Annotated in this window: 56 protein-coding genes (1 of these 56 cut by a window edge); 24 read left to right on the forward strand and 32 right to left on the reverse strand. The window is 31.9% G+C overall.

What is annotated here, in order from left to right:
* Positions 1–261 carry the final stretch of a DUF6503 family protein gene (locus DG508_RS11675; RefSeq protein ID WP_108868310.1) on the forward strand. Its footprint begins 477 nt before the window's first position, so only the last 261 of its 738 coding nucleotides appear in the window; its start codon lies beyond the left edge, outside the window; its stop codon occupies positions 259–261.
* On the opposite strand, the gene DG508_RS11680 is transcribed toward DG508_RS11675, so the two are convergent.
* From DG508_RS11680 to DG508_RS11690, 3 genes are all read right to left on the reverse strand, one after another.
* Entirely contained in the window at positions 258–761 is a 504-nt protein-coding gene (locus tag DG508_RS11680; RefSeq protein ID WP_108868311.1) for a SixA phosphatase family protein, read from the reverse strand. The two genes, DG508_RS11675 and DG508_RS11680, sit on opposite strands and share 4 nt — an antisense overlap.
* A 234-nt stretch (positions 762–995) precedes the next feature.
* Positions 996–1478, reverse strand: a complete 483-nt coding sequence (locus DG508_RS11685) for an acyl-CoA thioesterase (protein WP_108868312.1) — start codon at positions 1476–1478, stop codon at positions 996–998.
* Positions 1479–1534: 56 nt separating this feature from the next.
* On the reverse strand, positions 1535–2191 hold the full coding sequence (locus DG508_RS11690) for a TetR/AcrR family transcriptional regulator (protein WP_234418223.1): 657 nt from the start codon (positions 2189–2191) through the stop codon (positions 1535–1537).
* A gap of 95 nt (positions 2192–2286) precedes the next feature.
* Here DG508_RS11690 and DG508_RS11695 point away from each other — a divergent pair, with 95 nt between their 5' ends.
* Positions 2287–2838: a TetR/AcrR family transcriptional regulator gene (locus tag DG508_RS11695; RefSeq protein ID WP_103864645.1), complete on the forward strand. Its 552-nt coding sequence runs from the start codon at positions 2287–2289 to the stop codon at positions 2836–2838.
* A 3-nt stretch (positions 2839–2841) separates the two neighbouring features.
* Complete coding sequence (locus DG508_RS11700) at positions 2842–3234, forward strand: hypothetical protein (RefSeq protein ID WP_108868314.1); 393 nt, start codon at positions 2842–2844, stop codon at positions 3232–3234.
* 11 nt (positions 3235–3245) lie between these two features.
* On the opposite strand, the gene DG508_RS11705 is transcribed toward DG508_RS11700, so the two are convergent.
* From DG508_RS11705 to recG, 3 genes are all read right to left on the reverse strand, one after another.
* On the reverse strand, positions 3246–3779 hold the full coding sequence (locus tag DG508_RS11705) for an alpha/beta hydrolase (protein WP_108868315.1): 534 nt from the start codon (positions 3777–3779) through the stop codon (positions 3246–3248).
* 75 nt (positions 3780–3854) lie between these two features.
* The gene (locus DG508_RS11710) at positions 3855–4388 is read right to left on the reverse strand and encodes a hypothetical protein (RefSeq protein ID WP_108868316.1); all 534 of its coding nucleotides are present in this window, start codon (positions 4386–4388) and stop codon (positions 3855–3857) included.
* 12 nt (positions 4389–4400) lie between these two features.
* A complete protein-coding gene (recG, locus tag DG508_RS11715) occupies positions 4401–6503 on the reverse strand; it encodes an ATP-dependent DNA helicase RecG (RefSeq protein ID WP_108868317.1) in 2103 nt (700 codons plus the stop codon).
* Positions 6504–6651: 148 nt separating this feature from the next.
* On the opposite strand from recG, the gene DG508_RS11720 reads away from it, so the two are divergent.
* The 3 genes from DG508_RS11720 to DG508_RS11730 are packed head-to-tail and all read left to right on the forward strand — an operon-like array spanning position 6652 to position 10599.
* A complete protein-coding gene (locus tag DG508_RS11720) occupies positions 6652–8772 on the forward strand; it encodes a M1 family metallopeptidase (RefSeq protein WP_108868318.1) in 2121 nt (706 codons plus the stop codon).
* Between the two features lie 8 nt (positions 8773–8780).
* Positions 8781–9674 carry a patatin-like phospholipase family protein gene (locus DG508_RS11725; RefSeq protein ID WP_108868319.1) on the forward strand — a complete coding sequence of 298 codons (894 nt, stop codon included), beginning with the start codon at positions 8781–8783 and terminating at the stop codon, positions 9672–9674.
* Position 9675: 1 nt separating this feature from the next.
* Complete coding sequence (locus DG508_RS11730; protein ID WP_103864652.1) at positions 9676–10599, forward strand: patatin-like phospholipase family protein; 924 nt, start codon at positions 9676–9678, stop codon at positions 10597–10599.
* 51 nt (positions 10600–10650) lie between these two features.
* Here DG508_RS11730 and DG508_RS11735 read toward each other — a convergent pair whose 3' ends face one another.
* From DG508_RS11735 to DG508_RS11760, 6 genes are all read right to left on the reverse strand, one after another.
* A complete protein-coding gene (locus tag DG508_RS11735) occupies positions 10651–11169 on the reverse strand; it encodes a DUF7935 family protein (RefSeq protein ID WP_108868320.1) in 519 nt (172 codons plus the stop codon).
* A gap of 31 nt (positions 11170–11200) precedes the next feature.
* Positions 11201–12775 (reverse strand): FMN-binding glutamate synthase family protein, encoded by a 1575-nt coding sequence (locus tag DG508_RS11740; protein ID WP_108868321.1) that lies wholly within the window; start codon positions 12773–12775, stop codon positions 11201–11203.
* An 11-nt stretch (positions 12776–12786) separates the two neighbouring features.
* A complete protein-coding gene (locus DG508_RS11745; protein WP_103864656.1) occupies positions 12787–14082 on the reverse strand; it encodes an amidohydrolase in 1296 nt (431 codons plus the stop codon).
* A gap of 5 nt (positions 14083–14087) precedes the next feature.
* Positions 14088–14627, reverse strand: coding sequence for a DsrE family protein (locus tag DG508_RS11750; RefSeq protein ID WP_108868322.1), 540 nt, complete (start codon positions 14625–14627; stop codon positions 14088–14090).
* A gap of 136 nt (positions 14628–14763) precedes the next feature.
* Positions 14764–17610, reverse strand: coding sequence for an Ig-like domain-containing protein (locus DG508_RS11755; RefSeq protein ID WP_108868323.1), 2847 nt, complete (start codon positions 17608–17610; stop codon positions 14764–14766).
* 240 nt (positions 17611–17850) lie between these two features.
* Entirely contained in the window at positions 17851–18138 is a 288-nt protein-coding gene (locus DG508_RS11760; protein ID WP_233194491.1) for a hypothetical protein, read from the reverse strand.
* A 360-nt stretch (positions 18139–18498) separates the two neighbouring features.
* Between DG508_RS11760 and DG508_RS11765 the strand changes: the two genes are divergently transcribed.
* Together DG508_RS11765 and DG508_RS11770 are read left to right on the forward strand one after the other, a co-directional pair.
* The gene (locus DG508_RS11765; protein WP_108868324.1) at positions 18499–20829 is read left to right on the forward strand and encodes an ATP-dependent helicase; all 2331 of its coding nucleotides are present in this window, start codon (positions 18499–18501) and stop codon (positions 20827–20829) included.
* 33 nt (positions 20830–20862) lie between these two features.
* Entirely contained in the window at positions 20863–21483 is a 621-nt protein-coding gene (locus DG508_RS11770) for an L-threonylcarbamoyladenylate synthase (protein WP_108868325.1), read from the forward strand.
* A 36-nt stretch (positions 21484–21519) separates the two neighbouring features.
* Here DG508_RS11770 and DG508_RS11775 read toward each other — a convergent pair whose 3' ends face one another.
* Positions 21520–22245, reverse strand: coding sequence for a phytanoyl-CoA dioxygenase family protein (locus DG508_RS11775; RefSeq protein ID WP_108868326.1), 726 nt, complete (start codon positions 22243–22245; stop codon positions 21520–21522).
* 92 nt (positions 22246–22337) lie between these two features.
* Between DG508_RS11775 and DG508_RS11780 the strand changes: the two genes are divergently transcribed.
* The 7 genes from DG508_RS11780 to DG508_RS11810 all read left to right on the forward strand — a co-directional run bounded on the left by DG508_RS11780 (position 22338) and on the right by DG508_RS11810 (position 29012).
* A complete protein-coding gene (locus tag DG508_RS11780; protein WP_234418224.1) occupies positions 22338–23198 on the forward strand; it encodes an AraC family transcriptional regulator in 861 nt (286 codons plus the stop codon).
* A 129-nt stretch (positions 23199–23327) separates the two neighbouring features.
* A complete protein-coding gene (locus tag DG508_RS11785) occupies positions 23328–25427 on the forward strand; it encodes a LodA/GoxA family CTQ-dependent oxidase (RefSeq protein ID WP_108868328.1) in 2100 nt (699 codons plus the stop codon).
* Positions 25428–25429: 2 nt separating this feature from the next.
* Positions 25430–26542: an NAD(P)/FAD-dependent oxidoreductase gene (locus DG508_RS11790; protein WP_108868329.1), complete on the forward strand. Its 1113-nt coding sequence runs from the start codon at positions 25430–25432 to the stop codon at positions 26540–26542.
* Positions 26543–26625: 83 nt separating this feature from the next.
* A complete protein-coding gene (locus tag DG508_RS11795) occupies positions 26626–27417 on the forward strand; it encodes an arylamine N-acetyltransferase family protein (RefSeq protein WP_108868330.1) in 792 nt (263 codons plus the stop codon).
* 27 nt (positions 27418–27444) lie between these two features.
* Complete coding sequence (locus DG508_RS11800) at positions 27445–28251, forward strand: VanW family protein (protein ID WP_108868331.1); 807 nt, start codon at positions 27445–27447, stop codon at positions 28249–28251.
* A gap of 121 nt (positions 28252–28372) precedes the next feature.
* Entirely contained in the window at positions 28373–28699 is a 327-nt protein-coding gene (locus tag DG508_RS11805) for a winged helix-turn-helix transcriptional regulator (protein ID WP_108868332.1), read from the forward strand.
* Positions 28700–28715: 16 nt separating this feature from the next.
* Positions 28716–29012: a YciI family protein gene (locus tag DG508_RS11810; RefSeq protein WP_108868333.1), complete on the forward strand. Its 297-nt coding sequence runs from the start codon at positions 28716–28718 to the stop codon at positions 29010–29012.
* A 163-nt stretch (positions 29013–29175) separates the two neighbouring features.
* On the opposite strand, the gene DG508_RS11815 is transcribed toward DG508_RS11810, so the two are convergent.
* The 8 genes from DG508_RS11815 to DG508_RS11850 form a co-directional block, all read right to left on the reverse strand.
* Positions 29176–29832, reverse strand: a complete 657-nt coding sequence (locus DG508_RS11815) for a hypothetical protein (protein WP_108868334.1) — start codon at positions 29830–29832, stop codon at positions 29176–29178.
* Between the two features lie 266 nt (positions 29833–30098).
* Positions 30099–30851 (reverse strand): carbon-nitrogen hydrolase family protein, encoded by a 753-nt coding sequence (locus DG508_RS11820; RefSeq protein WP_108868335.1) that lies wholly within the window; start codon positions 30849–30851, stop codon positions 30099–30101.
* A 440-nt stretch (positions 30852–31291) separates the two neighbouring features.
* Positions 31292–31792, reverse strand: coding sequence for a GNAT family N-acetyltransferase (locus DG508_RS11825; protein ID WP_199912783.1), 501 nt, complete (start codon positions 31790–31792; stop codon positions 31292–31294).
* 352 nt (positions 31793–32144) lie between these two features.
* A complete protein-coding gene (locus DG508_RS11830) occupies positions 32145–33167 on the reverse strand; it encodes an SAM-dependent methyltransferase (RefSeq protein WP_108868336.1) in 1023 nt (340 codons plus the stop codon).
* A gap of 236 nt (positions 33168–33403) precedes the next feature.
* Positions 33404–33943 (reverse strand): carboxymuconolactone decarboxylase family protein, encoded by a 540-nt coding sequence (locus DG508_RS11835; RefSeq protein WP_108868337.1) that lies wholly within the window; start codon positions 33941–33943, stop codon positions 33404–33406.
* Positions 33944–34434: 491 nt separating this feature from the next.
* On the reverse strand, positions 34435–34983 hold the full coding sequence (locus DG508_RS11840) for a YbhB/YbcL family Raf kinase inhibitor-like protein (RefSeq protein WP_108868338.1): 549 nt from the start codon (positions 34981–34983) through the stop codon (positions 34435–34437).
* 90 nt (positions 34984–35073) lie between these two features.
* A complete protein-coding gene (locus DG508_RS11845; protein WP_108868339.1) occupies positions 35074–35913 on the reverse strand; it encodes a helix-turn-helix domain-containing protein in 840 nt (279 codons plus the stop codon).
* A gap of 78 nt (positions 35914–35991) precedes the next feature.
* Positions 35992–36996, reverse strand: a complete 1005-nt coding sequence (locus DG508_RS11850) for an amidohydrolase family protein (protein ID WP_108868340.1) — start codon at positions 36994–36996, stop codon at positions 35992–35994.
* Between the two features lie 152 nt (positions 36997–37148).
* Between DG508_RS11850 and DG508_RS11855 the strand changes: the two genes are divergently transcribed.
* Entirely contained in the window at positions 37149–37643 is a 495-nt protein-coding gene (locus DG508_RS11855; RefSeq protein ID WP_108868341.1) for an HPP family protein, read from the forward strand.
* The gene (hmpA, locus tag DG508_RS11860) at positions 37613–38821 is read left to right on the forward strand and encodes an NO-inducible flavohemoprotein (RefSeq protein ID WP_108868342.1); all 1209 of its coding nucleotides are present in this window, start codon (positions 37613–37615) and stop codon (positions 38819–38821) included. Before DG508_RS11855 ends, hmpA begins: the two co-directional genes overlap by 31 nt.
* Before the next feature lie 116 nt (positions 38822–38937).
* Here the strand turns inward: hmpA and DG508_RS11865 are convergent, their stop codons facing one another.
* From DG508_RS11865 to DG508_RS11915, 11 genes are all read right to left on the reverse strand, one after another.
* Positions 38938–39273, reverse strand: a complete 336-nt coding sequence (locus DG508_RS11865; RefSeq protein ID WP_108868343.1) for a n-acetylglutamate synthase — start codon at positions 39271–39273, stop codon at positions 38938–38940.
* Positions 39274–39286: 13 nt separating this feature from the next.
* Complete coding sequence (locus tag DG508_RS11870; RefSeq protein WP_108868344.1) at positions 39287–39979, reverse strand: aspartate/glutamate racemase family protein; 693 nt, start codon at positions 39977–39979, stop codon at positions 39287–39289.
* Between the two features lie 10 nt (positions 39980–39989).
* Positions 39990–40511: a hypothetical protein gene (locus tag DG508_RS11875; RefSeq protein WP_108868345.1), complete on the reverse strand. Its 522-nt coding sequence runs from the start codon at positions 40509–40511 to the stop codon at positions 39990–39992.
* Positions 40512–40599: 88 nt separating this feature from the next.
* Entirely contained in the window at positions 40600–41274 is a 675-nt protein-coding gene (locus DG508_RS11880) for a class I SAM-dependent methyltransferase (protein ID WP_103867456.1), read from the reverse strand.
* Between the two features lie 460 nt (positions 41275–41734).
* Complete coding sequence (locus tag DG508_RS11885; RefSeq protein ID WP_108868346.1) at positions 41735–42172, reverse strand: hypothetical protein; 438 nt, start codon at positions 42170–42172, stop codon at positions 41735–41737.
* Positions 42173–42277: 105 nt separating this feature from the next.
* Positions 42278–42562 carry a hypothetical protein gene (locus tag DG508_RS11890; RefSeq protein ID WP_159090801.1) on the reverse strand — a complete coding sequence of 95 codons (285 nt, stop codon included), beginning with the start codon at positions 42560–42562 and terminating at the stop codon, positions 42278–42280.
* Between the two features lie 248 nt (positions 42563–42810).
* Positions 42811–44901, reverse strand: coding sequence for a DUF5723 family protein (locus DG508_RS11895; protein WP_108868348.1), 2091 nt, complete (start codon positions 44899–44901; stop codon positions 42811–42813).
* A gap of 149 nt (positions 44902–45050) precedes the next feature.
* Positions 45051–45926 carry a nucleoside phosphorylase gene (locus DG508_RS11900; RefSeq protein WP_108868349.1) on the reverse strand — a complete coding sequence of 292 codons (876 nt, stop codon included), beginning with the start codon at positions 45924–45926 and terminating at the stop codon, positions 45051–45053.
* A 1-nt stretch (position 45927) separates the two neighbouring features.
* A complete protein-coding gene (locus DG508_RS11905) occupies positions 45928–46866 on the reverse strand; it encodes a DUF1835 domain-containing protein (RefSeq protein ID WP_108868350.1) in 939 nt (312 codons plus the stop codon).
* Positions 46867–46884: 18 nt separating this feature from the next.
* Positions 46885–47217, reverse strand: coding sequence for a translation initiation factor (locus DG508_RS11910; protein WP_103865550.1), 333 nt, complete (start codon positions 47215–47217; stop codon positions 46885–46887).
* Positions 47218–47225: 8 nt separating this feature from the next.
* A complete protein-coding gene (locus tag DG508_RS11915; protein ID WP_108868351.1) occupies positions 47226–48176 on the reverse strand; it encodes an isopenicillin N synthase family dioxygenase in 951 nt (316 codons plus the stop codon).
* A gap of 350 nt (positions 48177–48526) precedes the next feature.
* Here DG508_RS11915 and DG508_RS11920 point away from each other — a divergent pair, with 350 nt between their 5' ends.
* The 7 genes from DG508_RS11920 (at position 48527) to DG508_RS11950 (ending at position 57666) form a co-directional block, all read left to right on the forward strand.
* Positions 48527–50533, forward strand: coding sequence for an alpha-ketoacid dehydrogenase subunit alpha/beta (locus DG508_RS11920; protein ID WP_108868352.1), 2007 nt, complete (start codon positions 48527–48529; stop codon positions 50531–50533).
* Between the two features lie 86 nt (positions 50534–50619).
* On the forward strand, positions 50620–51216 hold the full coding sequence (locus tag DG508_RS11925; RefSeq protein WP_108868353.1) for an aspartyl/asparaginyl beta-hydroxylase domain-containing protein: 597 nt from the start codon (positions 50620–50622) through the stop codon (positions 51214–51216).
* A 285-nt stretch (positions 51217–51501) separates the two neighbouring features.
* The gene (locus tag DG508_RS11930; RefSeq protein WP_108868354.1) at positions 51502–52500 is read left to right on the forward strand and encodes an SDR family oxidoreductase; all 999 of its coding nucleotides are present in this window, start codon (positions 51502–51504) and stop codon (positions 52498–52500) included.
* Positions 52501–52531: 31 nt separating this feature from the next.
* Positions 52532–53812 (forward strand): nucleotide sugar dehydrogenase, encoded by a 1281-nt coding sequence (locus DG508_RS11935; RefSeq protein WP_108868355.1) that lies wholly within the window; start codon positions 52532–52534, stop codon positions 53810–53812.
* Between the two features lie 44 nt (positions 53813–53856).
* Positions 53857–55398 carry a lipopolysaccharide biosynthesis protein gene (locus DG508_RS11940; RefSeq protein ID WP_159090802.1) on the forward strand — a complete coding sequence of 514 codons (1542 nt, stop codon included), beginning with the start codon at positions 53857–53859 and terminating at the stop codon, positions 55396–55398.
* 6 nt (positions 55399–55404) lie between these two features.
* Positions 55405–56691: a hypothetical protein gene (locus DG508_RS11945; protein WP_159090803.1), complete on the forward strand. Its 1287-nt coding sequence runs from the start codon at positions 55405–55407 to the stop codon at positions 56689–56691.
* A 6-nt stretch (positions 56692–56697) separates the two neighbouring features.
* Positions 56698–57666 carry a polysaccharide pyruvyl transferase family protein gene (locus DG508_RS11950; protein WP_108868358.1) on the forward strand — a complete coding sequence of 323 codons (969 nt, stop codon included), beginning with the start codon at positions 56698–56700 and terminating at the stop codon, positions 57664–57666.
* Positions 57667–57671 lie beyond the last annotated feature (5 nt).

Consider the following 57671-nt stretch of genomic DNA (forward strand, 5'->3'; position numbering starts at 1 on the left):
GAGTTTATGTATTGGATTCGTAAGGAGGATTTTACAGTAGATTATCTAGCTTATAAATACGCTGTTAATGGGGGAGGTATACGTTTTAGAGAAGCTTATAATTCAAGAGTAGTAAACGGAATACGCTTTGTAGATTATAATAATTATAAGGCAGATGATTTGAGTACTCCTTTGAGTAATTTGGATGAATTATTTGAAAAAGGGAGGTTGAAATTACTTTCAAAAATAGAATTAAAAGATATCTACGTATATCCCAATTAATTTATGATAAGTACAGTGTCAGTAATTACTTCTCCTGTGATCTTTACAATAAATAATTTACCATAGATCGTCTCATCGATTGAGTTGTATTTATTTTTGCCAATTATTTTATTTACAAAAGTAGGAGTCGTATTACTATGACCTACTACAACTGTTGTTTTTCCAATAGTATTTTGCTGAAAATCGATATCGTTTAGTTTTTTAGGATTGTAAATTTTCATTTCTAATCCTTTGCTTTTTGCGATAGGTGCTGCAGTTTTTTTTGTTCTAATATAATCAGTGGTGTATACGTAATCTATAGGAGTATCCTCAAGTATTTTTGCCCAATTTTTTGATCGTATTTTACCTGATTCAGTAAGTTTTGGGTTATGATCTTTTGGATTACTTAAATCTTTTTCTGCATGTCTAATAAAAAAATAAGTGGTGGTTGGTTGCTGAGAGTTTTGAGCAGAACCTACCCATGAAAAAGAAACAATAAATAGAGCTATTAATATTCTCATAGTATTTTTAAATACGAAAGCAGTTATAAAAAATATTTTTTATAACTGCTTGGTTATTCTAACATTCCTGTTTGCCAAACAACTAATACCATTGATAAGATTGCTATAATAAAAAATCCTATATAAATATAGGTGCTCCTCTTTTTATTAGAGGAACCTAAATTTCGAGAAAATTTCATGATAGTTAAGGTTTAATAGTTGTATTTATAATAAGACTATTAAAAAATAATATTGTTACACTTTTTGTGGTTTGAATTGTGAAATTCTTTCTTCAAAACTTGTTGCTGATATAGGAACTACCACGTTTTGAAATAATTCTATGAGTTGTTGGTCATGTTTCCATTTTTTTTGTTTTGCAAGATTAAAATGCACAAAGGTGCTCCATAGTATAGCTTTGATTTCTGTTTTATCTTGGTTCCACATTCTTATTTCTACTTGTAATTGATTTTCTGTAAACTGTATAAGCTGTGAATCAATAGTAACTTTTTCCATAAGGAGTGCTGGTCTTATGTAAGCTATTTGATTAGTACCAACAACCCAACTTACTCCTTTGCTTTTTGCGAGATCAAAAATATCGAGGTTATAGCACTCTTTTATTTGATCCTCACGTGCATTAATCATATAGTTGATATATGATGCATTATTGAGATGATTAAAAGGATCACAATCTTGAAACCTTATTAGTGCTTTGCTTTCTGGTGTTTTTGTTAGTGTCATGATTTCTTTATTTATTTTATACCGATTGGTATATTTTAGGTTAAAAAAAATGATAATTATCTTTTTAGCTTTTTATGAATCATGGTATCTATCTGATCCATGGTTTCCAATAAATAGCTGTTATCCTCCATAGTATGAGTCATAAAAATAGCACCTGTTATCATGCTATATAGTCGTTTTGCATATAGTATAGAATCTATTTCTTCTTTTATCTCGTTATGTTTTTTCCCCTTATCAATAAGTTTGGCTACATTGTTTTGAATTTTAGTGATAGCTGATTTTACATGTGCAAAAAGAGTAGGAATCTGATATTTTGCATCTACTCCCATATTGAGTACTGGACACCCACCTGTTTCTTGAGTATAATTGTAATAGTTTCTATAAAAATCGGTAATTAAAAATAATTTCTCAATAGGTGATTTACTTAATGATTGATGCTCTGCAATACGATCTATCATATTTCCTTCGGTCATTTTGAAAGCAGCAATAGCCAGTTCTTCTTTATTTTTAAAATTACCATAAATTGCACCCTTGGTAAGCCCAGTAGCTTTGGTAATATCACTCAAACTAGTTGCAGCATACCCATTTCTATTAAATATAGGAGCAACGGTTTGAGTTATAAATTCCTTAGTCTGTTCGGCTTTTGTAAGCATGTTATTTCTAATAATAAATGTAAATATATAAAAAATATACCAATTGGTATATTTTTTCATTTTGAATAGAATGTTTTATGTGAAATTTTAATAAACGGTGTCGTTTATTAAAATTGATTGCGTAGATTTGTTTAATTAAACGTAAGCGTCTAATTGTGCCAAAAATAATAGCTAAAAAAGAAGATTGGATAACCTTAGGGTATAAGCAATTTTCTGAACAAGGAATTCGGGGGATAGTGGTCGAAAAAATGGCTCTACAACTAAAGGTTAATAAATCAAGTTTTTATTGGCACTTTAAAACAAAAAAAGATTTTATGAATGAAATAATATCTTTTTGGGTAACCATAGATACTAATAAAATAGTATCATCTATAGAAAAAAAACAATCTGGTAAAGAAAAATTTGAAAAGCTGATAGAGTTGGTATTTAAGAAAGAACCTTATTTAGATTTTATTTTTTTTCTTAAACGATATGCCATAAAAAACAAGGAAATCCAATTATTGATAGATGAAATAGATAAGCAAAGGATTGATTATACTAAAGGTATACTTATAGAAATGGGATTTTCTATAAATGAAGCAACTATAAAATCTACATTATTTTATAAATATTTAATAGGTTATCATGAAATGATACGCTATAAAGAACAAAGCAAAAATTATGTAAGTAATGTAAAAATAGAACTCAATCAATTTATAAAATATTAACTGATGAAAACTAAAAATATATATTGGATTATTACAGGAATACTAAATTTGTTTACTGCTCTGTTACATTTAATAGCGGGTCAAATGGATCTCATAAATCCGTTATTTCTGAGTAACTTAAGTCTTCAAATACAGGCCGAACTATTAGGTGTTTGGCATATGGTTACTATTATCTTATTTGCTTCTTCTTGGATGTATTTTAAATATGGATTTGATACAAAAAGCAACAATAATTTAGAAACAGTTTCTTTTATAAGTTATCTGTATATCGCTTTCTCATTTGCATTTATCTTTTCAAGCTTTTATCAATCTGTATTTGCATTACAATGGGTTTTGCTCTTACCAATAGGAATATTGGGGCTTGTAGGGATTAAAAAATCCAAATCCAATAATTGATTTGGAGGCTCCTATTTGGTGTTTTTATTTTTTATAATTGAGTTACATAGTTTTTTTGCAAACTCAGGTTTGGTGTACATTTGATGTTTTTCTGAGTCCTCAATAAAAACATCAATATTCATAGTCTTATACCACTCTTCTTTTGGAGTATTTATATCATCCTCTCCATAATAGAGAATTGTTTTTGCTTTAGGTTTATTGGTTTCATAGCGCAGTCTTGTAGAAGAGATAGCATATAATGAAGAGGTGTTTTTATTTTTTAATGCAAATTTCCAGCCTATGGTACCCCCAACACTAAACCCAAGAATGCTTGTTTTTCCTTTTTCAAGTTTCAGTAAATTTTGAACCGCCAGGTTAATTCCTCCATTTACGAATTGTTGATGAAGATTCTCTTCTAGGTATATAGAAGTATCTAGCTCACCAAGTTTACAGCAATCATAATATTGTATTTCAAAATGGTTTTCAAGATTACTGATGTAATAGTTTGTCCAATCTGATTTTTTATACCCCCAGAGGTCTGATAAAAGGATAAGTTTAGGTTTCATACTCTATAATAAATGATGTTGTTTTTATGATGAATGAGTCTGTGTTTTGCTTAAAAAACTAAAAACTGTTATGTTTTATATTTTGGTTTTTCCCATAAAGACACTCACTTTTGGATGTATAGGATTACCAGTAGTTCTTCTAAATGATACAATCTGACCTGTATGGTACAAAGCATCAGATATTGGACCATTAATGATATGCCAAAAAGGAAATTTTGTATCATTATCTTCTTTTCTAAAAGTTACATTTAAATTACCAATATTTTCGTTTGTTTTATCAGCAGATTGTTCACTTGCTTTTTTGAAATTAAGAAGTGTCTTTTTTCTTAATGTTTCAAACGTCATTGTTGATAAATCAGCAGGAGTAAGTCTTATACAAGGCAAGTTATGCATTGTATTGATAATCATTATCGAAAGCCAGTAAATATGTTCAATCGTTTGGTACGTACTATATCCTTCTAATGAAGGTTTATATTCTAAATCAGTTTTTGTAAGGTTTTCTGTAGCCCAATAATAACGATAACCAAGACCATCAATTAATCTGGATATGATCGCGCCAGAAGTGTAATGTTTAGGATATTCAGGAATTTGTTGATAAGGTAATTTCATATAACGAGGCGATTAGGAAATATAATTCCAGATATTTTTATGTTTAGCAAGTTGCTGGTAAGTATATAATAATACTTTATTCTTTTCTAGTGATAGAGAAGGGTCTTCTTTGAGGATTTTCATCGCATAATATCGAGCAGTTTTTAATATATCATTATCCCTTACAATATCTGCTATTTTTAGGTTGAGAACACCACTTTGTTGAGTTCCCATTATATCTCCTGGTCCCCGTAGTTTTAAATCTACCTCTGCAATATCAAAACCATCATTAGTGCGTACCATTGTTTCTAATCTTGTTTTACTATCAGCCGATAGTTTAAAACTTGTCATAAGAATGCAAAAACTTTGCTCTGCACCACGACCTACACGTCCTCGTAGCTGATGTAGTTGAGATAATCCAAATCGTTCTGCACTTTCTATAATCATTACGCTGGCATTAGGTACATTGACACCAACTTCTATTACAGTTGTTGCTACCATAATTTGCGTTTCTCCTTTTACAAAACGATCCATTTCATACTCTTTATCGGCAGGTTTCATTTTACCATGTACGATAGAAATTTGATATTCTGGAGCAGGAAAAGAACGGGCAATACTCTCATATCCGTCCATAAGATCCTTGTAATCCATTGCTTCAGATTCCTGAATCAATGGATATACTACATAGACCTGTCTTCCTTTTTGAATTTCCTCGGTAATGAATTTAAATACTTTTAAACGATTACTATCATATCGATGTACCGTTTTTATAGCCTTACGACCAGGAGGGAGTTCATCAATGACAGAAATATCCAGGTCTCCATACAAGCTCATCGCTAAAGTTCTAGGAATTGGAGTTGCTGTCATTACCAGAATATGAGGTGGATAGGTGTTTTTATGCCATAGTTTTGCGCGTTGTGCCACACCAAACCTATGTTGTTCATCTATAATTGCCAAGCCAAGGTTTTTGAATTGTACTTTGTCTTCCAGCACAGCATGAGTACCAATCAAAATATGTAATGTGCCATTTTCTAATTCCTCATGTATTTCTCGTCGCTCTTTGACCTTAGAACTTCCCATGAGTAATTTTATGTTAATATCTAAATCTTTAGTAAGTTCTTTGATTCCCATATAATGCTGATTGGCTAATATAGCGGTAGGAGCCATTAAACATGCTTGAAAACCATTATCAATAGCGAGTAGCATAGTCATTAAACCTACAATGGTTTTACCAGAGCCCACATCTCCCTGTAAAAGCCGATTCATTTGCGCACTACTGCCAATATCATTACGGATTTCTTTGATTACTCTTTTTTGGGCATTCGTAAGTTCAAAAGGAAGATGGTTTTTATAAAAATCATTAAAATATGCACCAACCTCTGTAAAAGGGAAACCTTTGATTTTGTGTTTACGAATTAGTTTTTTGGTAATAAGTTGTAATTGAATATAAAAGAGTTCTTCAAATTTAAGACGATATTGTGCTTTAGAAAGAAGTTCTTGGCTTTTCGGAAAATGAACATTAAAAACAGCTTCACTTTTAGAAATAAGTTTTAAATCATTGATAATTTCTTGAGACAAGGTATCATAGAATCTTACTTTTGTTTCTATAAACAGCTGTTGCATCATTTTGCTCATTACCCTATTGGTAATTCCCTTGTTAGAGAGCTTCTCTGTAGAAGGATAAATAGGTTGCATTGCTGTCCTTAGGTTTTTTTCATGCTCAGCAAGTAGTTCCATATCAGGATGAGGCATATTAAAACCATTATAATATTTGGTTTTCCCAAAGATAACATAAGAAGTATTCAGCTTTAGATTTTCACGAATCCATTTATGCCCTCTAAACCATACCAACTCTATCGTTCCAGTCTCATCCATAAATTTGGCAACAAGTCTTTTTCCTCTTTTTTGTTCAACAGTTTTAAGGTTGATTATTTTACCAATAATCTGTACTTCGGCAGAATTACGTTGTAATTGATTGATTTTGTAATACTGAGTTTTATCCAAGTATCGATTAGGAAAAAGGTTGATAAGATCCTGATAGGTGTGAATACCCAACTCTGACCTAAGCAAGGTTGCTCGCGATGGGCCAACACCTTTTAGATAATCAATCGGAGTTTGTAAAATAGAAGGATTCATTAGGACGAAGATAGCATTTATTAGAAAATAGTTCAACCAAAATGTTGTCACATAACCAGACTAATTTCGTTATTTTGGCAAAGCATTTGATTTATGTAGTTGATAAGGTAAATACAAGTGTATTATAGATATTAATAAGAAAAAGCGAATGAGATTTATTTTAAGTGTTTTTATTATACTTTTTTCCTTTGCAGGAAATACACAGGAAACAAGTTTAGATATATATAATAAAGAAGTTAAACAACAAGGGTATGTTGATTTTTTAGAAGGAAAGATTGATGTTGAACTGGCTATTAAAAAGAAGGAAATACAAGGGGAGGTAATGTATACTTTTAATATACTAGAACCTACTTCATCTATTTATATTGATGCTCAGCAAATGGAAATTAAAGGTGTTATACTTGATAAAAAACAAATAGATTTTAAATATGACGGTAAAAAAATTATAATTTCTTCTGATTTTAAAACCTCAAAAAATCACAGCATCACAATTCACTATAAAGCTAATCCCAAAAAAGCATTGTATTTTTTAAAGGATTATGAAGGAAATGATCAGATCTGGACACAAGGGCAAGGAAAATATACATCTAATTGGTTGCCAAGCTTTGATGATATGAATGAGAAAGTGATTTTTGATCTTACTATTCAATACGATCATAAGTATCAGGTGATAGCCAATGGTAATTTGGTCAGTACAAATGCAGTAAATGATTCTGTACAAAGTTGGAAATATGATATGAAACGCCCTATGAGTAGTTATTTACTTGCTTTTGTAGTTGGTAACTATGAGAAAGTGGTTGAGATTTCTTCAAATGGTACTCCTTTAGAAATGTATTATTACCCAACAGATAAAGATAAATACGAAGCTACATATAGGCATAGTAAAAAGATATTTGATTTCTTAGAAGCGGAAATCGGTTTTTCTTTTCCTTGGCAGAATTATAAGCAAATACCAGTAAAAGATTTTTTGTATGCAGGTATGGAGAATACGGGAACGACCATTTTTTCTGATGCTTTTGTGGTTGATGAGACTGCTTTTATAGATAGAAATTATATTAACGTCAATGCACATGAATTAGCACATCAATGGTTTGGGGATTTGATAACAGAAACTCATGGAACTCATCATTGGTTACAAGAAGGATTTGCAACTTACTATGCACTTCTTGCAGAGAAAGAGATTTTTGGAGAGGATTACTTTATGTATAAGTTGTACGAGAGTGCAGAGCAACTTACAGAGTTATCCAAGACCAAAAATGCCACCTCATTGATGAACCCAAAGGCAAGTTCACTTACTTTTTATCAAAGAGGAGCATGGGCCGTTCATGCACTGAGAAATTTAATAGGAGATACCAGTTTTAAAATTACGATTCATAACTACCTAGAAAAGTATAAGTTTCAAAATGTGACTACAGATGATTTTATAACAATCGCAGAGGAGGTAAGTGGTACAGACTTAACATCATTTAAGGTATTATGGATAGAAAATATAAAGTTTCCTTCTCAAGAAGCATTAAATATACTTACCAAATCAGAATTTATAAAAAGATATCTAAGTCTGGCACAAGAGCGAACACAGCCATTAGAAGGAAAATGGGGTACTTTGGCAAAAGCATTAGATTTTCCTACAAATGATTATATAGGCCAGGAAGCAGTGTATCAATTAGAAGGAAAGAGCACACCAGAGATCATAGCACTTTATGATAAAGCTTTTGAAACTAATAATGTTTTTGTGCGTCAGGCTATAGCTAATACATTGAGGTCAGTTCCTCAAGGTCTCCAAAAGCAATATGAATCTTTATTAAATGATTCATCATATGCAACTATAGAACCCGCATTATATCATTTATGGACGAGCTTCCCCAAGAAAAGAAAAGAATATCTTGATACTACCAAAGATATCATTGGATTCAATACCAAAAATGTGAGAACATTATGGTTGGTATTGGCATTGAATACACAAGGATATGAAACAGATAAGCATCAAAAATTTTATTTTGAGTTATCAGGATATACCTCACCAAAATATAATACGAGTACAAGAGAGAATGCTTTTGCATATCTAGAAAGTTTACAGGCTTTTTCTGATCAATCATTAATTCATCTAGCAGAAGGGGTGGTGCATTATAATTGGCGTTTTAGAAATTCGTGTAGAAAAATGATGGATAAATTATTAAAAGACGAAGAATATAAAAAGAAATATGTAGTTTTATTAAATGATTTGCCACAAGATCAACAAGATTTTATAAAAAATAAGTTAACCCCATAATATATAATATGCGCGCATTGGTGATTTCTGGAGGCGGTAGTAAAGGAGCTTTTGCAGGAGGCGTTGCACAATATTTGATTCAGGATTTAGGTAGACAATATGATTTGTTTATGGGGACATCTACTGGAAGTTTGTTGGTATCTCACTTGGCAATGTCAAAAATAAAAGAGATAAAAACTTTTTATACATCCGTAAATCAATCTTCTATATTCAGAAACTGTCCATTTACCATAAAAAAGAAAAGATGGTATACTAGTATTAATATCAATCATTTTAATGTACTACTTAATTTAATTAGAGGTCAAAAATCTTTTGGCGATAGTAGAAACCTTAGGGATTTAGTAGAAAATGCCATTTCAGAACCTTTTTTTGAAGAATTAAAAAACGGAGATAAAGATATAATTATCACAGTAACCAATCTATCTACAAATGAAGTAGAGTATAAATCTATAAAAGATTGTGAGTATCAAGATTTTTTGGATTGGATTTGGATATCTTGTAATTACCCGCCCTTTATGAGTTTGGTAAGAAAGAATAATTGTGATTATGTAGATGGTGGTTTAGGATCTATGGTTCCAATAGAAGAAGCAATAAAGAGAGGAGCTACAGAGATTGATGTTATTATTCTGGAAACTGAAGTAAATCATCTAAATCGTATGCCTACAAAAAATCCTTTTTCTTTGATTACAAATATGGTAGACTTTATGATGGATAGGATAGAGCATCAAAATATTAGAATAGGTAAGTTCAAAGCTATGGAGAAAGATGTTGCTATAGATTTATATTATACACCTACTGTGCTCACTACCAATTCATTAATTTTTGATAAAGAAAAAATGACACAATGGTGGACAAAAGGTTATAACTTTGCAAAGAAAAAAAACGTTTCGAACCCATTATAATATGCGAGCATTAGTAATTTCAGGAGGAGGTAGTAAAGGAGCTTATGCTGGTGGTGTGGCTCAATACTTAATTCAGGAACAAGGTAAAAAATATGACCTCTTTCTGGGAACCTCTACAGGTAGTCTTTTAATCTCACAATTGGCGTTGGGTAATATCGATAAGATGTATGATATCTATACCAATGTAAATCAACATACCATTTTTAATGTAAACCCTTTTGTTGTTAGAAAAAAAGGAAATAGAGAATTTGTATCTATTAATTTCTTTTCATCTTTATGGCAGTTTATAAAGAAGAAACGCACTTTTGGAGAAAGTAAGAATTTAAGAAAAGCAATTAGAAGAAATTTTTCTGAGGCAGAATTTAGATTGGCTAGAAAAAAAGTGGACGATGTTGTGGTGACTGTTTCTAATCTTACCAAAAATACGACAGAATATAAATCGATTAATGATTTTTCTTATGAGGATTTTTGTGATTGGATTTGGATATCCTGTAATTATGTTCCTTTTATGAGTTTGGTAACCAAAGACGGATGCGAGTATGCAGATGGTGGATTTGGGTGTATGGTGCCTATTCGAGAAGCAATAAGAAGGGGAGCTACAGAGGTAGATGCAATTATTTTGGAATCAGAGAATATGGAGCACAATAAAGTATTGGGTAAAAATCCATTTTCTCTTATGGTAAACCTATTTAGTTATATGTTGGATCAGGTAGAAGGGCATGATACCGTGTTAGGTAAATTAGCTGCGATCAATAGAGAAGTACCTCTCAATTTATATTATACACCATCTAAACTTACCGAAAATTCATTAGTTTTTAATAAAAAATTGATGAGTAGTTGGTGGCGACAAGGGTTTGAATACGCCGCTAATAAAGCAAAGCTTGCAGAGGAAAACAAAATCAAGGATATAGATATGGCAGGGTAGTTTTCTGAAAAAAAATCAAATATATAAATTGATATATTGTAGAGAGAATCCCTACAATATATCACTAATTTCATTTTTGATAAAAGCTAGTGCAGCATCACTAGGAGCTCCTTTTTCTACAAGTTCAGTAAGAATTATTTCTCGCATTTTATCAGCAGAATCAACTGATTCTTGCAATGTTGTTTTTCTAATCAAAGAAATAGTAGCATTTTTAGCAGCTTTAACAGTATTCCAACATTCATCAGACACATAAATTTGTTGTGTGAGATTATGTTCAAACTCTTGATCGATTGTGTGAATTAATAAAGATTCGTAATTTTTTTTGTCTTCTCCTACAGGGGCCATTCTAGTTAATAATTTACCAGGAGAAATTCTTTCTAAAAATAGAACGACACGTTCATATGCTTGAATTTTTAATGGTAGCGCTTGTTTTTGATTTTCTCGATGTAAAATAAATCTACGTCGTCGCTCTTCATTTGTAGTGTGAAGTTTAAAAAAATAGATAGCAAGTAGTGTGACTAATATTGCTGGGATTAAAGAAATAATTAATGGTATAATTTCAATTTTCATTCTTAGGGTTTAAAATTATTTTGTTAATGGGTTATTCTGAGATTTGTTTCATATAATTTCCGCCAAGATACGTACATTCTTTTAAATCTTGAGTGCAAGTATACTCAACAGGAGTCTTGGTATATTTAAAAGATGCTTGTAGTGTTTTTGTTAGTTCACCATCATCTACATTGAGATCTATATCTTGCATAGTAAATTGACAAGGATGCTCATAGCCAGAGGCATGAGTGATCTCTGTAAATTCTTTTCTAAAAGTTTTAAAATACTGTGCCAAGCGATCTGATTTTATAGGAGTATTGATCCCTTTTTGTAACCATTTACTTTGTGTTGCGATACCACTAGGACAATGGTTTGTATGACATACTTGAGCCTGTATACAACCAATACTCATCATTGCTTCTCTAGCTACATTAATACAATCAGCCCCCATTGCAAATGCCATTGCTGCTTTTGCGGGAAATCCAAGTTTTCCACTACCAATAAAAACAATACGTTCGGTAAGGTTATGTTTCTGAAAGATTTTATAAACGGCAGTAAAACCATATACCCAAGGTAGTGATACGTGATCAGCAAAACTAGGAGGGGCCGCTCCTGTACCTCCTTCACCACCATCAATAGTGATAAAATCAGGCCCTCTGTTGGTCTCGACCATTAATTTTGCGAGCAGTTCCCATTGCTCTGTTTTTCCTATTGCCGCTTTTATACCAACTGGCAAACCAGTTTCTTGAGCAATATCCTCTATAAACTGTAATAATTCTGGTACGTTGTTGAAAGCCTTATGAGAAGAAGGCGATAACACATCTTTACCTATTTCTACACCTCGTATTTTTGCTATTTCAGGTGTGATCTTAGCACCAGGGAGTACACCTCCTTTTCCTGGTTTTGCTCCTTGGGATAATTTAATTTCTATAGCTCTTATAAAAGGGTTGTTAGATACAAGCTCTTTTAGTTTTTCCATAGAAAAATTACCATCTTTATCACGCACTCCGAAATATCCAGTTCCAAAATGAAACATAACATCTCCACCATTACTGTGATAGGGAGAAAGCCCCCCCTCACCAGTGTTGTGATATGCATTTGATTTTTTAACTCCAATATTAAGCGATTCTACCGCTTTTGCAGAGAGAGAACCAAAACTCATAGCAGAAACATTGATGACAGATCCTGGGCGATAGGGTTTTGCTCTTTTGTTATAGATACCCATTACTTTTGCACAAGGAAGAAAAGATTTATCCTCTCTATTAGGGTGGGTTTTATCCATCTTGTATGGTATCATACAGTTTTTTATAAAAATATGCTGGTGCAAATAAATATCTCGATCAGTACCAAAACCTTCATAATTATTTTCATTTTTTGATGAAGCATAAACCCATCCTCTTTCAATTCTATTAAAAGGTAGTTCTTCTCGATTATTAGCAACAAAATATTGCCGTATTTCGGGACCAATACTTTCTAGAAGATATCTTAAATGTCCGATAATCGGAAAATTATGACTTACAGTATGTCTACGATTGAAAAAAACATCACGGATTGCAACTATAGCTAATCCAATAATGATCCATATCCACCAGGATATAGATCCAAAAAAATTAAGGGCACTTTCCATTTTTATAGTATCTATGGTATATTAAGGTAATCAATAGTTAGTTGAGACATTACTTTAACTCCAAGCAATAACCCGTCCTCATCAATATAAAAATCTGGCGTATGATGAGCAGCAGATTTGTGTGTTCCAGGTGTTTTTCCCCCTAGAAAGAAATAAAACCCAGGGACTTTTTCTTGAAAATACGAAAAATCTTCACCACCAGTAGTGGCTTTTGCTAAAATAACATTTTTTTTACCTGCAACGCCTTGTATGGTAGGTAACATTTTTTTTACAAGATCGAGGTCATTATATGTTATAGAAGTATTATTCTGAAAAGTAATGGTGGCATCACCTCCATAAGCTTTTGCAAGTGCAGGAACCATTTCATTCATACGACGTATGATATGTGATCTCATTTCTGGATCTAAAGTACGAACGGTACCAATCATCTCAGCACTCTCAGGAATGATATTAAACCGTACTCCACTTGTGATTTTTCCTACTGTGATTACCGCAGCCTCTTGTACAAGAGGTGTTTCTCTACTGATAATTGTTTGTAAACCATCAATGATTTTAGCAGAAATAAGAATGGGGTCAACTCCAGACCAAGGAGCAGATCCATGAGTTTGTTTTCCTTTTACATTAATAACAAAACGTTCTACGGCAGCCATTGTTCCTCCTGGTTTATAACGAATTTTCCCTACTTCGGTTCCAGAGTTAATATGTAATCCAAAAATAGCATCTACATCAGGGTTTTTCAATACTCCTTCTTTTATCATTAATTTGGCACCACCTTCTTCTCCTGGGGGTGGACCTTCTTCGGCAGGCTGAAAAATGAATTTAACAGTTCCGTTTATTTTATCTTTATGTTTGGCAAGTACTTCTGCAACTCCCATTAGTATCGAGGTATGAGTATCATGTCCGCAAGCATGACTTACCCCAACTTCTGCATCTAGAAAAGTAGTTTTTACAGTAGACTTAAAAGGAACATCTGCTCGCTCAGTTACTGGCAAGGCATCTATATCAGCCCTTAGTGCAACTGTTTTTCCTTCTTTTCCTCCTTTGAGGATGGCAACTACTCCTGTTTTAGCAACATTTTCAGTTACTTCTAGTCCAAGGTTTTTAAGGTGTTTGGCAATTTTTTTTGCAGTCTCAAATTCTCGATTTGAAAGCTCAGGGTTTTGATGAAAGTCACGCCTCCATGCGATTACTTTAGATTCAATTTCATTTGCTGATACATTGATTTCTGGATCAATTTGTTGCGCGTGTGTAGTGCAACAAATTAATAGAGTAAGAAATAGAGAAAATGGTTGTATTTGTACTTTCATCAGATTCAAAAATTAATAAGACGGTAGTTATTGTTTTGTAATTGTACTAATGCTGTCATTGCTGATAAAGCGATCTGTATTTCAGGAAGAATATCTTTTTTAGAAATATTATAATACGCTGCTGTTTGTCCACATAAAATAATTTGGACTCCTTTTTTTGCCAAAGCAGAAATAAGCGGAGTATTTGGATTATCTATATTGTATTTAGCAACATATTCAGTATCTGTTAGGATATCAAATGCAGCCGATCCATGAATGACCATTGCAACTTGCAATTTCTTTTCTGGCACTCCTGCATCTACGTGCATGTTGAGATATCTTGCAGCTGTATTAATAAGAGGGTTTACCTTTGTGCTGTCACCAAATGTTCGACCGATATCAAAAACAACTTTTAAATCTTGTTGTGTATTGGTTTTAAAATCTGGATTCGTTACAGAGTAAGTCTGCCCATACTCTGTTATAACTGTACCTTTTTTAGTCTTTTGTTGCGAAAAGCTAAAAATAGAAAACAGAAAACAGATATAAAATACAATATTGATGTTCACTCTTTGAATTTTTGTTTTTAAAGATATTCAAAAATCTATTAATTGAAAGTTAAAATACAAATATGCTTTGTTTTAAGGTGTAAAAATAAAGCATATCGCCAGATTATGGAGATATGCTTTATATTATGAGTGTATTTTATTCCCTAATTAGTTTTCCAACGGGCTTATTATTCATAAGAATCATATATAATCCATCTGCTAACTCAGAGATATCCACCTGAGCAGTAGGAGGAATATCTATAATGACTTGGCCTCTTACATTTACGATTCTTAAAGAATAATCATCTGGAGTGACTCCTTCTATATGTAGCACATCTCCATCATATACAGGATTTGGGTAATAGATAAAAGTTCTATTTTCACGACCAGTATTAAGAAATGTCTGATTTACATTAAAGGCTTTAGAGGTTACATGGCAGCCAGTTTCATTAAATACATCTACAATATATTCTCCAACTTGTTGAGGTATATGTTCAGATCGATTTGCTCCATCTATAGCAATTCCTTGATGGTACCATTGGTAAGAAGAAAAAAGATCAGGAACCACTAGTTTTTGATTGTTGACCATTATTGACGGTATATCAGGATTATCTGACACATTTATTTTTACTGCTGTTCTCGTTGTAATACAATTACCATTTACTCCTTCTACATAATAGGTAGTAGTAGTAGCTAATGCTGGGGTCTCATAGGTTCTTCCAGAAGCAATACTGGTCCCTCCAGATGGAGAGTTATACCAATTATATTGACTATTACCTGATAAAGAAAGGGTTACGGATTCTCCTTTGCATATATTTTGATTGCCTATAACGGGTTGTTCAGGGCTTGGTGATACAATTACTTGTACTTCTATTCTTGAGGTAGTACAATTACCAAGTACTCCTTCTACATAATAGGATCTGGAAGCCTCAAGAATTGGGGGAGTATAGGTTGCTCCAGAAGCGATACTGGTTCCTCCAGAAGGGGAATCATACCAATTGTATTGACTAGAACCCGATACAGAAAGGGTTACAGATTCTCCTTTGCATATTCTTTGATTAGATGTGGTTGGTTGTTGTGGACTTTCTGTTACAGTTACAATAACTGCAGTTCTGGTTTCTGTAATACAACCATTTATCACGCCTTCTACATAATAGGTTGTATTAGCGGTAAGAATAGGGGTCTCAAAAGTAGCTCCAGAATTTATACTATTACCTCCAGTAAGGGCAGTGTACCATTTGTAGTCACTGTTTCCAGTTACCGTAATAGTTCCTGATTCTCCACTGCACACCTGTTGATCTGTGGCTACAGGTTGATTAGGAGATGCTATGTTTATTACTTTATCTATAGTATTATTACCAGATTCATTTGTGGTGGTAAGAGATATAGTGTATCTACCCTTTGTGGAATAGGTATGTGCTGGACTTTCTAAAGTAGAGGTCGTGCCATCACCAAAATCCCATAAATATGAAGTAATTCTATTGGTAGATCTATTTTGAAATTCAATTGCCAAACAATTAGGAGTTATTTCAAAATCAGATAAAGGAGGGTTTTTATCATCACCAGGGGGATAACTACCAGATATAGTGTAATTACCTAAAGAGGCATAATCAGAATATCCATTATTAACGGTTCCTTCACCAACACCATCAATTTCTATATAATAAATACCTTCATTAAGGTTTTGATTGATAGATGCGCTAAGCCCTGCGGGGTTAGAAACAGCAACTTCTTGTCCTAATTCATTTAGAATTTTGGCTTGTATATTTAGATTTGGATAGTCAGGGTCGGGTTCAAAATTAAAAGAAACATTACCTGTTTCTATTGCAAAAGAGAACATATCTTTATCTTGTCTAGTACTTATTAAACCAAAATTTTGGTCAGCACTTACTTGTCCAGATGGAGCTACTCGTATTGCCGTAGCATCATCGATAAGATCTCCATGATCATCATTTTGAAAACCAACGCCGTTTCTATTGCCAGAAATAATAGCAATATCGTCTTGTGTGTTTGTAGCGGTAGCATATTCTCCGCTACTCCATTGACCGATTTCTCTATCAACACTCCATCCCATAATTGGGCTCCATACACCATGACCATCATAATATTCATCATTAGGAGCACTATCATGTGATAAACCTAGGGTATGCCCTACCTCATGGGAACCTGTTTCTCCAGCAGCTCTGGTGCCTAGATTATATATCCAACATGGGTTATCTACATTTGAAGAAAATGAATTTCGATAAGCAACACCTCCAGCTTCAGGAGCGGCATCATTTGTTGGCGTAAAAATACACATCATTCTTCGGTTTACAGGAGCAGCATCAAAAAGGTCTCTTCGTGTAGTTACGTTAAGGTTAAATGGGCGAAAATCTTCAGCCATTATTTTCCATATCTCAGTTATTTTTTGATCAGTAAAATTAGGAGATTGTGCATCAATAGTAGCACCACCAAGCCACCAGGTATTAGATACTCGTTCTCCATCAAAATCAAGATAAATAATACCAGGAGCACCTGGTAAACTTTCTAACTGCAATAAAGTTTTGGCTACAGAAGCATGTTCCGTTTTGGCTTCTTTGGTACTTACTTTTTCATAATTAATACATAAGACTGAATTGATATCACTTTCTTTTACATATACTTTGCCATTGGTCTCATTAGAATATAAAGCATACGCTTTTTTATCATTATATAGTATGATAGTACCTTCTAATTTATTATTCTTTCTAGTAAAAGAAAATGTAGAAGATTGCTGGTTATTCACATTTCCTATAAGAGAAAGACCAGTATCAGTTTGCTTTTGTACATTAAGTTTGAAAGAAAAAGATTGTTCATTTCCTATTATAATAGGAGCAGATTTACTTTGTTGTGGATTTGTAAGACTATTTACGAAACTTTGTTGGTCATTGGATATCAGGTATGATTTTTGAGATTGACCATAGGTAGTAACTCCAGCTATAGCAATAGTAGCTGTGAGAAAATACCGTAGTAATTTTCTTTTCATGTTGAGTTTGATTGTTAAGTATTTATTTCGACTGTGACGTATTAAATTTTAGTATTTCAAATTTATTGTGAGTTTTAATTAATGATAAGGTGAATGTTCTGGTGTAAAATTAAAATAATTTAGACGTATTTTATGTTAAAAATACGTCTAAAGTCATAAGTTTTCAGAATTTTAAATTCTATAAACTTAAAATTAACTATATCTTAGTATGAGTATAGTATTATTATTATGAGAATAGCATTATAAAATGCTTATGATTCGTTCTAATGGAATGATAGTTGATTGTTTAAGAATAACCTCTTTGTCAGTTATTCCCCATATAGTAGTTTCTACTTTTTTGAGTCCTGTATCATCTACAAAAACAATTTTTACTTTTTGATGTTCTAGATTTCCTAAAGAAAGTGCTCTTTGTAGCTCAAGAAATCGATCAATTTGATCTTTTCTTTTATCTAATACATCATTTTTAGGGAATTTTAAAAATTTAATTTGTTCTTTTTGTACCACTTGTACATTCATGTTTGGGGTCATAAGTGTTAAGTTTTGTTAGATTTTTAATTTTGACTAAAAGGAGTGTTACTCTTTTTGTTTTGTTACAATATAGTGTATTTTATCTTAAAAAATTGCATTTTATCTATGTTTTTTGAAATAAAGTCTTTGAAAATGTAAGAATATGCTGTTTTTGCTGTGTTGTTTATAAAGAAGGTAAATGTAGTTGTTCCTTGTATTTAGAGTAAATAATAAGGGGTTACAGTAGCTATAGAAAACAGGTATTAAGAAATAATGTAGTGGTCAAAAGTTGTTGACTGCGATTTGTTTACAAAAAATCTACACTCTACTTCCATAACCGTAGTTCTTTCCTTAAATTTCGCCTTTAAATTATTTACTACTTTGGAAGAATATATAGCAGAGTTGAATGACGCCCAGAGGGCTCCTGTACTTCAGATAGATGGCCCTATGATTGTTATTGCAGGTGCAGGTTCAGGAAAAACACGAGTACTTACATATCGTATTGCTTATTTAATGCATAAGGGGGTAGACTCGTTTAATATACTATCCTTGACATTTACTAATAAGGCTGCGCGAGAGATGAAAAAACGTATCGCCGATATTGTTGGTTCTAGTGAGGCTAAGAATTTATGGATGGGAACATTTCACTCAATTTTTGCCAAGATACTTAGGTTTGAAGCAGATAAATTAGGGTATCCATCTAATTTTACTATTTATGATACACAGGATTCTCAGCGATTAATTGCCTCTATTATCAAAGAAATGGGGCTTGATAAAGATATTTATAAATACAAGCAGGTCAACTCACGTATTTCATCATATAAAAATAGTTTGATAACTGTAAAAGCATATTTTCAGAATGCAGAATTGGTAGAGGCAGATGCTATGGCAAAACGCCCTCGTATGGGAGAAATTTATGAACAATATGTAGAGCGTTGTTTTAAAGCAGGCGCAATGGATTTTGATGATTTGTTATTGAAAACTAATGAATTGTTAAATCGTTTTCCAGAAGTTTTAGCAAAATATCAAAATAGATTTAGATATATTCTGGTTGATGAGTACCAAGATACAAACCACTCGCAGTATCTTATTGTACGGGCATTATCAGATAAGTTTCAGAATATATGTGTGGTAGGAGATGATGCGCAGAGTATTTATGCCTTTCGTGGTGCGAATATTAATAATATTCTGAATTTTCAGAGAGATTATGATAATGTACAACAGTATAGATTAGAGCAAAATTATAGATCTACAAGAAATATTGTAGAAGCTGCAAACTCTATTATAGATAAGAATAAGACCAAACTAGATAAAGTGGTATGGACAGCCAATGATCCAGGACCTAAAATTTTTGTAAATCGTTTGGTAACAGATGGAGATGAGGGTAGGTTTGTAGCGAGTTCTATTTTTGAAAACCAAATGCAGCACCAACTAGATAATGGTAAATTTGCTGTGTTATATAGAACTAATGCACAATCTAGGGCTATTGAAGATGCATTGCGTAAACGAGATATAAAATATAGAATTTATGGAGGATTATCCTTTTATCAAAGGAAGGAAATCAAAGATGTATTGGCATATCTTAGATTAGTGATAAATCCAAAAGATGAAGAAGCATTAAAACGAGTAATTAATTACCCAACCAGAGGAATTGGAGCTACTACTGTTGATAAATTGATTGTAGCCGCTAATCATTATGATCGTTCTATCTTTGAGGTTATCGAAAACTTAGATCGCATTAATCTAAAAATTAATAGCGGTACCAAAACACGATTAGAGAACTTTATTAGAATGATCAAAAGTTTTCAAATCACCAATGAAACATCTGACGCTTTTATATTGGCAGAAATGGTGGCCAAAAAAACTGGATTATTACAAGAACTCAAAAAAGATGGTACGCCAGAAGGAATTGCTCGTATAGAAAATATAGAAGAGTTACTTAATGGTATCCGAGATTTTGTAGAAGGACAAAAAGAACTGGCAGACGTAAGAGGGTCATTAGCCGAATTTTTAGAAGATGTAGCTCTCGCTACAGATTTGGATCAAGATACAGGAGATGATGATAGGGTGGCATTGATGACAATTCACTTAGCCAAAGGGTTGGAGTTTCCTTATGTATATATTGTAGGGATGGAAGAAGATCTTTTTCCTTCTGGGATGAGTATGAATACCCGAAGCGAACTTGAAGAAGAGCGGCGTTTGTTTTATGTAGCATTGACACGTGCAGAAACCCAAGCATATCTTACATATACCCAATCTCGTTATAGGTGGGGTAAGCTGGTAGATGCAGAACCTAGTAGGTTTATAGAGGAAATCGATGAAAAATACTTAGAATTTCTAACTCCAATGGAAAGTTATAGGTATAAACCATTGGTTGATTCTGATATTTTTGGAGAAGTAGATAAAAGTAAACTCAGACTTAAAAAACCTATATCTGGATCTCCTCCATTAGCACATAAACCTACAGAAGAGCAATTAAGAAAGCTTAGAAAACTAAGACCAGTTACTAATGAATCAACAGGGCAAACAGTTCCTACGAATAATGTTGATGAAAATCTCTTACCAGGAACAGCGGTAGAACATATGAGATTTGGTAGAGGGAAAATTCTAAAAATAGAAGGTACAGGTCAAGATAAAAAAGCAGAAATTCATTTTGACAAGGGAGGAATAAAAAAGTTATTACTTCGTTTTGCTAAATTGAAAGTTTTATAAAATTTTTAATTCCTAATAGTATAATCCTTTGGTATGGCAGAGTTTGTAAAGTTATATAATGAAAATCCTAATCCTCGAGAACTAAAACGTGTGGTTGATTGTTTACGCGGTGGTGGATTAGTTATTTATCCAACAGATACAGTCTATGGATTAGGCTGTGATATTGGTAATAATAGAGCTTTAGAACGTATTGCGCAAATCAAGGGAGTAAAATTGGCAAAGGCTAATTTTTCATTTATCTGTAAAGATTTGAGCAATCTTTCTGATTATGTGAAACAAATTGATAATACTACTTTTAAATTACTAAAGAGAACACTTCCTGGAGCTTATACTTATATCCTGCCAGGAAATAATAATCTACCTACGGTATTCAAAAAAAGAAAAACAGTTGGTATTCGTGTTCCCGATAATAATATTTGTACGTCTATAGTACAAGAATTAGGAAACCCAATTGTTTCAACCTCTATTCATGATGAAGATGAAGTAATAGAGTATACCACTGATCCAGAATTAATATTAGAAAAATGGGATAATCTTGTTGATATGGTAGTAGATGGAGGATATGGTGATAATGTACCATCTACTATAATTGATCTTACTAGTGGAGAACCTGTACTCATACGAGAAGGTAAGGGAAGTATAGATATTATATAACTATATATCACCTTAAAAAATAAAATACAGGTAATGTTATGAACGCTGTTTTCTAACTCCCGTATGATCCATGCCTTGTTCTCTTTCTAACTCAATCATCTTTTTGGGTCTAAAATTTAAGATCAAAGCCCTTCTTTGACTATCAGTGGTATTTCCTCGACTATAATGTAAAGTAAAACCATCGTGAAAAGTACACCCTCCAATATCTAGAGGAATAGATATTGCTTTACTAGTATCTGTGTGACAGTATAGTGCACCACCATTTGGTAAATTATTGTGTTCTAGTACATTTTGATTATGAACAGAAAGAAACCACATACAACCATTATCTTCATATACTTTATCTAGAGCTATCCAGCAACTTACAGCCCTTTTATCTGGTAAATTAATCCAGTAAGCAGCATCCTGATGCCAAGGAGTGGGTGTATCTGTATGAGGAGCTTTGTTGATAAGCATATCAAAATCTAGTTCCATATCATCCCCAAGAAGATCTTTTGCCTGTTGTAAGGCTTTGCTATAAGCAATATGTTTCAATAGCTGAGGTTCTATTAGGCTAGGTCTCATTATTTGAGTAATTCTTTCTGTTATTTTTGTATTAGTTTCATTTTGTCCCGCCAAATCACTTCGTAAATGAGCCGTTTTTTCTTTATCATGCAGTAGGTGATTATAAATATCTAGTAATTCCTGTGCAGTATCAATATCAAAAAGACGATCTACTTTGGTAAAACCATTTTTTAAGAAATCAGTTTTTATAGTGTTCATAATTAGGTGTTTATTTTTATCCAAAGATCAGTAAATCATTTTAGTAAATCTTCTAAATTTGTACTACCTTACTTTTTTATACAAATATTGATATGAATTCAGAAGAGCGTATCGTGCATTTTCTACCAGATTATGGGATCAACAGATGTTTACAGTTTGGGTATTATAAATATTCTAAGGTTAGAGAACAGTTACCAGTACATAAACATACTAATAGTATAGAGCTTTGTTTTTGCATTAATGGAGAGCAACATTATCAAATAAATGATGAGTTTTTTAAACTAAACGGAAATGATATTCTGATTATTCCTCCCAATGAAAATCATAGTACAGGTGATTATCCAGAAGATAAGGGAGAATTGTTTTGGTTGCAAATTACTTGTTCTGATAGTGATGATAGTTTGTGTAACTTGCCAGAAGAGCATTCCTTATACCTTATCGATGCATTAGAAAAAGCTTCAAAACAAGTTTTTAAAGGAGCATTTCAGGTAAAATTTATGTTGGATAGATTATTAAATGAATTAGAAACAAGTGATGTAATCTTATCCAAAATATATATAAACCAACTTATTATACAGATAGTATTAGAAGTCATTCAGCTTTCAAAACAAAAACAAGAGTATTCTCCACGACAAAAGCTTAATCTCATTGATGAGTTTATCATAGACAACATGCATCGCATTGTTTATGTAGATGAATTAGCTGTTATTTCTGAAATTTCGGTTGGTTATTTCAAATCATGGTTTAAAAATACGGTAGGAATTCCCCCAAAAGAGTATGTAAATAGATTAAAAATTGAGCAATCAAAAATTGACTTGCTTACAAAGGAAAATATTACTACTGTAGCGTATGACTTGGGTTTTAGTTCTTCGCAGTACTTTTCTACTATTTTTAAAAAGTTTACTGGCTATACTCCAAAATCTTACATTTCTTCAAAAGAGAATAATGAGTAATAACACAGAAAGTAAGTACTATAAATTACGCTTATTTATTGTGTTTTAGATAGTCATAAAACCACGTAAAAATACGGATGTTAAAGGATAAGATTTTTCTTAATTTTAAGAAACCTTAAAACCTGTATAATGACTAACAAAAAATTACCAAAATTTAGAATTTATCCATCTATTGGTATTGCTAGATTAGGAAATGGTCCAGCAACAAAAGAGGAAGTTATCTTTAGTCCAGAAATACCTTGGGCTAACTTGTATGAGACAGATCAAGAGTATCGAACTAGTGACGGAGCTATCAAAAAACAAGCACAACGTTTTTATATTTATGAATGTGATGCCAATGGGGTACCAATTAAACCAATAGATGCTAAAGATTATGATATCGAGTGGTCTGTAGAAGTAGCAAATAAAAAACCATTTTGGTATGACTTTAATAATTGTCTGGATTTATCAATAACATCAGAGAACCAAAATCTATCTCCAGATTTTGCAAAAGATAAATTAGCACCAGGAATTGGAGCCAAGCGTAGAAATCCAAATGTACTTAATCAGTCAATGCGAAGAGATAGAGGGTATGATTATCGTAAAGAATTGGTGAATCATCCAGGAATCACTAAGGTGGATAAGGGAAATCAACGTACCATTATTCAAGGAGAATTCCCTTCTGGTTTGGGAGCAATCAGTAAGCTTGCAGCTAGTATGAATATTACTTCTCATTCTGTAGATTTAGGAACGATTGAATATGATGAAGGAACCTTAATTTTTTATGGAGCAGATGGTGTTTCTGCAGCATTAAACCCATCTGATTTAAACAATGATTTTGCAGATAATTCTAATTGGTACGATGATATTTGTGATGGCAGAGTAACGGCAAAGATTGTTTCAAAAAATGATGGAGAGACACGTCTTTTGGATGATACACTATCCTCTGCATGGATAGCAACCGCACCTCCAGATTATGCTCCACAGATTCAGCCAATATCCACCATGTATGATTTGATTGCAGGTGCAGCAAATGAAACTTATGAATCAGATTTAAGTCTGGTATTCCCTATTTTTTATCGTTTGTATAGAATGCAATGGGTAAATCTGGGAGATTTTCTTTCCCCTTCTTTTAAAGAAACAATAGATAAACTTACTGCAGAAGGAAAATTTAAATATATCTATGAGAAAGAACCTAAAGCAGAAGCAGATGCCGTAAGAGAAGAAATATTCAATTTATTTAGAGATCCTGCCTATCATTATACAAATGAACCTATTATACCTAGTAAAGAAAAGACAGATATCACAAATAGAGGAAGTGGAAAAGAGGCGTTAAAATTACCTTATTATCCTGGTGATGCAATTGATTACCCTGGGAGTCCTGCTCAGTGGTTTGCGATTCCACCAATGCTTTATGAGCAACTAAAAAATTGGCGAGATGGTAAATTTGAAACTCCATCAGATTTTGATTTTCAGACCATTGATGAGATGGGAGCTTTCTATCAAAAGCAGTTTTTAGAAGCAAATAAAGAAGAATCAAAAAAGCCATTATTGATGACCAGAGCGGTGCTAGAAACTTTATACGGAGGAGGTTTTCATCCTGGTGTAGAATTAACATGGCCAATGAGACACGATCTTATTTATGCAGAAAATAACATGACATTCCCATGGGTATCCCAAGGAGATTTTAATTACGGATTTTATGGATTAAGAGAGGTGCGTCTAAACGCTGCAACTCAGATAGAGCAAAAAGATATTTTTTATAATGATTTTGGGTTTCAAATGAATTCAGAAGACATACGAGAGTCGATGGATCCCGCAAACGAGAAAAACTGGTTGTGGAAACTTCCTCCAGGAGATCTAACAAAATGGATGGGAATACCTTGGCAGTCTGATGCAGGAAGTTGTCAGGCAGTATTTATAGAAAAACAATATCCTATTCCATCATGGTGGGCTGCAAACCTACCTGTACATGTACTATCCTCAGAGAGTTATCAAAAGCTTTTAGATCCTACTATTTTAGACGATACAAAACGTAATATTTATGCCAACAGATTGGCATGGTTACATACTGCAGATACTGGATTTGTTGGATATCATGCAGAAGGAGGGTATATCAATGGTTTAATAAATATGGTATATCAATGGAAAAAAATAGGAGTAGTAGCTGGAAGAAAACTAGATTCTGATGTCGAAGGTTTACCCAAGTTGGTATACGTTTCACATAGTGCAAAAGAGAGTAATGGTTAATAATGAATACTGATGTAGTTATTATTGGTAAAGGTATTGCAGGATTGGTATTATCTTTTCTTTTGGAAAAAGAAGGGATAAATCATTTGGTACTGGATCGTGCAAATAAAAAAAAGAATATGGCATTGGCCGAAACATTGCCTCCTTCTGCAATACCTTTGCTACAATCACTTGGTTTATATAATGTGTTTATAGAGAATGTAATACAAAAAACATATGGGTATCATTCTCTATGGGGAAATGAGAGAATTATAGATCATAATTTCTTTTTTAATCCAGGGCATAATAATGGTTTAAAAATAGATAAAAAAGCAATTACTACTAGTTTACAAAAAGGAACTGAAAAACATATTGTAGCATATGAACATTTGTCTGAGATACAAGTTTCTAAAGAAGAAATTTCTATCGCTATAACCCATAATGGACAACAAAGAAAGATAGAATGTAAAATTGTTATAGATGCAACAGGTAGAAATCGAGCAGTACTAAAAAAACTAAACATTCCTATTAAGCAGTATGATACAATACGATCCTTTAGTTGTCATGTGCCAAGAATAAAACACCCAAAATTAGTGCATAGTGTATTTGTAGAATCCTTTGAACATGGGTGGGGAATCGTATCTGGATTGGATGAGAAAACCAGTGTCTTTTCTATTTTTACAAACAAAGGAAATAGCATTCAAAAAAAACTAAAAAACTATAAAAAGTGGCCTTCTGTACTTTCTGAGACATCGATATTAAAAGATTTTTGGGTAAATGATATTACCATAAAAATTCTTGGGGCAGATGCAAATTCAGCTAAACCTATAAAGGTAGCAGGAGAGAATTGGTTGGCAATAGGTGATGCCGCCTTATCTTTTGACCCTCTTTCTTCACACGGTATTACAAATGCAATATTTATGGCTAAAGAAGCCTCAAATGCTATTGTTGATTGTTTAAAACACAATAAAAAAGACGGGTTTACTAGCTACGAAAAAAAAATATTATCTATTTTTGATAGATATTGGATACAGAGAAAACAATTGTATAAAACTGAAACCAGATGGAAATCATCTTTCTTCTGGACAGATTTTTTTGATCAAGAAACAGTTTTACACACTTCAAACTTTGATTAAACCCCCACCTATCTATATAGTTACTATTCTGTCAATCCATTTATCATAAGTGTTTGCTAAATAATTTTACTAAGCTGTGATTCATGAATATAAATACATATTTAAATAGAATTGAATATATAGGTACTACAAAAGCAACTTTGGTGGTGTTGAATAATTTGCATACCTGTCATTTATTACGAGTTCCTTTTGAGAATTTAGACATCCACTATAGAACACCTATTCTTCTAGATTTAGAAATGATATATAACAAAATTGTAATCAAAAAAAGAGGAGGGTTTTGTTACGAACTCAATGGGTTGTTTTTTGAGCTGTTACAAAATTTAGGATTCAATGTAAAAAGAGTATCTGCAAGAGTATATAATAGTACAAAAGATGTATATGGAGAAGAATTTGATCATATGGCGATCATTGCAGAGATAAATCAAGTAGAATATCTGGTAGATGTAGGGTTTGGGGAGTTTGTTCTTACACCTTTGAAACTAGAAATTAATAGTATACAAACAGATAGTAGAGGAGATTTTATAATAGAAAAATATGATAATGAATATTATAAGGTTTCAAAATTAGTTAAAAATAAAAAAATACCAGAATATATTTTTTCTAAAAAAGCTAGAGAAACAGAAGCATTTAGAGAAATGTGTAACTATCATCAAACAAGTTCAGATTCTCATTTTACACAAAAAAGGCTAATAAGTAAACTTTTGATGAATGGTAGGGTAACAATCTCAGGTAATAGTATTAAAATTACAGAAGAAGGAAAAGAAGTTTTACATCAACAATTTAAGGATGACAAAGAGTATGCTGATCACCTTTTAGAACATTTTGGACTGAATGATAAAGCTATAATCTCTACTACAAAAACAAGTTTTTAAAACAATAAATTATAAACAAAAGATAGTTTGAACGAAATAGAAAAACCCAAAAACAGAAGTCATTTAAGACAGTTGCTAGGAAAAGAATATTTTATTTTAAAACGCAGGCTACATTGGGTTTTTGGTAAAAAAAAGTTTTCAAAACAGCAAAACACAATAGATTTTGAACATTCTGTATTTAAGCACCAATCTTTGATCTTAAGACCACTCAAAGATGTAGATATGTATCTTCAAGAAAATAAACGTACTAATCTTGAATTAGCAATTAAGCATATAAATGGAGTAGAAATAAAACCTAATGAATATTTTTCTATATGGAAACTGGTAGGCAGACCCACAAAAAGAAAAGGGTATTTAGAAGGTTTGGTTTTAAAAAGTGGTAAAATAGATAAGGATACAGGAGGGGGATTATGCCAATTAGGAAATCTTCTTTTTTGGGTTTTTGCTCATAGTCCATTAACCGTTAAAGAACGATATCGACATGGTTTTGACGTTTTTCCAGATGTAAACCGCAAAGTTCCTTTTGGGGCAGGGGCAACGTTATCATATAATTATATTGATTTACAGATAAAAAATGAAACTAATAATAGTTTTGTAATTCAGCTATGGTTAGATGAAACTCATCTTAATGGAGAGTTATTGTCTAAAGAAAAAATGAATGGAGCATATAAAGTAGAAGAACGGAACCATCAAATTAAACAACAACTTTGGGGGGGATATTCAAGACATAACCAAATATTTAAAATTTGTACTACAGAAACATCTGAAACAGAAGAAATGATAGTAGAAAATCATGCTATTATGATGTATGAACCACTCCTTCCAAAAAAATAAATTAGACTTTTTTTGATTGATAATATCTAAATGGTAAGTAAGAATATATAAAATAAAAACTACAATTTTTGTAGTTAACTACAAAAATTGTAGTTTTGAGTGCTAAATAAATCTTATTACTATGAATGTTCCAATACCAGGAAAACCAGTTAGAGGTTCTCAATCAGGAAAACCAATAATGGCACTTTTTGATTTGTTAGGGAGACATTGGTCTATGAATATCCTTTGGTGTTTAAAAGAAAACTCTCAATCATTTAATGAATTAGAAAAAAAATGTAACGGGATTTCACCTACTACACTTAATACGAGATTAAAAGAACTTCAAAAAACATTTATTATAGAAAAAGTTGTTGACGGGTATGCTTTGACAAAAATAGGAGATGAGTTGTTTGATCTCTTTGATCCTCTGAGGGCATGGTCTGAGAATTGGAAAAAAAAGTTTAACTAAAGAAACAGTACACATTATGTTTATTATCAATTTTAATTTTATTAAATCAATTGAAGAAGTTAATACCATTACAGAAGCACATAGAGAATATGTATCTAAACAGTATGAAAATGATATTTTTATCATTGGCGGCCCAAAAAAACCACGTGATGGTGGTATAGTGCTTGCACATTCTTGTTCTGAAAAAGAATTGCGAACTATTCTAGATAATGATCCTCTCATACTTAATGAGTTTGCTCATTATAGCTTGACAGAATTTACTCCTTTGATGGCTACAAAAAAAATAGATTCTTATATTAATCAGCTTGGGTAATACATATTTTATCTTTATTTGAAATAGAGGTTACCCAGCTATAACTTATTCAAAGTAGGAGTAAACCACTAGGCAGTATCCAAAATTTTGTATAAATAGAATTTTGGATACTGTTTTTGTAATCAGTAGTTTTTACCATCAAGTAAAACACATAAATATTAGTTTACATGTCTTGAGGAGTAACTAAGAGGACTTCTACACTTCCTCCTCTTTCTGAGCGTTGTACATTACAAATTCGTTCTGTTTGCGCAGGCCCCGTAGGTAAACTTGGACAAGGTGGATTACCTATTAATTGAATGCAATCTGTGCAATTTACAGGATATACCCCAGGATTACCTTTGTTCTCTTGCAATCCTCGGTTATAGATGGTATCAATAGGAGTTTTGGCAGGACCATAGTTCCACCCCAAATCTTTATCAACTTTCATCATCATGTAACAATTAACACCATTTACACAACTGATGTCAAAGGCTTCAAAACAAGGTTCTTGTGGGTTTAATGTAAATTCAGCAATATTGGTTCCTGTTTTTCCCATATGAAAACTAGCATTGGGTACAGGGCATTGCGGTTCGATATAAAAACCAATGTTTCCACTAAAACATTGACCTTTGGGGTCAAACTCTTGTGATTTTTTTTTCTCTAAAATAAACTTTCCCCTCAAGGAATTTACTTTTTCAAGAAAACTAAAATCATCAACACTTACTGGAATAGGGCAGCACTGGTTGGTACTGTTTTTTGCTGCAAAAGTTACAAATACCTCTACAGCGGCATCGGTTTGGTTGGTGACAGTTAATTTTGTGTAATTTGTTGTAATACCCATTATAATATGATTTTTGATTTGTAAGAAGTATGCTAATAGTACAAAGAATATTTGACGTCAATAAGAGTATAAATACCTGTTTTTAGGAGTATTTTTATCCATTTTATCGTAATTATTATGAGGTATAACCATAGTATGTATGGTTTCTATCTTTGATACGATCAAAAATTAAGTAAGAAGTAGTATCAAATTATAAGTTGTTTAGTAGCCTTTAATTTGATGATTTTTAGGTAATAATGTATCATTTATTTGATATAGGTAGTATATTATATTGAATGATTAGAAGAAGTTTCTAATTGTGTTTTATATACTAGCTGTGTATCTGTATCAAGAATTAGAAGTCCTTGATTCACAGTGTCTAATTGTTTTATTATTTCACCATTATTATTCCATACAGAACTTTTTCCTGCACAATCATATTCCCCTGATTTACCGACAAAATTAGCCATTAAAGCACTCATTTTGTACTTTTTTGCAATAGCACCAATTCTATTTAAATCTTTATCAACTCCACTTACAGAATTAAGCACACTAGCGATATAAATAGAAGCACCATCTTCAAAAGCTTTTTCAGAATGTGCATCTACAGAAGTTTCATAACAAATAGCAAGAGCTATTTTTTTGTTTTTTAATGTAATAGGGGATAAGTTTTGTCCTGTCACAAAATGTGTTTCTTCTCCTGGATGTAAATACTGTTTAGAGTATGTTTTTCTAGGCTTATTTGGTTCAAAGATAACCATACTGATGCATACACCAGCTTCACTTTTTGTAGGTAACCCAGCTCCAATAATAATTTTTTTTGCAGTACTAATGTCTTGTAATACATCTAATTTTTTATCATTTTGTGTAGTAGAAAGTTGATTTGCAAGCGCTGGCTCATATCCTGTTAATGAAAGTTCAGGAAAAATGATGATATCAGCACCTTTTTGAATAGCTAGATCAATTAGATTTTTATGATTTTGGATGTTTTTTGTGATTTCTCCTTTAATAGGAATTGTTTGGGCTACACAAATTTTCATAGAGGGAAGTCTTTTTTTTAAAGAATGTAACGATATACGTTTTACTATTACCGATTCGAAGTTACTATAATACTATGATTTTAATATAGAAAATATAGAAAATATATAAAATATATAAATAATTTTGTCATTTGTTACTTGTAATAAAAACTCATATTATAGTAATCAGATTATATCTTTTTTTATCTGAATACAACAACATTTTGATACTCAGAAAACAAAATGAAATAATAACCAACGCCAGAAATTTATTACTAACTACATTTTTTTTGGCAATTAGTAATAAGACACTTGTTATGGTACCTTGAACTTATCCAACTAATATTATAAGATCAAATAATGAGAATTGGTTTTCCAAATTAAATGCAAGTAGTTAAAAAAAAACGATTATAACAGTGTGGCTTGTTGATAGTGTATTATATTTTTGCTTTATAAAAAACTTAGTTACTTTCTTCCCAATCTTTATTAGCTAGTACGATAGAAGTTTCAATCTGTCTTTCTGGTATTGACCAATAGGTTTGTAACAATTTATTTTTTTCTACACCTGATATTTGGTAAAAACCATGTTTTATATAAAAGCTAATAGCCCAAGAAGCATCGGCCCATGTTCCTATGAGAATTGGTGTTTTTGCGGCATCAGTTAAATGTTTTAATAGTTTTCCACCGATACCTTTTTGTCTAGCAGAGGTTCTTACATATGCATGACGAATAAGAGCGACCTCATTTTTAAACTGAATACCCATTACTCCCAAAATTTGATTTTCTTCTGTGTAATTCCAAAATTCTACTCCTTCGTTTATCTGTGTTGTCAATTCTTCTTTTGACATATACGGTTCTTTCCATCTATCAGCTGGAATGATTCCTTTGTATGCTATCGAGGCATCGTTTATTATCTCATAAATGGTATCAAAATCCTTTTTGTGATTACTCTTAAGTATCATTCTTTGTTTTTATTTTAAATATATGGTAACTATTCAAATAATTCGAAGCAGAATAAAACACCAAAGCAATGTAGCTTTCTATGTCTCATTCTAATGTATAATTAGTAAGAAATACAAATGTTTTTTTGGTAGTAACCAAAGGTAGTTAATTCATCTATAGAAGACAAACCCCTATTTATGTCTTTAAATTATATTTTTAGGCTGTTTTGATAATAAAGTAACTTGTTTCTCTTATAGAATATTTAACGGCATAATTGGTATGTAGATAAAAAATAAATGTAAAAACCTTAAAATAAAGATTCTATATAAGTTTATCAAAACTAGATTAATTTTATTATAAGACAAGCATAGCTCATGATTTTTGACTAACAATTTGATATTCAAACCTTGGCTGTTTATCTATTTTATAGCTACTTTTTATAATAATATCATTTTGTTTTTTTTCTGAAATATTATCGATAATGAGGGGTAGGGTTAATCCACTTTCTTGAGTTCTTAGAGTTTGATTCCCGAAGATATTAATTTCTGTAAGTAGTAGTAACAAATCAGAGTTTTTGATGGAGGATTTTTTTAGGATAGAACTAACTTCATCAAAACTACTATTTTCTATTTCAGTATTTGTATTGATATAAGAGTTTAGTGCTTCTTTGCTGACTTCAAATATTTTGACTGCTTTTTTATAATCTTCTTTTTTTATTTCTTCAATAGGAATTCCTGTAGTTTTATGACCAAGAAAAATTTCTATTTTTTCGGGGATAAATAATGTAGATTGACTGGATTGTCTCATTAAGTTCAAAAAGATAGATACTTGTGGTTCTCTTGCTAATCCTGCTTGCATGGTCTCACTTATGATAATATCAAAACTTTTGGAATGAGGTATTTGATATTTTGTAGCATTTTGGTGAATTAATTCTATTGTATGTTTATCCAATTCTAGTTTTGCAAGAATTTTTTTTAATGCATGTAAACTTGTTGAGTTTATGTCCATCAGGGTATACTTGATATTTTCTTTAGAAAACCGTAACATGCTTGGCAAGAGCAAAGCGGCAAAAGGTCCTGTCCCAGCATAGAGGATATGTATGTTTTGGTTGGATTGTGTAAGCAAGCTGTTGATTGCATTATATGTTCCCAAAATAAATTGCTTTGTTCTCATAAAATCATCAATACAATTAGCGGCAGGGATAGTAGCAAGCGCTTTTCCTTTGGTTGTATGTATATGTTGATTACATTCTTCTTTATCAATATCCAATTCTGAAAGTTGTAAGAGTAGTTTTTTGTATTTTTTTGATGCTGAGGCTAAAGCAAGAGACGTATTATCATTATTTTCTAGAAATATAGATGTTATTTCAATAATCTCTCTGTTATGATCATTCATTTGACTAGTTTTTATAGAAAATGTTTAGTGAGAATCCAAGTGTAATTCATTCTAGTTTGACTAATGAAGAAAACAATACATCCCTAAAAATAGAAAATTAACATCTATTTTACATACTCATTTTTATAAAAAATAAAGAAGTATCTTTTGCAGAATGTTCAAAGTATAATTGGCGTAAGTAGACAAAAAGCACAACCTATAGTTGATTGTGCTTTTATAATTAAGGATATGTACCTTTAAATAAATTTCTGGAATGATTTATCAACAGGAGTGCTAGCAATGTGATTTGTATAGTTACTGATTACTTTTTGAGCCAATCCTAAAATTATTTCTAAGACTTGGTGTTCTCCATAACCAGTATCATAAAAAGATTGAAGTTCTGAATCAGAAATATGCCCTCTATTTCTTACTATAGAAAGTGTGGTATCATGAAGAGCTTGTAACTTTTTGTTTGGCATAACTTCTTTGTTACGAAGTGCTTCAGTTAATGCGGGATCAACTTTCATCATATGTGCAATACCTGTATGTGCAGGGATGCAATAAGAGCATTCGTGTTCTACATTTATTGTTTGCCAAACTACGGTTAATTCTTCATTAGTAAATGACGTATTTTGAAAGGATTGATGGAGTGTTTTGTAAATTTTTAATAAGTCAGGCACTTCCGCAAGAACCCCATGAAGATTGGGGAGCATTCCAAAAGATTTTATAGAATTTTCTAAAATAGTTTTACTCTCCTGTGGAGCAGATTCAACGGTGTGAATTTTTAATGTACTCATAATTTTAATTTTGTTTTATTCGTTATTTGAAACTAAACAATCGCTTAGTTTTTGGATAAAAAAACAGTAATACTTTCAAATTTTAATAGAATGATTAATAAGCTGTGTGATATACATAGTGCAAGTTTTATATTGGTATTTATGCATTGGATATTCCATCACTATTGTATAATCTTTTGTTATTATGTTTCTTATTCTGAATGATATTTTATAAGTATTTTTTTATTCATCATCAAAACTAAGCAACTGCATAGAAATAAAAAATATTTTAACATTTCTTTTAATTCATTTTGTACCATAGAAAACCTACTATGATTTGTAACTATTATAGAAACAATTGTTTTACTGCATTTTTTACAGATAAAATATAATTGGTATATTTTATTGATTAGGTTTTGTTGTCTAGTCTTAAACAATTTTTATAGATTGCTTAAGACTAGATAAATAAATTGGATGAGCGTATTAAGAGCTCACATAGTGGGTACACCAACCTATCTTTGGTAATATGCTATAATACTAGCTTTTTCTATTGTATTATTATGTAGATAATACCCAACTACAGCAGGGTTTGTATCTTGATCAAGTCCGAGTTTATCAGTTTTTAGGGCGTATACTGTGATGATATATTGGTGTAGCCCATGACCTTCTGGCGGACAGGGACCCCCATATCCTTTTTTTCCATAATCAGTACTGCTTTGGATCGCTCCTTTTGGGGCTAATTTTACATCTATATTACCTGCATTTGACACCAATTGATTGATGTTTGAAGGAATATCAAATACAAGCCAGTGCCACCATCCACTTCCTGTTGGTGCATCAGGATCATACATAGTGATGGCAAAACTTTTGGTTCCTTCAGGAGCGTTTGTCCATGATAATTGTGGTGATTCATTTTTTCCAGTACAACCAAAACCGTTGAATTCTTGTGATTTTATGGCTTGCCCTCCTAAATCTTTACTGGTAAGTGTAAATGTATTTTGTGCAAATGCACTGGTTGAAATAAGAATTAGTATTCTTAAAATCATATTTATTTTTTTCATAATCTTTGAAGTTTTAAATGTTACTGCAAAATTAATAAGTAGTTCTCTAAATTTAGAATAGAAGATAGTTCAAAAAATATAGTAAAAAGGTCAATCTTTTTGGTGTTGTTTTGGGGTAACTCCATACTTAGATTTATAGGCTTGTACAAAGCTTGACAGGTTCTCATAACCAATATCTAGATAGATATCTGAGGAGCGTTTTTTTTCTTCTCTTAATAAATAGAATGCGTACTCTAGTCTTTTATCTTGAAACCATTTGATAGGAGATTCTTTGTAATGTTTTTCAAATGTTCTTTTGAATGAAGATATACTCATGTCACATAAAAAAGCAAGTTCTTTTAGTGTTAATTTGTTTAATTGATTATTTTCTATCGTTCTAATGAATTTTTGAGTTGTATCATCATTATTAGCAACCAACGAAAAAAGAAAATCAATGCCTTTTGTTTCTATCAGATAAAGCAGTATTTCTTCAAGTTTCACTTCTAATATTTTTTTTTGAGTAGTACGCGATAGTTTAGAGATATCATAGAGGCTATCTACAAATCGTTCAATGAACTGGTCAAATTCAAAAGCAAAAATAGATTTGTTATCGTTTGATTTGTTAGTATTTAAATCAAGTTTTCTGATCAGTTTATAGACAGCATCGTTAGAGAAGAAAAGTAATACACTTTTATAGTGTTTCTTGATACCACAGAGCTTTTCGGTCATTAAGCAATGACCTGATTTCATGAGCAAAAATTCTGTGTGATTGATAGAGAGCGATGAGGTGTCAAAAACAATTTCTTTTGTACCTTCTCTTAAGAAACTAAATGTGTTTTTATTGAGGGTAATTTGTTGTTTAGAAATCTCTTTTGAGCTTTTGTAATCATACACATTAACAGATGTAGAGCTATCTAGATTTAATTCATCAGGTAATATAATTGTGTTCATTCGATAATAGGATATAGATTTGAATAAACCGTATAAAAATGAGGTTGTTTTTTGATAAAGATAGTTGTAATAAATGTATTAGTTTACAAATTTATCAATACTCTTTTTTCTACTTTTATTATTTACCTCTTTTATTGATTGTAAAATTTTATCAAGTTCTTTTCTGCCCAAAAGTCTTCCATTGGTAATTATCGTATGAATAGATTTTGTATTTCTGATATCTTCTATCGGGTTTTTTTCTAAGAGAACCAAATCAGCTCTATATCCAACTTCAATTTTACCTGCATCACTTTGCATCCATTTTGCAGGAGCTAGTGTAGCTGCCTGTAGTACTTGAGTTGTACTCAACCCAGATTTGCTTAGCGATTCTAGCTCATCGTGTAGAGAAAAACCAGCGACCACTCCTGCTGTATTAGAATCAGTGCCTGCAATAATTGTAACCTGGTTATCTGCTAAAGCTTTGGTCATTATATGAATTGCTTGTACATAAGTTTTCCAAAATAACTGTGATTTTTTGATTTTATCAGGGTCATTTTTAATATCTGAATTCTCATAATTGTTGTTACCAGGTAACCATCCTTTTGCTATTTTAGACCTTTCTAATATTCCTGGGTTTTGATAGGGTAGCTCAATACTTTTAAGGAAATTATGTAGATCGAATTTTTGCTTAGGTAGACTTTCCATTAGCCAGATGGTAGAAGATATTGTGATATTATTCTCTTTGAGTTTAATAGCGATACCATTGGCATTTTTTCTAAGATATGTTATATATTCTTCTGTATTGTCATACCCAAGTCCTCCAAAATCTCGTATGGTAGCTTTGGTGATTTCTTCTACATGAGCAAGTTGAGATTGACCAGAGTGGTACAAATCTTCCAAACTAAGCTCAGAAGCTAAATGACCAATCATGGGTATGTTTTGCTTTTTTGACTCATCTGCAACTGCAAAATAAACTTCTCGGTTTAGATTATATGCTTTAATAGCATCATATCCTTGTGCCTTAAACTCCTTAACAGCTTTACGACCTTGAGATGCGGTATTATATCCAGGACTATCACCAAACCAGGTTCTGATTTTAGCGATAAATCCTTTTTTGTACTCATTCCACCTGCGGCCATGTAGATTTTAGGGCTTAGAGCACTTAAGTATTATACTTTTTTAAAATTACATGATTTGAGTCATAAACTTCAGATTTTGTATTCATGTAATTTTGCTATTTATCAAAGGTTGTTAAAATGAAATTGATATATATAAACCTGATTAATTACTTTATTTCAATAGCTTGTTTTTTGAGCATTTATCTGTGTCATAAGATTTTAATTAGTGGTGATGATCATACGTTGATTATAGCTGCTTTTGGAGCTTCGGCGGTTTTAACTTTTTCTAATGATACGATTAAACATTCATTTATTAAAATTTGTTCATCTTCTATCATAGCTGCTATCATAGGTGTATTCTGGAATCAAATTGATATTGCATTAATTTTTAAAATAACAATAACAATAAGCTCTTGCATTTTAATCATGAATCTTCTTAATATTAGTTATCCTCCTGCAGGAGCAATTGCGGTTATTCCATTGATTTCTAATGCACAAATACAAGATTTGGGATATTTATATGTTGTATACCCTACAATGACAGGTTTGTTGATTATCTATTCATTTTCAATAATAAAAGAAAAATTTAAAAAAAAATTATTATGGCAAGTAAAGAAACAATTGAAATCGTAAAATCTACAGCACCAGTTCTAGAAGAACATGGAGAAGCAATTACAAAAGTGTTTTATAAGTTACTATTTAAAAAACATCCAGAATTAAAAGATGTTTTTAATATGATAAATCAAAAGAAAGGCACACAACAACGAGCATTGGCTAATGCTGTTTTTCAATATGCAGTTCATATTGATAAATTAGAAATGTTAGGAGATGCAGTAGAGACTATTGCTCAGAAACATGCTAGTTTATCTATTCCAAAAGAAGCATACCCAATTGTGGGAGAAAATCTTCTGGCAGCTATAAAAGAGGTATTAGGTGATGCCGCGACTTCAGAAATTATGAATGCCTGGGAGGAAGCTTATGGTGATCTAGCTGCGATTTTTGTAAAAAGAGAAGAAGAAATTTATTCTAATGGAGAAAATACTACTGGAGGTTACAGAGGAACAAAAGAATTTATTGTAGTCGATAAAATAGAAGAAAGTAATGTGATTACCTCGTTTTACTTGAAAAGAAAAGATGGGACTCCAGTTCCTAAATTTATAGCAGGTCAATATATTGCTTTGACAATAGAGATACCTAATACAGATCATAAGCATACTAGAAATTATAGTTTGTCAAACGCTAATGATAAAGATTATTTAAGAATTAGTGTTAAAAAAGAAGAAGGAGATTTAGATGGGATTGTTTCTAATTATTTGCATTCAAATATAAATGTTGGAGATGTTTTAATGATAGGAATGCCATCAGGAGAATTTGTTTTGAAAGAAAAAGAAAACCCTATTGTATTTATAGGTGGGGGAGTAGGGATAACCCCTCTGATAAGTATGTTTAGTGAAGTAGTACATAATAAAAAAAATCAAGAGGTTATTTTTATTCAATGTGCTTTGAATAGTAAAATTCATGCTTTTTCTGATGAAATTAATGGATTAATCAAAGAAAACTCAAGATCAATAGTTGTTTATAGTTCACCTTTGCAAACTGATCTTATAGGAGAAAATTATGATTATAAAGGGTTTTTGACAACAGAAATACTAGAGGATTTACGTGTTTCTAATGAAAGTGAATTTTATTTTTGTGGGCCAACTCCTTTTATGTCAAATGTTTTAAAAATGTTACAGGGTATAAATGTACCTCAAGAAAACATACATTATGAGTTTTTTGGACCAGCAGAAGAGCTTATTTTAGCAGATTAATTATTGATGTTTATTGTCCTTCTGATTAAAAAAATTAGAAGGACAATAATTATTTTTTATAGTGTATTGCTATCAGAGATTTAATAAAAATAGGCTTATATCTTACCTAAATCTGGTTACAGTTCTTCCAAAATAGATTTTCCGCTTGATTTATCGCCCGAGGTCCATTGCCAATTTTCATGAAGCCTTATTTTTCCTGTTGAGGTCAATTCAGGTTTTGAAAAACAGATTCCAGTCATTAATTCTCCTTTTTTATTAACTTGGTGGTAGCGCATTTCTATAGTACCATCTTTGCTTACAATTCCTATTAAGTGTCCTGTGATAATTTGGTCGCTTTGATATTCTGAAGTAAGAATATTACCTATTTGTTTATACTCAAACACTGTATCTGAGGATACTTCTGCATTTTCTGTAAGATCAATTGGCCTGAATCGTTTGTTATTATAATTCATTGGGATGGTATTTTTAACTTAAAGCAAGCTCTACAGCAGCCTCAGCATGAATTCTCGTAGTATCAAAAATTGGAATACTTACATCAGTACTTTTTATTAGTAAAGGGATTTCTGTACAACCCAAAATTACTCCTTGGGCACCTTGATTTGCATAGGTATCTATAATAGTTTTATATTTTTCTTTGGATGTAGTCTTTATTTCTCCATGTACGAGCTCATCATAAATTATTTGATGAATGATTTCTCTCTCGTCTTGATTAGGAACAATTACTTCAATGTCAAATTTTTGTAACAAAATTTCTTTGAAAAAATCTTTTTCCATTGTGAATTTGGTACCTAGTAGTAACACTTTTTGAATCGCACTTTTTTTTATTTTGTAGCCAGTTGCTTCAGCAATATGTAAAAAAGGGATTTTGATATTTTCTTTGATTGCATCGCTACATAAATGCATTGTATTGGTACATAAAATAACGAGTTCTGCTTTTGCATTTTCTAGATTCAAGGCAGATTCTACCATTTTGTTGTTCAATTCATCCCATTTGTTTTTATGCTGAAGCTTTTCTATTTCTGCAAAATCAACAGATTCCATGATACATTTTGACGAGTGAAAGCCTCCTAATGTTTTTCGAATTTTTTCATTTATAATTTGATAATAAACCAGTGAAGATTCCCAAGACATTCCACCAATTAAACCAATTTTTTTCATAAAATAGTTTTTATAGTATTTCTAATTCTTTAGCTATTTCAACTCTCCATTTTTCTTTTTCATTGTATTTGATATTGTACTCTTCTATAGGTATATCCAAAAGGTTGAATAATTTTTCTGCTTTATGAAAGTCGATCTTTTTTGCAACATTTATAAAATTAATAATCTCAATTCCATCATCAATAACATCTTCATAATATTGAATCATAATGTCCATTAAAAGTAGACTCCAGTTTTGATCATAATTATGATATATTTCATCATTCTCTAATTCAAAATGAATTATTTTGGTTGTTTTAGAATTGTAAACTAATACATAAAATGATTCTCCTTCATCATAGATGGGGATTACGTTAAAACCTTTTAAAACCTCGTAGTTTGAAATTGTTGGTAGATAATAATAAGCTCCTTCTACATCTTCTACACGAAACTCTAGTTCTGGTATCTTTCCTATGTTTTCGATAAATAGTTTTGGGGCTCCAAATTTTATTAATCCAGCTATTCTATCTTCTAGAGGAATAAGTTTATTCATAATTATAGGTAATCAAGGTAAAAGTAACAGCATCAAAAAAGGAGATTTTTTACAGAGATGTTACTATAAAAATGGTATGTTTTTTATACTATTTGATTCCAGTAGTAAATATACCTTCTATTTGAAAAACTTTGCCATCAAACTCCAATTCTGGTTCTTTGATGATTTGCGTTGAAATATTTTTGAATCCAGCATTACTTAATAAACCTTCAACATCATGACTTTCATATTTCTGAAATCCATGTTTTGCTAGTTCTAATTGATCCATACAACTTTTAGACCTGTAGGCAACCAATAGTTTTCCGTTTGGTTTTAAAACTCTTAAAAGCTCTTTTGCGTTATTTATAGGTTGTGGCCAAAAATAGAGTGTATTTGTTGTTGTAATACTATCAAAACTATGATCATCAAATGGGAGGTTTTCAATTGATGCTTCCTTAAAAAAAGCACTTTTATTATCAATTAACTTTTTATTGAATAAAGATGCTTCTTGAACCATAGTTGCAGAAAAATCAACTCCTGTATAGGTTAGATTATCGGCCATATTAAGTAGGTCCTTCACAAAAAAGCCGTTGCCCATTCCTATTTCTAAAATATGATCCTCTTTTTGAGGAGTGAGTACTTTGTATGAATTGAGACAAATATGTTTATTGCTTTTGTTCATCAATAGACCTATCTGTTTTCCTGTTTCTCCATCAGGTTGTCTTAAATGTTTTGCGAGTTCTTCTGGAGCTAGTTTAGTATCAGAATTAAATTTTTCTGCCATAATTTTTTGTTTTTTTATATGTAACCTCTCTCATTAAAAGATAGAGTAGGTAGTAATACCATTTCCAACTTAAATTTACTCAATAAAACTGCGTCTTTTTGTCTAATATTTCAAAATAAAACACGACCGTAGCCCTGTTATGATTGAATTTTCTTTTTTATCTAAGTCAAAAATCCATCATTTTTCTTATGAGTAAATTTAAATCAGAACTGGTATAAGCAATCGATATGTATTGAATTAATACTAAATCAAATTAGGAGTACAACTTATTAACTATGGATAAGTGTACCCTAAATTAATTATAGCTTTTGTATATATCTATGTATACGCAGGTATTATATTTATCGAAGGTAGCTAATTAATATAGAGACTGCAAAATCTTTATTATGAAAGGTAATGAGAAAAAACAAAGAAAGCTTTTATAGAGAGCTATAGGATAGATTGTTTTTGAAGCTTATTTCTAATTATTTAGAATAACACTTTTTAATATTTCAGAGTTGTTTTTTTTGAACTCCTCAATTTCATTATGTAGAATTTTTTTCAATTGCTTTCCTGTAATAACTATTTCGTCGTCCAAAGAATAGTTTATTTTGTAATTTACTTCATCATGCGATGTGAGGGCTAAAATTATTCCATTACAAGCAAAACTATCTGGCATAACTATTTCAGTTTCTAGTATTTTATCTCTACTCGTAAAAACTGGAAAAAATGGAGTTTCACTATCGTCTTTAAACATGTGTAACTTGGGATGATAATTATTATTACTATCTCCAACTGATATCATGACATAGAGATTGGAGTCAAAAATAGTTTTTATCTCGTTTTTATCTATTTGTTTCTGACTTGCACAATTTGATAAGAATACTATGGCAAAAAGGGGTATTAAATATTTCTTCATTGGCCTGATAAAAATAATTGTTTTGATTGATTAAATGTATTAAAATAGTTTGTGTTGGAATAGTAAGTAATTAGATTACACTGATCTTTCAGTTAGATATAGCTTTTATTTACTACAATAATACCCTAGGGCATTTCCATTTAAGTCTTTTATGATTAGAAGTTTATCGGTTATTCGTTGTTCGATTTCTATAAGAATTGCTTTAGGGGTTTCATTAGAAAAGATAGTATCATTCTTAATAATATGCGATGATTTAAATATAATTAGATCTCCAATATAAAATCCATTTCTAAATTTCCATTTGGTGTTTTCTATTGAAGTACAGGAAATTATTATGATCAAAAAACACACTGATAATAGGATGTTTCTATAAAGTATTTTAACAGTCATTATTTTCGTAATTTACTATTTCAAACTTGTTTTCATACGCTTTCATTTCTTGAGCGGTCAGATATATAAAAGAGATTAAAATGATTGGTATAGTAACTATATGTTTTTTGATTTAGATTCTATTTTAATTATTACAATAGTTTGTAAAAAATATCATATAATAAATATAATGTATATATAGGTAAAGAAAAAGCCCTCTGAGTATTCATACTCAGAGGGCTTTTTTTATTAAAAACTGGTTAGAATAATTATTCTTTGATAAGATTAATTTCTACTCGTCTGTTTTGAGCTCTTCCTGCTCTAGTTTTATTTGTAGTGATTGGTCTATCTTCTCCATACCCCATTGCAGATAATCTAAATTGATCAACTCCATTTTCTACTAAATAATTTTTTACGGCATTTGCTCTAGAGTCAGATAATCGCTGATTTAGTTTACCACTTCCTGCACTATCTGTATGACCTTCAACAGTAAATTTAGCTGTAGGATATTCATTAAGAATTTTTACGATGTCACGAAGTACTTGATCTGATTCTTCTTTAATGGTAGATTTACCAGAATCAAATAAAATAGTTTTGGCATAATCATTAAGTGTTTTTTGGATCTCTTCTGTAACTTCAGGACAACCATTATTGGCTACTGTTCCTGCTACATCAGGACAATTATCATCTTTGTCTAATACAGAATCACCATCTTTATCAGGCCATGGGCATCCTTGGTTTTCTTGAGGACCTGCTTCTTGAGGACAATTATCATCTTTGTCCAATAAACCATCACCATCAGTATCAGGCCATGGGCATCCTTTATTTTCTACTTCTCCCGCTACTTCAGGACATTGATCATCTTTATCTAGTACAGTATCACCATCAGTATCAGGCCATGGGCATCCAAAATTTTCTTCAGGTCCTTTTACCTCAGGACAGTCATCTACTTTGTCTAGTATTCCATCTCCATCTGTATCTTTTAATCTAGATTGATAAATAGGAACTTTAAGACCTGCATATACATCAAGAGCTTTGGTCTCATCACTAATAAGAGCAGATAATACAGATCCAGAACCTATATAAAGAGGTCCTGCTCTAAGTCCTGCTCCCCACATAAAACCACTGTGCTGTACAACACTTACAGGAGAGTAGAAACTAAACCACTTGGTTTCAAATCTTGGTGTTAGAGTTATTGTATTTGCAACTCTACTTCTGTTTACTTTATCTTTGGATGTAAGAGAAAAATCACTGTTCAGGTTTACATAAAACTTATGATTTATGTTCCAGTCAGCATTTACATGTAGTGCTGTTGGTAATACTGCTTTATTAGCATTCCCTGGATCAAGTGCTCTATAAAAATTCTCTAATTCATCTATATCAATATCTTCAAAAGTATTTTGATCAAATCTATTGGTAATATCATATCTTTCTTCGACACCTTTGTCATAAGAAATTGCTCCTAGATCTGTAAGAGATAAACCAAATTTTAATTTATACTTATTGACATCTTTGTGCATATAAGTGTTTCCTTTGCTATCTGTAGCAGTATAGTCATTATAATTTGGTCTCCATTCATATACAAAACCTAAATCTGCACCAATTCCTACAGCTCCACTTACAACTTCAATTTCTTCTAGGTCGTTTTCTAGATTTTCACTATATCCATATGCCAATTCACCTGTAGTTTGTACACTACCAATTCTTCGGCCACCAGGCAATAATGTTCCGTCTGCATCATAGTCTACATTTACATTTTTACCAACAGCATATGCATTACCTAATCCTTGTAAATATTTAAGAGTAACCCCTCCTTTTAAGAAGTGTTGTTCTTTATTCATTATAACTCTTGCATAAGATAGACCAACTTCTGCCCATGTATGTGCACTAGCAAATAGATCTCCTTCATCAACGATAAAATCTTGATTATCATCAAAATCATTAACGATATTACCAAAAGTTTGACCGTTAATTTCATTGATACTATAAAAGGCTCTAGCTCTTGTATACAGAGCAATAGCATTTTTCTCATTAATGTTAAACATAAAAGAAAGCCCTAGAACATCTGTATTTCCCAGTGCATTATTTTTTGTTTTAGAAAAAGTCTTGGCATCTGTTTCAATTTCATAATTATCATCAAAAAGATCACGATAGTTTAGTCCATAATAATCATTGCCTATAAAACTACTTACTCCAACTAGATTTATATCTGTTTTAAACCTGGAATCCACAATGTTTGCAGGGTTACTGATCACACTATGAACACCACTGTAGTTATCTGTTAAAAAACCTATGTAAGATTGAGATTTTGCGGACACCCCGTATAGAAGGAGCATTACCGCTGGTAGAAATCGCTTCATTTTTTAGTTTTAAGATTTTGGGTTTTTAATTATTTGAAGCGCAAAGATATTAGTATTTTTTTAGCCTGAAAATTTTAAGGTGAATTATAATTGTACTTGATTGTATTTATGAGAAAAATGTATTCAACAACAATTAATGGCTGTTATAGTTAAAAATTCACGATTTTATTTAGTGTATATGTAATTAACTTTTCTATTGTTTTTTTAGGATCAGCACTAAATTCTCCTGTAGCACGATTGGCCAAAATAGCATTCATAGAGACAGCTTTATGCCCTAATAATTTAGCCATTCCGTAGATACCAGCAGTTTCCATTTCTAGATTAGTAATTTTTTTACCTTTATATTCAAAAGAAGCTAGTTTTTTATTCAAAGAGTCATCTTGTAATGGAAGCCTTAAGATTCTTCCTTGAGGGCCATAGAATCCAACATTTGTAATAGTAAAACCTTTTTGTATAGATTTGTCATTGCACATGTGCTCTCCTAATTCTTGATCATAAGAGACAGTATAGGGAGTAGATTTGTGTTGATCCCATTCAATATGTTTTGTTAATGCCTGTGTTATTTCTGGTAATTGTACTTTATGACTATTATAAAAATGTAATAGACTATCAAAACCTACTGCAATTTCTGAAACGACAAAACTATCGATAGGAATGTTTGATTGTATAGAACCCGATGTTCCTATGCGTATAATATGTAAAGACGTATGAGTATCTTTTATGGTTCTACTTTTGAAATCGATATTCACAAGTGCATCTAATTCATTAAATACAATATCTATATTATCGGTTCCTATGCCTGTTGAGATAACAGTAATTCTACGTCCTTTATAAGTTCCTGTCTGGGTATGAAATTCTCTTTTACGAATTTTATATTCTATAGTATCAAAATATTGACTCACTTGACCCACTCTATCTGGGTCACCAACCGTTATTACCGTTTGTGCAAGGTGTTCTGGTTTAAGGTTAAGGTGATAAATACTACCATCTTTGTTAAGAATTAATTCAGATTCGGCTATAGCCATATTATAGTTTTAATAGTGAGTGAGTTTCATCATTGTATAAAAAATCATATTTTTTGACACCTCCATAATACCAATCTAGTATTTGTGTGTTATAAAAATTCTTTTTTTGATGCAAAGCAAGTGTTCCTCTTTCTGATAATAAAAGTCTATCTTTAGTTTGATCCAAAAACTGGAAAAGCCTTGCTAATACACGTTTCATTTGCATATCACCATACCCATAATATCCTTGATATTCGAGGGCATATCCCATGAGATGTTTTATGTTTTTTACTTGATGTGTATTTACCATTTCCAAGATATTATGCTCCAGTGTATTTAGGCCAGTAAGCATATTTGGGAAACGTTGTAAATGAGCTCTTAGACATATAGATAAATATTCAAAAGAAGAATTTTTTTTGATTTGACCTGCAATTTTTTGAGGTTTTGATTCACAATACAATGTCCAAATGTGGGCAGCAAGTTCTAGATCGTCTATGGTTAACTGCACTTTACTTTGGTAGTGATCTTTAAGGTGTAAGTCTGATAATTCACATAATCCAAATAGTTTTTTCTCATGTTTAATTTTACCGCTACAGACTAGGTATATAGGTGTATCTTTAATTCCTTTGCGAAGTAGTAAACTGATTGCGGCTACCATATTAATATGACAAAACAAATCATATTCAAACCACAATATGATTTCATCATAAGAAGTAACGTTTTCTAGTTTTTTAAGTTGAGAGACAAATTTTTCTTTATAGCTAGAGGAGTCAATTCTGTAATACTTTTTCAGAAAGCCTCCTCGTTTTTTGAAAGAATTTTCGGTTTCTATTTTGATTTCTGTAGGACCTTCGCAAAGCATTTCTCGCCAAGTCATAATCTCTCCTGTAACAAGATTTAGTTCTTGTATCCTATGAGTAAGACTATCCCCATTTGTGATATGTAGTGTGTTTGATTTCAAAATAGAAATTATATGGTGTTATCCTCCAACTCGTTTTACTTTAAACCCTTTCTCTTTTAGGATGGTCATGATTTGATTTCGGTAATCTCCTTGAATGATAATCGTATCATTTTTGAAGCTTCCACCAACACTTAGACGAGTTTTTAGTTCTTTGGCTAATTTCTTGAAATCTTCATCAGCACCAGTATATCCTTCTAGTATAGTAATTGGTTTTCCTTTTCTTTTTTCGTATTTGCAAATTATAGGATCTTCTTGTATCCATAAATTATCATCACTTGTATCTGGAGTAGATTCTTCTACTTCTGGTTGATGATCGGGGAACATTTTTTTTAATTGATCTTGTAAATCCATACAGATTTTTATTTTTTGATTAGCCCTATTTCTACAAGTCTTTGATATAAAAACTCTCCTGCAGTGATGTCATCATATTGTTTTGGAGTATCTGCGGTAATACACTCGTTTAAACAATTAAGTTTCATATCACTCCTTGGATGCATAAAGAAAGGGATTGAATATCTGGGGCTACTCCATTGTTCCTTAGGAGGATTTGTTACCCTATGAATTGTAGATCGTAACTTGTTGTTTGTATGACGCTCCAACATATCTCCCACATTAATAACCAATTCGTCTTCTTGTGGGATTGCATCAATCCACTCACCGTCTTTGCGTTGTACTTGTAGTCCTCCAGTAGAGGCTCCCATAAGTAATGTAATTAAATTAATATCACCATGTGCGCCAGCTCTAACAGCTCCTTGAGGTTCTTCTGTAATAGGAGGGTAATGGATAGGACGCAAGATACTATTACCATTGCTTGCCCAATGATCAAAATAATGTTCATCAATGCCTATGTATAGAGCTAGTGCTCTAAGAACATAAATCCCTGTTTTTTCTAACATTCTATAAGCTTCCATTCCTGTAGCATTAAAATCTTTTAATTCCTCTACAGTTATATTTACTGGGTATTCTTCTGCTAACTTAGCATCTGCGTCAGGTTCTTGCCCAAAGTGCCAAAACTCTTTAAGATCTCCTTCTTTTTTACCTTTAGCATGTTCTTTACCAAAAGAGGTATAACCTCGTTGTCCTCCTAATCCTTCGATCTCATATTTCTCTTTGGTATGAGTTGGTAATGCAAAAAAAGCTTTTATCTCTTTATATAAGTTTTGTACTAGTTGCTCATTCAGAAAATGATTTTTTAAAGCAACAAAACCTATTTCTTCATAAGCTTTTCCAATTTCGTTAACAAATTTTTGTTTTCGAGAAGGGTCATCAGATAAAAAATCAGCTAAATCTACGCTAGGTATATTATTCATTAGTCAAGTCTTTGTGTATTGAAGAACTAAAATAGGTGTATTTCACGCAAAACTCCAAATTGGAGCCTAAATTTATTTACAATTGTAAAATATCTGTCAAATTAATTAATTCTAACTGCTCAATCTTTAATTCAAAGTAAATTTAACTAATTCATAGAATTGTTTGATAAAAATTAACAACTACTTAATAATATTAGGGGTTGAGATATTTTTGCTGCTATAAAAATAAGTACATTTACTCACTAAGTGAGATTTTAATACTCCGATGCTTGCTTCGAAATTAAAGGTTCGTTTCAGACCAATACTTCGTGGGTTTGCTCCGAGGTAGTTTATTTAACAAATTTTGTTTTATGGAATACTTATCAAGTGAAAAACAACAGCTACATTTTGACAGAAGAGAGTACGAAAATGATGTGTTAGCGTCATTATATTTCAAAATGCTTACCCCTAGACTTATAGAGGAGAAAATGCTAGTGTTGTTACGACAAGGAAAAATATCTAAATGGTTTAGTGGAATAGGACAAGAAGCAATTGCTGTAGGGGTAACTGCGGCGTTGGATCAAGATGAGTATGTATTACCAATGCACCGTAATTTGGGGGTGTTTACAACAAGAAACGTGCCCTTGCACAGATTGTTTAGTCAGTGGCAAGGAAAAGCAAGTGGTTTTACAAATGGTAGAGATCGCTCTTTCCATTTTGGAACGCAAGAATATAATATTATTGGGATGATTTCTCACCTAGGCCCACAGATGGGGGTTGCATGTGGTATTGCTATGGGGAATTTATTGAAAAAGAATAATAAGATTACTGCGGTATTTACTGGAGAAGGAGGAACCAGTGAAGGAGATTTTCATGAAGCACTTAATGTTGCTTCTGTTTGGAGTCTACCAGTGTTATTCTGCATAGAAAATAATGGATATGGATTATCAACACCTACCAATGAACAATATAATTGTAAGGATCTTGCAGATCGAGGAGTGGGATATGGAATAGAATCACATATTATTGAAGGTAATAATGTGTTAGAAGTATTTGATAAAGTCAATAAGCTAGCTAAAAGTATGAGAGAAACTCCAAGGCCTATTATGTTGGAGTTTAAAACTTTTAGGATGCGAGGACATGAGGAAGCTAGTGGAACCAAATATGTACCTGAGAAACTAATGGATTTCTGGCAAGCCAAAGATCCCATAGACAACTATAAACAATATCTTATTGAGCAAGGCGTAATTTCTGATGATGATGACCTTGCACAACGATCTATTCTTAAAAATGAAATAGAAACTAATTGGAAGCAGGCAAATAATGAAGAGATAATTCAAGCTAATTTAGATCTTGAAATAAAAGATGTTTATACAGAATTTGAGTATAGAGAGGTCTTGTCTGAAGAGAATACGAGAGAACTCAGAATGATTGATGCTATTTCTGATGGATTGAAAGAGAGCATGTTTTGGTATGATAAACTTGTTTTGATGGGGCAGGATATTGCAGAATATGGAGGAGTGTTTAAAATAACAGATGGATTTGTAGATATATTTGACAAAGAACGAGTACGTAATACACCTATTTGCGAATCAGCTATCGTATCTGCGGGATACGGACTTTCTATAAATGGATATAAAGCTGTAGTCGAAATGCAATTTGCTGATTTTGTGTCTTCTGGTTTTAATCCTATTGTAAATCTATTAGCAAAATCAAATTATCGGTGGGGGCAATCTGCAGATGTTGTTATTAGAATGCCTTGTGGGGCAGGAGTAGGAGCAGGACCTTTTCATAGCCAAACTAATGAGGCCTGGTTTACTAAAACACCAGGGCTCAAGGTGGTATATCCTGCTTTCCCTTATGATGCCAAAGGTTTATTGATGACAGCTATAGAAGATCCAAACCCAGTACTATTTTTCGAGCATAAAGCATTGTATAGAAGTATTCGACAGCAAGTTCCCGAAGGATATTACAATTTACCTTTCGGAAAAGCTTCTGTATTAAAAAAGGGTAATGATATTACTATTATCAGTTACGGAGCAGGAGTACATTGGGCAATAGAAACATTAGAAAAACACTCAGAGGTTAGCGCAGATCTTATTGATTTGAGAACGCTACAGCCATTGGACACAGAGACAATATATCAATCTGTAAAGAAAACAGGAAAGGCGATTATCTTACAAGAAGATTCTATCTTTGGGGGTATTGCTTCAGATATTTCTGCATTACTTATGGAGCATTGTTTTATGTTTCTTGATGCACCAGTAAAACGAGTAGCAAGTTTGCCAACTCCAATTCCTTTTGATACTAATCTGGAACAACAATATTTAGGGAAAAAGAGATTTGAAGAGGTATTATTATCAACGCTTGAATTTTAATTTATGCACTAATAAATTATTACAACTTTGTTAAAAATTGTAATTTTAAACAGGCATAAATATAAAATATCAAAGCGAAGTATTGTATGATAGAGAATATTGATTCAAAAATCAGTAATGATGACCGTATAAAATTACCTTTTTCTTTTAACAAAGAGAAAATGCTAGCAGAATTTGAAGCTTTAAAAGCACAGGATTTTGAATATTATGATGTAATCCCATTAAGAGCTCCTGCACATGTTGTAGACCCTTCATTACCTTTTCCTCCACCTGTAAACGATTATGCTGATGGTTCATGGACAGAATGGTCAGATACAAGGGCATTAATAGAATCACCGTATTTGATGAGTGTTGTTGATACTTTTCGTAAGCATACAAAAGTAACATTAGTTCGATTACTTCGTTTGGCGGCTGGTTCTATAGTAAAAGAACATACAGATCCCACATTAGCTTTAGAGGTTCATAAATCGGTTATTCGTCTTACTATACCTATCTTAAAGAATGATAAGGTAACTTTTTTTTTGAATGGAACACCAGTTTCTATGCAACCTGGAGAATGTTGGTATTTAAGGCTGACCGACCCTCATAAAATAATAAATGAGGGTGATATCGAGCGAGTAAACCTTACAGTAGATATGATTCCAAATAATTGGATACGGGAAATTATAGAAAATAATAAATAGGTTTTATCGTTTTTATGATACAAAATCTAGATGTGTAAGTTTAAATTTAGTTATGAAAACGTTATAGTTAATAAGAATATGTAGTTGTCTGTTTTTCAATGTTTTAAGTGGTTATTCTCACTTGTTTTAATATGCTAGAAAGCAGTTATTTATTATTAATTTTAAATAGGGGTAAAATCCCCTTTGATAGATGTTGTATGTTCTATAAGTAAACCTTAATTTCGCGATTGTTATAAAAAAATATTCTCCTTTGGGGTTAATAAACAGGAGATTAAAACATAATTCATGAGCACAAAACATCTAGAACAACTTCGTTCTTCAAAAATATTAGTAACTGGTGCAGCTGGTTTTATAGGATCCAATCTCTGTGAAGCACTTTTAAATAATGGGAGTACAGTAATAGGGTTGGATAATTTTGCAACAGGACACAAAAAAAATCTTTCTGTATGTGATAAAAATTCTAATTTCACTTTTATAGAAGGAGATATACGAAACCTTGATGATTGTCATAAAGCGTGTGATGGGGTTGATTTTGTATTACACCAAGCTGCATTAGGATCTGTTCCAAGGTCAATTAATGATCCAATTACGTCAAATGATGTCAATGTAGGAGGATTTCTTAATATGTTGATAGCTTCCAGAGATGCAGGAGTAAAACGTTTTGTTTATGCCGCAAGTTCTTCTACTTATGGAGATTCTGAATCAATGCCAAAAATTGAAGAAAAAATAGGAAAGCCATTATCTCCATATGCAATTACAAAATATGTGAATGAATTGTATGCAGATAATTTTAAAAGAACATATGGTTTAGATACTGTGGGGCTGCGATATTTTAATGTATTTGGGCGTAAACAAGACCCAGATGGAGCATATGCCGCGGTAATTCCAAAATTTGTCATGCAATTTATGAAATATGAGTCACCAGTAATTAATGGTGATGGACAGTTTTCCAGAGATTTTACATATATAGACAATGTAGTCCAAATGAATCTGCGATCAATGATATCTGATAATCCAGAAGCATTGAACAATGTATATAATACTGCTTACGGAGAAAGAACAACATTAAATGAACTTACTACTTTACTCAAAGAGTATTTGTCAGAATTTGATGCCAAAATAGCTGATGTAGAGGTAAAATATGGGCCTGAACGCAAAGGTGATATCCCACACTCTTTGGCATCTATTGATAAAGCCAGAACATTGCTTGAGTATAATCCTGAATATGATATAAAGTCAGGATTGAAAGAAGCTGTAAAATGGTATTGGGAGAATCTAAAATAAACTTCACACTCACACAAACATAAGAATAACTATGCAAGATAGTAAGATTGCCATTATTGGATTAGGGTATGTAGGGTTGCCTTTGGCTAGGCTCTTTGCAACCAAATACCCTGTAGTAGGTTTTGATATTAATAAAACTAGAGTCAACGAATTACGATCAGGAACCGATGCTACTTTAGAAGTAGAAGATGATTTATTACAGACAGTATTAAAAGAACAAGCTGATGATACAGTTGGTCTTTATTGCTCTTTTGATCTTGAAGATATCAAGGATTGCAATTATTATATAGTTACAGTGCCAACACCAGTAGATAAAAACAATAGACCAGACCTTACTCCTTTGTATAAATCTAGCGAGACTGTAGGCCGAGTACTAAAAAAAGGGGATGTCGTAATTTATGAATCTACAGTATACCCTGGAGTAACTGAGGAAGAATGTATCCCTGTTCTAGAAAAAACAAGCGGACTGATATTTAATAAAGATTTTTACGCAGGGTATTCCCCAGAACGAATTAATCCAGGAGATAAAAAGCATACAGTAGAGAAAATATTAAAAGTTACAGCAGGATCTACTCCAGAGATAGGAAAAAAAGTTGATGATCTATATAGCTCTATTATTACAGCAGGAACGCACCTTGCACCAACAATAAAAGTAGCAGAAGCAGCCAAAGTAATAGAGAATTCACAAAGAGATATCAATATTGCTTTTGTAAATGAATTGGCTAAGATATTTAACCTCATGGGGATAGATACAAATGATGTATTAAAAGCTGCTGGAACCAAATGGAATTTTCTTCCATTCAAACCTGGATTAGTAGGAGGGCATTGTATTGGTGTAGATCCATATTATTTGGCACAACGAGCACAAGAATTTGGGTATCATCCAGAGATTATCCTTGCAGGACGTAGATTAAATGATAGTATGGGACAATATGTAGCTTCTGAAGTGATTAAACTTATGGTAAAACATGATATCCATATCAAGGGAGCTAATGTTTTGGTATTAGGAATCACTTTTAAGGAAAATTGTCCTGATGTTCGTAATACCAAGGCAGTTGATGTAATTAATCAATTGACTGATTTTGGAACTGAAGTTACAGTATATGATCCTTGGGCAAATCCATCAGAAGTAAAACATGAATACGACTTGAAAACAATAGTCGATCTGCCTAACAAAAAATATGATGCTATTGTATTGACAGTTGCACATAAAGAATTTTTGGATATAGACCTAAAAACAATGCTTACTCCTAATGGAATATTGTATGATGTAAAAGGGATATTAGAAGGAGATGTAAATGGAAGATTGTAATATCAATATTTTAGTGTATACTAAATAAATATAAAATACTTGTTTTGAGTCAGTTAAAAAAAGGTGCTTTACTTACGTATCTCAAAATTGTACTTACCAATGTTATAGGGATTATGATGACACCGTTTATCGTAAGTAATATTGGTAAAGATGAATATGGGATCTTTAATGCCATTGGAGCATTGATAGGTACAATAGCGTTACTAGATTTTGGGTTAACCAATACAGTAGTACGTTTTGTTGCAAAATATAAAGCAGAAAACGATAAAGAAGGAGAAGAGAATTTTTTAGCTACAGTACGTTTACTTTATTTTGTTATTTCGTTTCTGGTTATTCTATTAGGGATTGTTTTTTATTTTTTTATAGACTCATATTTTACAAAGTTTAGCCCTAAAGAATTAGAAATCGCAAAAATAATGTTTGTGATTTTAATTTTTAATTTGGCTATTCAATTACCTGGAATGATTTTTACAGGTATTTGCAAAGGTTATGAAAAGTTTGTTTTTCCAGAATCTGTAGGTATCATACGCTATCTTTTGAGAGCTATAACCGTAGTTGCTGTATTGCTATTAGGTGGTAAAGCAATAGCATTGGTTATTGTAGATACCATATTTAATATTTTTACGATTTCGGTATCTGCATATTATGTATTGGTAAAACTTAAAGTGAGATTTAAGTTGCATACATTATCCAAGAGCTATATCATGCAAATTTTTAAGTATTCTAGTTGGATTTTTATTTTTTCTCTGGTAGGAATGTTACAATGGAAATCAGGAAGCTGGATACTTGGATCTATGAGTTTACCAAAAGTATTAGGAATCTATGGAATTGGGATTGCTTTAGGAACATATTATGGTACTTTTTCTACTGCAATATCAAGTGTTTTTCTCCCACGAGCAACACAAATGTCTGTTAACAATGCATCTGGAGAAGAATTAACAAGTATGATGATAAAACTGGGTAGATTATCATTTATTATATTGATGTATGTGCTGGGAGCATTTATTCTATATGGGGAACAATTTGTTAACCTATGGGTAGGTGGCGGTACAGAAGAAGGAGATGTAAGATATACTGCAGGAGAGTGCAGAGAAATATATATAATTGCATTAATGATAATGATAGCCTATACCATTCCTTTGTTGCAAGCTTTTGGAAACTCTATCCTTGAAGCCAAAAACAAACTGTCTTTCAAAGCAATTTTATACTTGGTCTTTATGATTTTAGGAGCTACAGCAGGAGGTATATTTGCAATCAAACATGGAGCTGTTGGAATGATTACAGGGTTGGTAATAGGCTGGTTGATAGTACAAAATGTAATGAATTTTTATTATCACAAAATAATAGGACTTAATATCTTTAGGTTTTTTAAAGAATTACTACATAAAACATTTATAGTCGTTTGTATTGCTATTTTGATAGGGTATTTTATTACTTATTTACCAGGGGATGGATGGATTAATTTTCTTCTCAAAGGGAGTAGCTATACAGTTACATTTGGAGTATTGATGTACTTTTTAGGAATGCTGGACTATGAAAAAGAATTATTTTCAAAACCGATTGTTTCTGTATTAAAGAAAAAATAGATGACCATGGAAAGAGAAATGATATTACATAAAGTAACGTATACAGATCAAGGGAAAAAAATTGAGTATGAGTATACTATGGATAATCATACTCAGAAATTTTTTAATAAAGATCACGCTTTTTATTCAAAATATGATATTGATGTAAGTACTGTTCCGATTAGTATTGCGGTAATTCCATTTCTGTCTAATATGCTTCCTATTTCTTGGTTTTCAGACTTTACTATAAAGGTAAACGAGTTGGATGAAGATTTTTATCAAGCCATGCAACAGGTTAAAATCGAATTTCAGAAACAGTTCCCAGAATATGAACTCAAAGGAGAATTAATTGTAAATACACTAGTTAAAAATACAATTAAAGGTGATAAATCAGCAATGCTTTTTAGTGGAGGGGTAGATGCATATGCTACCTACATAAGAGTTTTTGATAAAACCCCTGATTTAGTTACTATTCATGGAGCTGATATAGAAATAGAAGATCATTCACAATGGAAAGATTTTACCGATTTTGTTGAATCAGAAACATTGTTAGAAAAGAATAAAAAGGTATTTATAGAAACCAATGTACGAAAGTTTTATACCTATCAAGTAGAGCTACTATTAAAAGATATTGGTTGGTGGGGAAAGGTGCAACATGGGTTGTCGCTTATTGGTTCTTTGGCTCCAGTGTCATATATCTATTCTTATACATCAGTATATATAGCATCATCATATACAGAACAAATTAATATAGCTTGGGGATCAACCCCAGAAATAGATGAGAAAATTTCTTGGGGTTCAGTTAGGGTATTTCATGATGGATATGATTTACAACGACAAGATAAAGTTGATTTGATCACAGCATTTGCTAGAAAAACAGCTACAGCTTTTAAACTAAGAGTGTGTTATTCAGAGAATAGAGAAGAATTTAATTGTAGTCGTTGCGAAAAATGTTATAGAACTATACTGGGGATTATTCTTAATGGAAATGATCCTAATCATTTTGGGTTTGAAGTAGATAAGAGGGTGTACAGTAATATGTTTGAAACATTACACATAGGAAGTGCAAGCAGAGGGCTTCAATATTTTTGGTGGGAATTGATGGAGAAAGCCAAAAAAAGTAAAGACATATTCATCTTTGATGATGAAAAAATAGAAAATGTTCAATTAGATAGAATACGATCTGGAGAAATAGACCAATTATTAGAGGATAAAATAAACAAACCTAAAAGGACTATAGAGAAAATAAAATTTGTTCTTAGAAATCGCTTTTCGGGAATGTATAATCTTTATAAAAAATTACGATATAATTAAGGCATTATGAAATACGGACTACTTACATACGATGAAAACAAGCGTTTTTTTAACGTGGGAGATAACATTCAGAGCTTGGCAGCCAAACAATACCTGCCAAAAGTAGATGTTTTTCTCAACAGAGAAAAATTAGGAGAATATCAAGGAGATCGTGTGCAACTTATTATGAATGGGTGGTTTACACATAATATTCATCATTGGGTACCATCTGAAGATATAGATCCTGTATTTGTTTCTTTTCATATGAATAATACTGCAGCACCTGCAATGTTAAGCGATAAAGGAATTGCATATCTTAAAAAACATCAGCCTATTGGTTGTAGAGATCAATTCACTGCTGATACCTTAAAATCCAAAGGAATTGATGCTTATTTTACAGGATGCCTTACACTAACACTGGATTCATACAAAGTAGATGATTCAGAAAGAGGAGAAGATATTTATATCGTTGATCCATTATATAGTTACCCAAGATCAGAAAAAATATTTTATAACACCAAAGCTACTGTGAAAAATGTATTAAATGGTACCGCTTTTCAACTTGGTAAAAAACAAAAACATCTTAAGAATTTTATCAGTGAAGAGTTGCTTAATACTGCCACCTTTGTGAATCAGGAACCACCATCAAATACATACACAGATAAAGAAAAATTTGAAATGGCAGAATCTCTTTTACATAAGTATGCAAGAGCAAAGATGGTCATTACTTCACGAATTCACTGTGCATTGCCTTGTTTGGCAATGGGAACCCCAGTTATTTTTATCAATGGCTTTGATAGCTTTGTAGATTCATGCCGATTTGATGGTATTTTAGAATTATTTAATAGAATAGATATCAATAGTGAAACAGGTGCTTATGAAGCTAATTTCCCTCTAGAAGGAAAAGTAACAAAAGATACAGTGATTAAGAACCTAGAGAAACATCATGATTTGGCAAATGCTTTAAAAGAAAAAGTAAAAAGCAAGTTAAGCTAAAAAAA

The sequence above is a fragment of the Aquimarina aquimarini genome, from assembly GCF_900299535.1.
GTDB classification, from domain to species: Bacteria; Bacteroidota; Bacteroidia; order Flavobacteriales; family Flavobacteriaceae; genus Aquimarina; species Aquimarina aquimarini.

Coding starts and splice junctions, on each gene's coding strand:
- DG508_RS11680 (WP_108868311.1), bottom strand. CDS start 761: ATGAGAATATTAATAGCTCTATTTATTGTTTCTTTTTCATGGGTAGGT.
- DG508_RS11685 (WP_108868312.1), bottom strand. CDS start 1,478: ATGACACTAACAAAAACACCAGAAAGCAAAGCACTAATAAGGTTTCAA.
- DG508_RS11690 (WP_234418223.1), bottom strand. CDS start 2,191: ATGAAAAAATATACCAATTGGTATATTTTTTATATATTTACATTTATT.
- DG508_RS11700 (WP_108868314.1), top strand. CDS start 2,842: ATGAAAACTAAAAATATATATTGGATTATTACAGGAATACTAAATTTG.
- DG508_RS11705 (WP_108868315.1), bottom strand. CDS start 3,779: ATGAAACCTAAACTTATCCTTTTATCAGACCTCTGGGGGTATAAAAAA.
- DG508_RS11710 (WP_108868316.1), bottom strand. CDS start 4,388: ATGAAATTACCTTATCAACAAATTCCTGAATATCCTAAACATTACACT.
- recG (WP_108868317.1), bottom strand. CDS start 6,503: ATGAATCCTTCTATTTTACAAACTCCGATTGATTATCTAAAAGGTGTT.
- DG508_RS11720 (WP_108868318.1), top strand. CDS start 6,652: ATGAGATTTATTTTAAGTGTTTTTATTATACTTTTTTCCTTTGCAGGA.
- DG508_RS11725 (WP_108868319.1), top strand. CDS start 8,781: ATGCGCGCATTGGTGATTTCTGGAGGCGGTAGTAAAGGAGCTTTTGCA.
- DG508_RS11730 (WP_103864652.1), top strand. CDS start 9,676: ATGCGAGCATTAGTAATTTCAGGAGGAGGTAGTAAAGGAGCTTATGCT.
- DG508_RS11735 (WP_108868320.1), bottom strand. CDS start 11,169: ATGAAAATTGAAATTATACCATTAATTATTTCTTTAATCCCAGCAATA.
- DG508_RS11740 (WP_108868321.1), bottom strand. CDS start 12,775: ATGGAAAGTGCCCTTAATTTTTTTGGATCTATATCCTGGTGGATATGG.
- DG508_RS11745 (WP_103864656.1), bottom strand. CDS start 14,082: ATGAAAGTACAAATACAACCATTTTCTCTATTTCTTACTCTATTAATT.
- DG508_RS11755 (WP_108868323.1), bottom strand. CDS start 17,610: ATGAAAAGAAAATTACTACGGTATTTTCTCACAGCTACTATTGCTATA.
- DG508_RS11760 (WP_233194491.1), bottom strand. CDS start 18,138: ATGACCCCAAACATGAATGTACAAGTGGTACAAAAAGAACAAATTAAA.
- DG508_RS11770 (WP_108868325.1), top strand. CDS start 20,863: ATGGCAGAGTTTGTAAAGTTATATAATGAAAATCCTAATCCTCGAGAA.
- DG508_RS11775 (WP_108868326.1), bottom strand. CDS start 22,245: ATGAACACTATAAAAACTGATTTCTTAAAAAATGGTTTTACCAAAGTA.
- DG508_RS11780 (WP_234418224.1), top strand. CDS start 22,338: ATGAATTCAGAAGAGCGTATCGTGCATTTTCTACCAGATTATGGGATC.
- DG508_RS11785 (WP_108868328.1), top strand. CDS start 23,328: ATGACTAACAAAAAATTACCAAAATTTAGAATTTATCCATCTATTGGT.
- DG508_RS11790 (WP_108868329.1), top strand. CDS start 25,430: ATGAATACTGATGTAGTTATTATTGGTAAAGGTATTGCAGGATTGGTA.
- DG508_RS11795 (WP_108868330.1), top strand. CDS start 26,626: ATGAATATAAATACATATTTAAATAGAATTGAATATATAGGTACTACA.
- DG508_RS11805 (WP_108868332.1), top strand. CDS start 28,373: ATGAATGTTCCAATACCAGGAAAACCAGTTAGAGGTTCTCAATCAGGA.
- DG508_RS11810 (WP_108868333.1), top strand. CDS start 28,716: ATGTTTATTATCAATTTTAATTTTATTAAATCAATTGAAGAAGTTAAT.
- DG508_RS11815 (WP_108868334.1), bottom strand. CDS start 29,832: ATGGGTATTACAACAAATTACACAAAATTAACTGTCACCAACCAAACC.
- DG508_RS11820 (WP_108868335.1), bottom strand. CDS start 30,851: ATGAAAATTTGTGTAGCCCAAACAATTCCTATTAAAGGAGAAATCACA.
- DG508_RS11825 (WP_199912783.1), bottom strand. CDS start 31,792: ATGATACTTAAGAGTAATCACAAAAAGGATTTTGATACCATTTATGAG.
- DG508_RS11830 (WP_108868336.1), bottom strand. CDS start 33,167: ATGAATGATCATAACAGAGAGATTATTGAAATAACATCTATATTTCTA.
- DG508_RS11835 (WP_108868337.1), bottom strand. CDS start 33,943: ATGAGTACATTAAAAATTCACACCGTTGAATCTGCTCCACAGGAGAGT.
- DG508_RS11840 (WP_108868338.1), bottom strand. CDS start 34,983: ATGAAAAAAATAAATATGATTTTAAGAATACTAATTCTTATTTCAACC.
- DG508_RS11845 (WP_108868339.1), bottom strand. CDS start 35,913: ATGAACACAATTATATTACCTGATGAATTAAATCTAGATAGCTCTACA.
- DG508_RS11855 (WP_108868341.1), top strand. CDS start 37,149: ATGAAATTGATATATATAAACCTGATTAATTACTTTATTTCAATAGCT.
- hmpA (WP_108868342.1), top strand. CDS start 37,613: ATGGCAAGTAAAGAAACAATTGAAATCGTAAAATCTACAGCACCAGTT.
- DG508_RS11865 (WP_108868343.1), bottom strand. CDS start 39,273: ATGAATTATAATAACAAACGATTCAGGCCAATTGATCTTACAGAAAAT.
- DG508_RS11870 (WP_108868344.1), bottom strand. CDS start 39,979: ATGAAAAAAATTGGTTTAATTGGTGGAATGTCTTGGGAATCTTCACTG.
- DG508_RS11875 (WP_108868345.1), bottom strand. CDS start 40,511: ATGAATAAACTTATTCCTCTAGAAGATAGAATAGCTGGATTAATAAAA.
- DG508_RS11880 (WP_103867456.1), bottom strand. CDS start 41,274: ATGGCAGAAAAATTTAATTCTGATACTAAACTAGCTCCAGAAGAACTC.
- DG508_RS11885 (WP_108868346.1), bottom strand. CDS start 42,172: ATGAAGAAATATTTAATACCCCTTTTTGCCATAGTATTCTTATCAAAT.
- DG508_RS11890 (WP_159090801.1), bottom strand. CDS start 42,562: ATGACTGTTAAAATACTTTATAGAAACATCCTATTATCAGTGTGTTTT.
- DG508_RS11895 (WP_108868348.1), bottom strand. CDS start 44,901: ATGAAGCGATTTCTACCAGCGGTAATGCTCCTTCTATACGGGGTGTCC.
- DG508_RS11900 (WP_108868349.1), bottom strand. CDS start 45,926: ATGGCTATAGCCGAATCTGAATTAATTCTTAACAAAGATGGTAGTATT.
- DG508_RS11910 (WP_103865550.1), bottom strand. CDS start 47,217: ATGGATTTACAAGATCAATTAAAAAAAATGTTCCCCGATCATCAACCA.
- DG508_RS11915 (WP_108868351.1), bottom strand. CDS start 48,176: ATGAATAATATACCTAGCGTAGATTTAGCTGATTTTTTATCTGATGAC.
- DG508_RS11920 (WP_108868352.1), top strand. CDS start 48,527: ATGGAATACTTATCAAGTGAAAAACAACAGCTACATTTTGACAGAAGA.
- DG508_RS11925 (WP_108868353.1), top strand. CDS start 50,620: ATGATAGAGAATATTGATTCAAAAATCAGTAATGATGACCGTATAAAA.
- DG508_RS11930 (WP_108868354.1), top strand. CDS start 51,502: ATGAGCACAAAACATCTAGAACAACTTCGTTCTTCAAAAATATTAGTA.
- DG508_RS11935 (WP_108868355.1), top strand. CDS start 52,532: ATGCAAGATAGTAAGATTGCCATTATTGGATTAGGGTATGTAGGGTTG.
- DG508_RS11945 (WP_159090803.1), top strand. CDS start 55,405: ATGGAAAGAGAAATGATATTACATAAAGTAACGTATACAGATCAAGGG.
- DG508_RS11950 (WP_108868358.1), top strand. CDS start 56,698: ATGAAATACGGACTACTTACATACGATGAAAACAAGCGTTTTTTTAAC.